The sequence below is a fragment of the Arthrobacter sp. 4R501 genome (assembly GCF_002929755.1).
GTDB lineage: Bacteria > Actinomycetota > Actinomycetes > Actinomycetales > Micrococcaceae > Arthrobacter.
This window is the reverse complement of record NZ_PJIW01000004.1, coordinates 230,254-280,957: the sequence shown is the minus strand read 5'-3', so window position 1 is coordinate 280,957 and position 50,704 is coordinate 230,254. Positions and strand designations below refer to the sequence as shown.

The window sequence follows — 50,704 nt, the reverse complement described above, 5'->3', positions numbered from 1 at the left end:
ACTCCCACACCGGTCCAACACCGAAAAGAACTGAACCTTCTGCTCCGGCGTGTATTTCCTCCTGCTGGCAGCTTCTTCCGTTAAAGACGACACGGTCGTTGCAACTCCCAAAAATTCTGGGTGTTGCAACGACCGCTAGAACCCGCCGTGGACCCCGCCTTTTGCTTGCTTGTCAGCGGACCCCGGTTAGGTCCTCTTCCTTGGGTGCTTCGAGGTTGACCTTGGCCTGCTTCTTGATGAAGAACAGGACCAAGCCGACGGCCAGGAACTCTATTTCGAGTCTGGGGAAAGCGGCATAGTCACCATCGACCTGCCCTACGACATTGACTACGGTGCATTGGACACCGGAACGCGCTTCGAGATTCTTTAAGGTAATAGGCGGGTCGGCACCGGGGTGGTTCTATAACAGGTAGGAGTGCGCGGTTGCCTCCCGCGTAGGCGTGCTGAATGTAAACGCCGTTCTATCAACCAGTCCTCGATATGGTCAATGGCGATGAGGTCCCGCATGCCCGCGAGACCCTCAGCATCCTCCACTGGAACATCAGGGTGACATTTAGCGACGCAAAAAGCCCGCCACCTATCGCTGCGATTCACAAGTATGTACTTAAAGCCAAACTGGGTCGCAGTAGACGTCGTCATGAGCGCTCATAACGACGTTAACTGCGACCCGGTTGGGTTAAAACAGGTGGCTTAGCACCTGGCGTGGCCTACGGCTCAGCCCTCAACTCCAAGCTTCGCGAGGATCAGCTCCTTGACGCGGCCGGCGTCGGCCTGCCCGCGGGTCGCCTTCATAACGCCGCCGACGATCGCGCCGATCGCCTGGAGTTTGCCGGCGCGGATCTTGTCCGCGACGTCGGGCTGCGCGGCAAGCGCGGCGTCGATGGCTTCCAGGAGGGGTCCGTCGTCGGAAACGACGGCGAGACCGCGCTTCTCCACGATCTCCGCCGGGGTGCCTTCGCCCGCGAGCACGCCGTCCAGGACCTCGGTGGCCATCTTGTTGTTGATCTTGCCGTCCTCGACCATCCGGTTCAGCTCCACGATGGTGGCGGGCTGGACGCCCAGCTGGCCGGGATCGACGTCGGCGTTCTTGGCACGGCCAACGATCTCGCCCATCCACCACTTACGGGCGACAGAGGCGGAAGCTCCTGCGGCGATGGTTTCCTCGATCTCATCCATAACGCCTGCGTTGACGACGTCGCGGAATTCCAGGTCCGAGTAGCCCCAGTCCGACTGCAGCCGCTTGCGGCGGGCCGCCGGCGGCTCGGGCAGCGTGGCGCGGAGTTCCTCCACCCATTCGCGGGACGCAACGATCGGAACCAGGTCGGGCTCCGGGAAGTAGCGGTAGTCATCGGCGTCCGACTTGGGCCGGCCCGAGGTGGTGGTGCGCGTGTCCTCGTGCCAGTGACGGGTTTCCTGGATGATCGGGTTGCCGGCATCCAGGACGGCTGCGTGCCGCTGGATCTCGTAGCGGACGGCGTGTTCGACGGCGCGCAGCGAGTTGACGTTCTTCGTTTCGGAGCGGATGCCGAAGCGTTCGCGGCCGTGCGGGCGCAGCGAAACGTTCGCGTCGCAGCGCACGTTGCCGCGTTCCATCTTCGCGTCTGACACACCGAGGTTCTTGACGATCTCCCGGACGGCGGCCACGTACGCCTTGGCCAGCTCGGGGGCGCGGGAACCCGCACCCTCGATGGGCTTGGTGACGATCTCCACGAGCGGAACGCCGGAGCGGTTGTAGTCCACCAGCGAGAAGTCGGCACCCTGGATACGGCCGGCGGCCCCGCCCATGTGCGTCAGCTTTCCGGCGTCCTCTTCCATGTGGGCGCGCTCGATCTCCACGCGGAAGATGGTCCCGTCCGACAGTTCGATGTCCAGGTAGCCGTCGTACGCGATGGGGTCCTCGTACTGTGACGTCTGGAAGTTTTTGGGAGTGTCCGGATAGAAGTACTGCTTCCGGGCGAACGTGCAGGATTCAGCGATCTTGCAGTTCAGGGCAAGGCCGATCTTGATCGAGGACTCGATCGCGACCCTGTTCACGACCGGCAGCACACCGGGCATGCCCAGGTCCACCTCGTTGACGTTGGTGTTCGGCTCGTCGCCGAAGACGTTGGGCGCGGAGGAGAACATCTTGGACTTGGTGTTGAGCTCCACGTGGACCTCAAAACCCAGGACGGGATCGTATTTCTCCATGGCCTCTTCGAAGCTCAGGGTTGCGTCCGTGCTCATTATTTTGCCTCCTTGGCGTCAACAAGGGTCTCAACCAACGGCGGTGCCTGGTCCAGGAGCGGGCCGCCCCACTGTGCCTCCAGGAGGGATTCCAGGACAGCACCCACCCGGTAGAGCCGGGCATCCTCGCGGGCCGGAGCCAGCAGCTGGATGCCGACGGGAAGGCCGTCCTCGTCTGCCAGGCCGCCGGGCAGGGTCAGTCCGGGCACACCGGCCAGGTTGGCGGGGATGGTGGCGACGTCGTTGAGGTACATCGCCAGCGGATCATTCAGTTTCTCCCCGAGCTTGAACGCCGTGGTGGGCGCCGTAGGAGAGATCAGGACGTCGGCCTGCGCGAACGCGGCCTCGAAGTCGCGCTGGACCAGGGTGCGGACCTTCTGGGCCGAACCGTAGTACGCGTCATAGTAGCCGGCGCTCAGGGCATAAGTGCCCAGGATGATGCGGCGCTTGACCTCGGCGCCGAAGCCGGCGGCGCGGGTGGCACCCATCACGCGTTCGATGGTCATGGGTCCGTCCTCGGGCAGGACGCGCAGGCCGTACCGGACGCCGTCGAACTTTGCCAGGTTGGAGGAGGCCTCCGACGGCATGATCAGGTAGTAGGCGCCGAGGGCGTACTGGAAGTTGGGGCAGGAGACCTCGACGATTTCCGCACCGGCCTGCTTGAGCAGTTCCAGGGATTCGTTGAAGCGGTTTTCGACGCCAGCCTGGTAGCCCTCGCCGTGGAGTTCCTTGATGATGCCGATCCGCATGCCTTCGACGTTGCCCACGCGGGCGGCAGCGACGAGGTCTGCAAGGGGGTCGGGCAGGGACGTGGAGTCAAAGGGATCATGCCCGCCGATGACCTGGTGCAGCAGCGCCGAGTCCAGGACGGTGCGGGAAACCGGGCCGATCTGGTCCAGCGAGGAAGCCATCGCGATGGCACCGTAGCGGGAAACGCCGCCGTAGGTGGGCTTGACTCCCACGGTGCCGGTGACGGCGCCGGGCTGGCGGATGGATCCGCCGGTGTCCGTGCCGAGCGCCAGCGGGGCCTCAAACGCAGCAACGGCCGCAGCCGAGCCGCCGCCGGAACCGCCGGGGATCCGGTCCAGGTCCCACGGGTTGCGGGTGGGACCGTACGCGGAGTGCTCGGTGGAGGAACCCATGGCGAATTCGTCCAGGTTGGTTTTGCCCAGGATGGGCATTTTGGCGGCGCGGAGGCGCTTGACCACCGTGGCGTCGTAGGGGCTGTGCCAGCCCTCGAGGATCTTGGAGCCCGCAGTGGTGGGCTGGCCGATGGTGACGATGAGGTCCTTGACGGCGATCGGCACGCCAGCGAGGACGTGGAGTTCCTCGGCCGCGGCACCGCCGGCGGCACGGATGGCGTCCACCTCGGCAGCTACGGCGAGCGCTTCTTCGGTGTTCACGTGCAGGAACGCGTTCACGCCGCGTTCGCCGCCGTCGACAGCTGCGATGCGGTCGAGGTACGCCTGGGTGACCTCGACGGAGGTGACCTCGCGGGCGGCCAGCTTGGCGGCCAGCTGCGCGGCCGAGAGGCGGATGAGTTCGTTGGTGTCAGTCATGGTTATGCCTCATCCAGGATTGCCGGGACCTTGAAACGGTTCTCATCGGAATCCGGAGCTCCCGAGAGTGCCTGCTCCGCGGTGAAGGTGTGGCCCACAACGTCCTCGCGGAACACGTTGGTCAGCGGGATCGGGTGGGAGGTTGCCGGGACGTCATCACCGGCGGCTTCACTCACGGACTTCACTGAATCAACGATGACGGCGAGTTCGCCGGCCATCCTGTCCAGCTCTTCAGCACTCATCTCGATGTGAGCGAGCTGCGCGAGGTGCGCAACATCGTCACGGTTGATCGCAGCCATGGATCTCCCCTGCAGGTTCGGATTGTTTTCCGAACCAGTCTAGTGGGGAAACGTCAGTGCCCGTCTGACGACCCCCAGCGGGCGTCAGACGGGCACCTCGGTGCCGTGGTCCCGGTCACGGGGACCGGCCACAGGCAGCTACAGACTAACCGATCCCGATGGCTCCCGTCAGCATTCCCACACCCAACATGACGAGGGAAACCACTGCGGTGCGCCACAGGACCTTTTTGTGGTGGTCGCCGAGGTCCACCTTGGCCAGCGAAACCAGCAGCAGTATGGCCGGAACCAGCGGGCTCTGCAGGTGGAACGGCTGTCCGGTGATGGAGGCACGCGCCATCTCCGCGGCGCTGATTCCGTAGTGTGCGGCGGTCTCGCTGAGCACCGGCAGGACGCCGAAGTAGAAGGCGTCGTTGCTCATGAAGAACGTCATGGGGATGCTGAGGACGCCGGTGATGACGGCCATGAACGGGCCCATGCTGGAGGGGATGATCTGGACCAGCCACGCGGACATGGCCTCGACCATGCCGGTGCCCTTCAGGACGCCGGTGAGGACAGCCGCGGCCATCACCATGCTGACCACGGCCACGATGGACGGTGCGTGGGCGATCAGCTGCTCGCCCTGTTCCTTGACCTTGGGGAAGTTCACCAGCAGTGCAATGGCGGAGCCCACCATGAAGACAAACGGCAGCGGCACGATGTTGGCCACGAGCACCACCATGACGGCGACCGTCAGTCCGAAGTTGAACCAGAACAGCTTGGGGCGCAACGTCCTGCGGTTCGGGTCCAGCGCGGTATCGGCCATGGCGGAATCCCTTTCATCCACCAGAGTTTCGGTGCGTTCCAGGACAGCAACTGAAGGACCTTCCGGAGTGTAGCCGCCGACGGCGGGACTTCCGGTTCCGGGGGAACGTGACCCACTGCGGCCGGTACCGGCGGAGGCAGCGGCGGTGCCGCCGTCGGAAGCGCCGCCGTCGAACTTTTCAGCGGTGAACGGCTCTGCCGTATCCGGCGTTCCCCAGATTTCCGGTGCGGTGGCGCGGAGGCGGTTGCGTTCCTGCAGGCCCAGCAGCCAGGCGAAGCCGAACACGACTACAAGGCCGGCGATGAGGGACGGGATCATCGGGACGAAGACGTCATTGACGTCGAGGTGCAGCGCGGTGGCGGCGCGGGCAGTGGGACCGCCCCACGGCAGGATGTTCATGGTGCCGTTTGCCAGGCCGGCCACGCAGGTGAGGACAACCGGGCTCATCTTCAGGCGCAGGTAGACGGGCAGCATGGCGGCGGTGGTGAGGATGAAGGTAGTGGAGCCGTCGCCGTCCAGGGAGACCGCGGCCGCCAGGATGGCCGTGCCGAGCACCACCTTGGCGGGGTCATTGCCGAGCTTGCGGAGGATGAACTTCACCAGCGGGTCGAACAGCCCCACGTCGATCATCAGGCCGAAGTAGACGATGGCGAACATCAGGAGGGCCGCCGTGGACGTCATGGACTTCATGGACTCCAGGACCATGTCCCCGATGCCCAGTCCGGCACCTGCGAAGAGGCCAAAAACGGTGGGGACGATGATCAGCGCCAGTACTGGCGTCAACTTCTTCGTCATGATCAGCACCATGAATACCGCGATCATTGCGAATCCAAGTAATACCAGCACGGCCGGCTCCTTCTTATGAACAACGCCACCGCAGTGTGACGCGTGCTACAGACATTAGGGTGGCGGGCGTCACGGCCGTGCCTTTGGCTCAATTGATTGGCATACTGCTTATTCGAAGCATTTTGCGCATTGTGCTCACACCCAGGCCCGAGGAAGGGAGGACCGTGCCGCGTTCACCACGCACACGACCGTTGCGGTTCTCCACGCAGACGCTCTTCCTCCAGCTGGGCGTGGTCCTGCTGGTGGTGCTGCTCAGCGCCGCCGTCCACGCCTGGCTGACCTACGACCGTGTGGGCCGCGAGGCGGAAAACCAGGCTCTGACGCTGGCCCGCGCCGTCGCCGCGGATCCTTCCGTGCAGGCTGACGTGCTGGCCATCAGCGCAGGCGCGGGCACTCCCCCGCCCGCCGTGCTCCTCGCCGGGCCGCTGATGGCAGCCGCCGAGGCGATCCGAACCCGGACCGGGGCACTGTTTGTGGTGATCACCGACGAAACCGGCCTGCGCCTGGCGCACCCGGATCCGGACCGGCTGGGCGAGAAGGTCAGCACCGACCCGTCGCAGGCCCTCGCCGGCCAGGAGGTCACGACCAGGAACACCGGGACACTGGGCCCGTCTGCCGGCGCCAAGGTTCCTGTGTACGCGCCCGACACTGGCACGGGCACCGTCGTGGGCGAGGTCAGCGTTGGGTACTCCATGGAGAGCGTGGGCCAAAGCGTTGCGCGCGACATCGGCCCGGTGGGGCTGACCGCCGCAGGTGCGCTGTTGGCGGGCATGCTGGCCTCGTTACTGCTGCGGCGCCGGCTCCAGCGCCTGACGCTGGGGCTGGAGCCCGAGGAAATCAGCACGCTGGTGCACGACCAGGTGGCCGTTTTGCAAGGCGTGGACGACGGCGTCATCGGCGTTTCGGCCGACGGCAGGATCAGCGTGTTCAACGCAGCGGCGCAGCGCCTTTTGGAGCAGCCGGACCTTTCCGGGACGCCGTGGGCCGACGCTCCTGTGCCCGAGCAGCTCAGGGCCCTGACCCGGCCGGACGCTGCGGAGGCGGACGCCATCGAACTCGTAGCCGGCGGCAGTGTCCTGGTGGCCAGCGCGCGCAAGGCCCTGCATCGAAGCGAGGACCTGGGCTGGGTGGTGATGCTCCGGGACCGCACCGAACTCCAGCAGCTCACCCGGCAGCTCGACGCCGTGGGCACCATGTCCACGGCCCTGCGCGCCCAGCGCCACGAATTCGCCAACCAGCTGCACACCATCGCCGGCCTCATGAGCATCGGGCAGCACCAGCAGGCCCGCGAGTACCTGGCCGGGCTGGCCGCCACGGGGCCGCTGAAGTTCCCGGTGGACCAGGCGGAACTGTTGCAGGACCCGTACCTGCAGGCCTTTGTGGGTGCCAAGGGTGTGGAGGCCGATGAGCGCGGCGTGACGCTGCGGATCGGCCCCGAAACCCTGGTCCGCGGCCAGGTCACCGAGCCGCAGGACGTGACCACCGTACTGGGCAACCTGATCGACAACGCGGTGAACGCCGCCGTCTCGGGCTCCTCCCCGGACCGCTGGGTGGAGCTGGAGGTGCTGGATGAACCGCACAACGACGGCGGGACGCTGCACATCGTCGTCGCCGATTCCGGCGACGGGCTGGCCGCCGGGACGAATGCGGAAGCGGTCTTCGCCGAGGGATTTACGACGGCGGCTGGCCCAGTAGTGCCGGCTCCGGCGGCTGCCGGCGGACGGAATGGCGGACGGAGTGGCGGGCAGGGGCTGGGCCTGGCCCTGGCCCGGAAGCTGGCCCGGCGCCGCGGCGGGGACGTCCGCTTGCTGGAGCCGGGGACACCGGGCGGACCCGGTGCCGTGTTTATGGCTTCCCTGCCACGCACAACGGCCGGGACCACCGCCGGGACACCTGCGGGGACCCAGGATTTAGCCGGAAAGGACAATAATGCCTGAGGATTTCAGGGTGCTGATTGTGGACGACGATTTCCACGTGGCCAAGCTGCACGCAACGTATGTGGATTCGGTGGCGGGATTCCTGGCGCTGGCGCCGGTGGGGTCGGCATCCCTGGCGCTGCAGGCGATCCACAGCCTCCGCCCGGACCTGGTGCTGCTGGATGTCTACCTGCCGGACGCCTCAGGCCTCGACCTGCTGCAGCAGCTGGACGTGGACACCATGATCCTGAGTGCCGCATCGGACGCCGAGTCGCTGCGGAAAGCGTTCCGCCGCGGCGCCCTCGGGTACCTGTTGAAGCCCTTTACCGCCGAGTCGCTCTCGCAGCAGCTACGTTCGTATGCCCGATACCGCAGGCTGCTGGGCCAGCCCGGGGCCCTGCACCAGGGCTCCGTGGAGCGGGCCAAACGGGCGCTGATCCCGGGGGACGTGACGCCGGCGGCCAAACCCCGCTCCGCCACCGAGGCCGCGGTGTTGGAATCGCTGGTTGCCGGCGAACAGTATTCGGCGGTCGAGGTGGCCACCCGCGTGGGGGTTTCCCGGGCCACGGCGCAAAGGTACCTGTCCTCGCTGGCCGACGACGGCGCCGTCGACATCCAACTGCGCTACGGAACCACCGGACGCCCCGAACACCGCTACAGCCTCCCGGCCCAGTAGCTGCACCCCCTTGAGCGAGGCCTGCTAGCTGGCGCTCTTCTGGGCCACGAGCTCGATTTCGACGAGCATCTTCGGGTCAAGGAACGGCAGGACGTGCACGAGGGCCAGCGTGGGGCGGATCTCGCCGAAGACTTCGCCGTGGGCGCGGCCGGCTTCTTCCCATTTGCTGATGTCCGTCAGGTACAGCTTGGACTGGACCACGTCTTCGAAGCTGAAGCCGGCATCGGCCAGGACCACGCCGAGCTTCTGCAGGATGTACTGGGTCTGCGTGTAGAAGTCCTCGCCCACAATGCCGTCCTCGCCGCTGGCGGCCGTGGCGGAAATGTAGAGCGTGTTGTCCACCTGGACGGCGCGGGAGTAGCCGAGAGTCTGCTCCCAGACGGAGCCGGTGCCGAATGTTTTGCGCATGGTGGGCCTTTCAGTGCCGAAAACGAGTCGGCACCACTTTAGGTTGACTGGACGTCAAGCCGGTAAACCAGCAGCTTTATGTCGGTGCCCGGAATCAGCCAGTCGCGCTCGGGGACTCGTTTGAAGCCTGTCTTCCGGTAGAGGCCATGGGCGCTCTCCCAGGTCCCGCCGGTGGTGAGGGCCACGCCCGCGATCCCCTCCAGCGATTTCGCATGCGCAATGATGGCTTCCACCATGGCCTTGCCTGCGCCGCTGCGCTGCACCGCCGGATCCACCACCAGCATCCGGAACTCCAGCTCATCAGGGAGGGCGATGTCGGCGAACGGTTCACCTGCCAGTGCCAGCGTCACGGAACCCACCACCTGCCGGTCACGCTCGGCAACCCAGATCGTGGCCTTCGCCGCACGGGCGGCAACATCCTGGATCTGCTGCATATAGGGATGGTCCGCGCTGTCGAAATACCCGGCTGCCAGGTAAGAGTCCACGGTGATCCTGGCGATGGCCTGGAAGTCTGCCTCAACGGCCGGTCGGATGGTTATTTGCGATTGCACCTGACAATGTTAGTGGCGCAGCACCGTCACAGCGGAAACTTGCCGGACAGCGCCAAGGTCCCGGCGCAGGTCCAGGCGGCCAGCCTGTCCTCGTCTGCGGGTCCGCCGTCCAGCGGACTGGCCAGCCGGGGACGCCGGACCCAGCAACCGGCTTCCTCGGCAATCAACGCACCGGCGGAGAAGTCATGTTCGTTGAGCCCGCGCTCGCCGTAGGCGTCGTGGGTTCCGTCAGCCACCATGCAGAGGTCCAGCGCCGCGGAGCCCAGCCGCCGGACGTCGGCGAATCCATCCATGAGACTGCCCAGCAGTGCAGCCTGCTCGGCGCGGATGGCGGGGTCGTAACTGAAGCCGGTGGCGAGGATCTGCCCGGCGCGGTCCGGCGCCGGGCCCTGGAGCTGGGTCACCCGGCCGCCTTCTTCCAGCCACGCACCCTGGCCGCGGGCAGCGTAGTAGACGCGGCCCAGCGCCGGGGCGTTGACGACGCCGGCCAGCCAGACGCCGTCGGCATCCGCCACTGCCACGGAGGTGGCGTAGTAGACGATGTTCCGGATGAAGTTGGTGGTACCGTCCAGCGGGTCGATGGACCAGCGATAACCGGTGGGGGCCGCGGGCCGGGTGGTCCCATGCTCCTCCCCCGTGATGGTGTCCTGTGGACGGGCGGCCGTGATGGCATCCCGGACGGCATTCTCCGCGTCGACATCAAAGGCCGTAACCCAGTCGCCGGCGTCGCCCTTGTTGCTGACGTCAAGCGTCTCCCCATTGCGGGAAGCCAGCACGGCGGCGCCGGCGGCGGCTGCTTGCCGGGCCACCGCAAGCAATTCGGTGTTGAGATCCGGATGGCTCATTCGGCTGCCTCTTCTGATTCTGTGGGCGTCGGTGCGGGTCTGACTTCGGCAGCGGGGGCCGGGCCGTTCGCAAGGAGCTCCCGGAAGCCGTCCTCGTCCAGGACCGGAATTCCGAGCTGTTCGGCTTTGTCCAGTTTGGTGCCGGCGCTTTCGCCGGCGACGACGTAGCTGGTGTTTTTCGAGACCGAGCCCGCCGCTTTGCCGCCGCGGATGAGGATCGCTTCCTTCGCCTCGTCCCTGCTGAAGTTCGGCAGGGAGCCGGTAACCACAATCGTCAGACCTTCCAGCGTGCGCGGCGTGGATTCGTCGCGCTCATCCGCCATGCGGACCCCGGCCGCGGCCCAGCGGTCAACGATTTCCACGTGCCAGTCCTCGGCGAACCATTCCTTCAGCGCGGCCGCGATGGTGGGCCCCACGCCGTCCACATGGGCCAGGTCCTCCTCGGAGGCGTTCCGGATGCCGTCCATGGTGCCGAACGCGGTGGCCAGGGCGCGTGAGGCGCGCGGACCAACGTGCCGGATGGACAGGGCAACGAGCACCCGCCACAGGGGCTGCGTCTTGGCTTTGGTCAGTTCGTCGAACAGCTTGTTCGTGGTTGCCGTGGGCTTGGATGGCGTCTTGGCCGTTGCCTTTGTCCAGAAGTACGGGACCAGCTCGAAGACGCCGGTGCCCTCGCCCTTGGAACGCTTCTCGCGCAGGATCCGCACGTGCTCCAGGTCCGCCGCGGTAAGGGAGAAGAGCTCCGCTTCGCTCACTAGCGGGCCGGGCTTGGGCTCGGCCGGATCAGTAAGGGCCACAGCAGCTTCCCCGCCGAGGGCCTCGATGTCGAAGGCACCGCGGCCGGCCAGGTGCGCGACGCGCTCCGTCAGCTGGATGGGGCAGGATCTGGAATTGGGACAGCGGATGTCGATGTCGCCTTCCTTGGAGGGGGCGAGCTCCGTGCCACAGGAGGGGCATTCGGTGGGCATCACGAAGTCACGCAGTTCGCCCTCACGGCCTTTGCGCAGCGCCAGCACGGGGCCGACGATCTCCGGGATGACGTCTCCGGCCTTGCGCAGCACCACGATGTCGCCGATCAGCACGCCCTTGGCCTTGACCACGTCCTGGTTGTGCAGCGTGGCACGGGCCACGGTGGAACCGGCCACCTTCACCGGCTCCAGCACCCCGAACGGGGTCACACGGCCGGTACGGCCCACCTGGACACGAATGTCCAGCAGCCGGGTATGGACCTCTTCCGGCGGGTACTTGTAGGCGACGGCCCAGCGGGGAACGCGTGAGGTGTAGCCGAGGGCACGTTGCGTGGCGAGATCATCGACCTTGACCACAATGCCGTCTATTTCGTGCATCAGGTTGTGCCGTTGTTCGCCGTAGCGCTTGATGAAGGCAAGGATCTCCGGCAGGCCCCCGAGCACCTCGAAGTACGGGCTGACGGGAAGGCCCCACTGTTCCAGCACGGCGTAGGTCTGGGACTGGCTCAGGGTTTCCAGCCCTTCGCGCGCACCAATGCCATGGACAAACATCCGCAACGGACGCTTGGCGGTTTCCGCCGGATCCTTTTGCCTGATCGAACCGGCGGCGGCATTCCGGGGGTTGGCCAGCGGCGCCTTGCCGGCTTCGATCAGTGCCTCATTGAATTCCGCAAAAGCCTTGGAAGGGATGAAGACCTCGCCCCGGATTTCCACCTCCGGGGGAAATCCGGTGCCCGTAAGTTCGGTTGGGATTTCCTTGATGGTCAGGACGTTGTGGGTGATGTCTTCACCCGTGGTTCCGTCACCCCTGGTGGCCGCCCGGACCAGTTTCCCGTCGCGGTACAACAGGTTGACGGCGAGGCCGTCAATCTTCAGTTCCGTGAGCCATGCCAGCTGAGCCGTGTCCCCCAGCTTGCTGACGCTGGCCTCGGCCTTGGTGATCCAGGCCTCCAGCTCCTCCAGGGAAAAGACGTCCTCGAGGCTGTACATCCGCTGCAGATGTTCGACGGCGGCGAACGCGGCTGAGACTTCCCCGCCAACCTCCTGCGTGGGCGAATCATTGGCTACCAGCTCCGGATGCAGGGCCTCGATCTCCTCCAGGCGCCGGAACAGTTCGTCGAATTCGGCGTCGGAGACCAGGGGTTCGTCCTCCTGGTAATACGCAAACCGGTACTTCCTGACCAGGTCCGTCAGGTTCTCATATTCGTCGCGCACTGACCCGGCGGGGACGGCGTCCGGCTCGGTTAGTTCCTCAGTGCTGTTTGCTGTTTCCTCTGCGGGGACCGGTGCTGTGCTCACAGACCTATCTTGCCTTACCGCCCCGACATTGCGCCCAAACGCCCACTGCGCCGCCGTGCCCCTGCCGTTAAGTGCCGCGGGGCCCGGTGGGCACGGAACGCCCCCCCATGTAGGTAGCAGTAACTGTCGTTATGAGCGCTCATAACGACAGTTACTGCTACCTAGTTGGGAAGGTCGGGGCTGGCGACAAGCTCGATCACCCGACAACCAAGGTCAGTGTGAGGCGAGGCGGTTCCGGCTCCACCAGGCGAAGGCGAGGCCGGCGACTCCCACCAGCAGCACGCCCGCCATGATGGCCAGCAGGCCGGGGCCGCCGAAGAGCCCGGAGCCGTCGTTCCGGGAAACGGCGGCGGCCTGTGTGGGCTTGGCCGACTTGGTGACTGGCTTGTTCCAGTTCGGTTCCGTGGATGGGGTTGCGGACGACGGCGGGCTGGGGATGGTGGTGCTGGGCGCGGCCGACGGCGATTCCTCAGTCGGCGAAGCGCTCGGTTCCGGGGCGAGGGTGGGAACCGTTACCGGTGCTGGCGCCGCGGGCGGCGGTGCCGGGGGCTGCGTTGGGACGACTGGGGACGGGACTACCGGCGGCACTTCAGGTTTGCCCTTGCCCGGATCATTAGGCTCAGTGCTGGCCGTTTCACAGTTCAGCAGGCACAACTGCGGCGTGGGTTCGCCGTCTTCGGCCTGCGCCGGGACCGCCGCCGGGAGGCCAACCAGGAGCGCCAGGACCGCAGCAGCCGTGGCAGCGGACACGTCGCGGCGCACGGATGAGGATCGGATCATGGTTACCTTTTCGACAGCGCGCGGCACCCCTCCGCAACGAAACAGTGTTTCCGGTAGTCTCCTACAACGCGCCACGGGCCCGCAAATCCAGTGGATCTACGGGCCCGTGGAAGTTAACGGCTCAGCCCCTGTTTTCCGGCGGCAGGGCAATCTGCAGTTTGCGTGCCTTGCCGCGTCCCACGATATAGCCGCGGCCGGGTATGAACTCCGGGCTGACCCGGCCCAGCGACGTGTTGAGCAGGCTGTCCCCTTCGATGTCGCCCGGGTTGATGAGCAGGCCCCGGCGTCCGGATTTGAAGGGCTGGGACAGCGACCAGGCGGAGGACCAGGTTGACGTTTCCGATTCCCCGATGACCCACTGATCGGCCTTGATGGACGCCGTCACGAGCTGCGAAACGCCCGCTTCCGCCACGGTATCCGTGAACTCGGTCAGGCCCTCGATGAAGATCGCCAGCTTCCCGGGGTTCCCGGAAGAGTGCTCCGTGAGGTCCTCGATGATCTCGGCCAGGTCATCGGCACCCACCACGGAACGGTTCCAGAGCGGCAGCGACGCCACCGCGGACCGGCGGGAGCCGATGTACACAAGCTCCGTGTCCGGATTGGACCGGCGCAGCGCGTAGGCCAGGGTCACCAGCGCCACCGTCCTGCCCGCCCCTGGCGGACCTGCCAGAAGCAGCGGTCCCTGGGCCATGATCTCGGCCGGCTGCAGGGTTTCGTCGTCGACGCCGATGACGGGCAGGTCCGGGCTGCCGGGAGGCAGCACGTCCAGATCCACCAGTTCGGGAAGCCGCTGGATTTTCGGTGCCGATTCCAGCCCCTGGCGCAGCATCGCCTGGCTGAGCTTGTGGACTTCGCGGGCCTGCAGCGCCAGGTTCGAGTTGCCGCCCAGGACGGCCAGCTGGACCTCGTAGCCGCCCAGCATGCCGCGCCCCGGCGGTGAGGAGCCGGTGAGGACGTCCTTCGCCACGTCCATGGACATGTAGTCGTCCTCGGACGTCAGCCGCAGCACCAGCCGGCGCTGGATGGAAGCCAGCAACGACGCCGGTATGGCGTTCGGCCGGTCACCGGTGACCACCAAGTGGATCCCCAGGGGACGGCCGTCGGTGGCCAGCTGCAGGAAGACGTCCCAGAGTGCGGACAGGCGGCTGAATTCGTACGTTTCGCGGAACGCCGATATACCGTCCAGCAGCACGAAGATCCGCTTCTCGTCCGGGCGGTTGGCAAGGGTCCGGTATTCGACGATGGTGGAGGCCCTGACCTCGGCGAACCGGGCTGACCTTTCGTCGGCGATGTCCCGGAGCAGGCGGAGCAGCCGGCCGACGCGTTCGACGTCGTCACCGTTGATGATCTCGCCGACGTGCGGCAGCTCTTCAAGCATCTTCAGCCCGGAGGAGCCACAATCGATCCCGTAAATGTGCACGGGCCCGCCGCGGGGCGTGACGGCGGCGGCAATCGCAATGCCGCGCAGGGCAGCGGATTTTCCGGAGCCGCCTGTGCCGTAGATGGCCATGTTCCCGTCCTGGTCCGGCTCGTAAAACACCGTGGGCTGTTCCTGGCGGGCAGGATCATCCGCCACACCCAGCAGCAGCCGTTCGTCCGTCCGGGGGTTCGGGAGCTTGGAAAAGTCGTACGTCTTGGCCAGCTCGTCCAGCCACGGTTTGCGCGGCGGCCGGATGGCCAGCGATTCCGCGGCCCGGACGATGTTGGTGGTCATCCTGGCGATGTCGTTGGGGCCGGGCGGAGCTTCCTTGACGGGCTTCTCCGGGGCCGGCGCCTCCCAGCTGGGCCCTGACCCGAAGGCCATTTCCACGATGTCGATCTGCGGACGCTGGGGCTTCTCCGTGGTCCAGCCGCCGGCATAGCCGGTCTGGAACCCCTGGATACGGCCGGGCCCGGTCTTGGCGGCGCCGCGGCCCGGGATGGACGGGTCGAAGTACGCCGCATCAGGCACGCCCAGGATGTCGGTGGCGTCATCCTCATCCGCCATGCGCAAGGCAACCCGGAGGTTCGTGTTGGCGCGCAGGCTGTCCTTGATGACGCCGGCGGGACGCTGCGTGGCCAGGATCAGGTGCAGGCCCAGTGACCGGCCACGGGCAGCAACGTCCACCACACCGTCCACAAATTCGGGAACTTCGGTGGCCAGCGCCGCAAATTCGTCCACCACGATGATCAGGTACGGCGGCGCTTCGGGGTCGGCTTCGCGCTGGAGCCCCAGCAGGTCCTTGGCCTTCTTGCGGTTCAGCAGGTGCTCGCGGTAGTGCAGCTCCGCCCGGAGGGAGGTCAGGGCGCGGCGGACCAAGTGCTGGGAGAGGTCGGTGACCAGGCCCACGGTGTGAGGCAGGCTGAGGCAATCGGCAAACGCCGCCCCGCCCTTGTAGTCCACAAAAAGGAAGCTCACGCGGTCCGGGCTGTACGCGGCAGCCATGCCCATGACCCAGGACTGCAGGAACTCCGATTTGCCGGCGCCGGTGGTGCCGCCCACCAGCGCGTGCGGGCCCTCGTTCTTCAGGTCCAGGTAAAGCGGCTCGATGCCCTTGGAACCCACCAGCGCCCGGAGGGTCCCGTTGTCCTTCCGGTTCGGAACCGCGGAGGCATGGACTGAATTGTTCTCCACCCAGCGCTCCGCCACGGCCTGCGGGGTGTCCAGGAAGTCCTTGCCGATCAGCGTGGCGTAGGACACCGCGCGCGGCAGGTCGGAGTCGTCGCTGACCGGCTTGCCCACGTCCACTACGGGCGCCAGCATCCGGGCCAGCTGCGCGGCCAGGTCAGCGTCAAGGCTTTCGCAGCTCACGGGGTACGTGTGCCGTCCCAGCCGCACCTGCCCGGTGGTGGTGCCGTTTTCGCCGTCCACCACCATAAAGTCCCGGCAGGCCGCCGGAAGCGCCTGGATGTCGGTGGCCACCCACATCACGTGGACGCCGGAGTCCGGTCCGCGCTCGGCGAGTCGGGTCAGCCTGCCCCGGTCCACAGGCGCGTCGTCCTCGACGATGACCAGGACCGCCGGCAGCACAGGCACCGGGACCTCGTCCTTGGCAGGGTCCACGGATCCCCGGTGTTCCGGGGTGGAGCGCTTGGCCAGGGCTTCGCGTGCGTCGAGCAGGTCCTCGAGCCTGGCCACGAGGGAGGAGCCGCTGGCTGAACCGGCAGCCAGGTGGTCGCCGTTGAGGGGGCTGTGGCCGGAGCCCACGTGGGGCAGCCACTGCAGCCAGTCCCAGCGCTGCCGGGATTGCGCCGACGTAATGGCTGTCACCACGGCCTCGGCCGGCGAGTGCAGGCCCACGAACTGCAGGACCATGCCGCGGGCAACGTCGTCCACCAGGCCCCGGGCACCGGCCACGCCGAAGGACCCGGCCGTGCGCAGCTGGGAGACCAGGGGGACACCCTCGATGTCCCTGAACTGCTTCAGGCAGTCCTGGATCTCACGCATGAATTCAGCTTCGGTGTCGTTGCTGGGGGGTTCCTCGAACAGGATGCGTGATGTGCCGGTGCCGAGCCCGAACCGCAGGCCCAGGAAACCGGTGTGCTCGGGGCGGTGGGTCCACAGCAGCGGACCGAGTTTGTAGATGGAATCCACGGTGTCGCTGACCGACGGTGCTTCCTGCAGGCGGACCGCGCGTTCCACGTGCTGCAGTTCGGTGATGTCCTGCCGGAACGCCGCCATGGACTCCCGGAACTGTTTGAGCTGTTCCTTCTGCTGGCGCCTGGTCTGCATCTTGTGGTCCACGTAGTGACCCACAATGAACAGCGGCATCATCATCATGAACACCACCGAGAGGATGTTCCGCGTGACCGCGAACACGATGCCGCCCATCAACAGCGGCGCCATCAGCATGATGTACGGGAACGGCTGGTGGTCCGGACGCTTGGGTCCGGCCGGTGGCACGCGCTTGGGCGCCTCAAAGCGGGGAACCACCCGCGGGGAGCGGTTGAAATCGACAAGGGGCGACGTCGGTGCTGCCGCCTGGTTGTGGCCCAGCGGCACCACGGTGACGGTGGTCTCCCCCAGCGTCACCGTGTCCGAGGAGTTCAGGGTGGCCCGGGTGACCGGCAGTCCGTCCATCAGGAGGCCGTTGGCGGAGTTCGTGTCCACGATCTCCACGCCCTCGCCCACGGTGATGCGGGCGTGGCGTTTGGAGGTCAGAGGGTCCGTGAGCCGGATGTCCACGTCCCGGTCCCGGCCGATGTAGCTGGTGCCGGAAGGCAGCGAAAACTCCTGGCCGGCGTCGGGCCCGGAAAGGATCCGCAGCGTGGCTGCGGCGGGTCCGCGGCTGGCGCCGGGCGCGTTGAAGAGTTCGCTGACCTCGGTCAGGGACACCACGGAGCCGGGGCGCAGGCCCGATTCCAGGAGGTTGTCCGTGCGGGTCAGGACGCTGCCGCGCATGCCGCCGCCCACAAAGGCCTCGTCGATGCGGAGCGAAAGGTTTTCCGGTGCCGGCGATCCTTTGCGGTCGGGGTCCGCGACCCAGAGCTGCGTGGCGATATCCGCCACCGTGGCCAGGCCGTCTACGGTGACGGCCAGGTCCTTGGTTTCCGCCGGGTCCCGGCGGAGTGTCAGCCGGATCCTCATCCTTCGTCCACGCCCCTCATCTTTTCCAGTAAGTACAAGTCATCGGGCGTGACGAGGTGGGAGGTAACTGCGTGTTCGACGAGCCTCGCGCGCCGGTTGGTGGCCAGTTTCCCGCCGCCGCCTCGGAGGCCCACCACACCCACTCGGTCAAGTTTGTCGCAGACGTTATCCAGCTTCCGGTTGAACCGGGTCAGTGCCCAGCCCAGGGTCTTGGCCGCTGCAGCCGAGGACGGGATGGCGCTGAATCCGGTCCCTTCGCGCCGCAGCATGGGTTCGGCCAGGGCCACAATGAGGGCCCTCTGCGAGTCGGTGAAGACCACGGGGCCGATGGTGGTGTCGCCGTTGCTGTCGTCCTCCCGTGATTCCTGGCGGAAGGACGGCGTCTTAAGGTGGACGGCGAACTCATACGTGGTGGGCCCGGCGGTGAAAATGACGTTCGTGTGGCTGAACACCAGAGGGATGCGCGCCCCCGGCGACAGCCAGGCCTGCATCCCGCCTGAGCCGTCGGCGACGGTGGCGGACAGCATCCCGCCCACGTTGCTCAGCCACCAGATCCCGTCGTAGCGGGCCACCTGCAGGAACTGGCGGTGAAGGTACGGGTTGTCGTCCACTTCAAGGTCGCCTTCGCGGCCGATGTTGAAGATTTCCTCATCGGATGGTTCGTACCATTCACCACAGAAATCTATTGCTAGATCCCCCATTTTCCGTGCCTCCTCGTCGGGCTCTGCCCGCGTTCACTAACGGTTCCGGTCTGCTCTGCCGTCACTTGCGGATGCAGGCGATTGAGTCTTCTTCCAAAGGTGAGAACGCGCCGTCACTCCGGACGATCATCACCTGGACACACGTGGGTTCCGTCGGATTCAACGCAACCTGGGCGGCTGGCTCGGCAGTGGACTGGTACTCGCCGTGGTTGCCCAACGCGTAAACCCTCCACTTGTAGGCGTCGCCCGACTTCGGCTGCGGATTGGTCCAGGTGAAGGTCGCCTTGCCGGCGGCGTCCACAGTCCCTGCCAGATCCGCGACGTCGGGGACTGTCCCGTTGTCCAGGGCATCCGCCGGGGGTTTGCTGACCTGGCCGGTCTCTTCGACCTTGGGCGCCGGGGCCGAGGACGCCACCACAATCCCTACGATGATGGCGAGGACCAGCAGCGTTCCGCCCGCGGCGGCGAGCCACACGTTGCGCTTGCCGTGGTCGGGCGCCGCTTCGGGGGCGGTTTCCGTGACCGGGGCCGGTCGGCTGATCGTCGCGTCGATCTCCGGATCGGCCGCTGCCCCGTGGCCGGCGCGCCCGGCCCGGTGGCCGGGCGCGCCGGCCTGTCCGGCCTGGGCAGGAAGGGGCCCGGGACGCTGGACGGTTGCGTCCGGCGCGGAGCCGTACCCGGCGGCCGGTGCACTTCCGCGGAGCATCGTGGCATGGGCCCACTCGCCTGCGGGGTTGCTGCCAGCCTGCGTGCCGCCGTCCTGCTTACCGTCCTGCTGGCCGGCAAAGAGGTTGCCCGGAACCTGGGGCCGGGTTGCTGCCGGGGCCGCAGCGGCCGGGGGAAATCCGCCGGCCGGAAGGCCCGACGGCGGCGCACCGGTTCCGGGGCGTTGCGGCCGGGTGCGTGCCGGGAAAGTAGGGGCGCTGCCGGTCCGCTCCGGATCGATGGCCGCGATGCTCCGGACGCGGGTTTCCTCGAAGCCGTCATCCGGGTGGTTCTCTTCCAGTTGCTGCTCTTCGAGTACCTCGAAGGGCGTAACCGAAAGGTTCAGTTCGGCCTGGATCCGCTGCAGGGCGAGGGCAAACGCGTGGGCTGAGGAGTAGCGGGACGCCGCGGATTTGGCCATGGCCGTGGACAGTGCCCGCTCCAGCGACTCCGGAACGTCGGCCCGGCCCAGGCGCGGCAGTGCGGCGCTGGTGATCCGCGAGATCAGTTCGCGCTGGGAATTGTCCGTACCGGGCATCACAAACGGCGACCTGCCGGCCAGCAGTGTGTACAGCGTGGCGCCCAGCGCCCAGACATCCACCATCACGCCGTCCACGGGGCCGTCCGCGAACTGTTCCGGCGGCGACCACGGAATGGACATCCCGGCGTCCTCGTCGGCGTCGCCGCCCAGCGTGCCCGAGATCCCGAAGTCCGTCAGGGCCGGCCGGTTGTAGTCCGTCACCAGGATGTTGGCGGGCTTGATGTCCCGGTGGGCGATGCCGGCCCGGTGGGCGGTCTCGACGGCGGAGGCCACCTGGATGCCGACCGCCAGCACCTCATCAACGCTGAAGCGCTGACGGCGGTACCGGACGTCCAGGCTGGGCCTCGAGCAGTACTCCATGGCCAGGTAGGAGTGACCTGCCTCGGTCACCTCCGCCTCGAAGATGGTCACGATGTACGGGTGCGAGGAGAGCTGGGCCATCAGGTTGGCCTCGGACTCGAACCTGCGCCGGGCACCCTCGGTCTTCAGATCCGACAAAAGGACCTTGACCGCCACCTTCCGGCGCGGCCGGTCCTGCTCGTAGAGATAGACGTCCGAGAACCCGCCGGAGCCAAGCAGGCTGATGTAGGTAAACCCCGGAATGTGGGGCGGCGGCGCAACCGGCCGTTTGGAACTCAAAGAATCTCCTCAAAACGCAGTGAGATGTCGTCACCCAATTCGGCGATGTCGCCGTCGAGCAGGATGGCCATCTCGTTCTGGGCCAGGCGGCGCGGCGGCTGGCCCTCGCGGACCAGGACCGTACCGTTGGTGGCCTTGAGATCGCAGAGCATCACGTGCCAGCCCTCCAGCCGCACTTCGACGTGCGAGCGCGAGATGTCGCCGCTGGGGCTGGCCACCTGGACCAGCCGCGGCATAACACCACCGTGCACCCGGGAAACGGATGGCTGACGCCCAATGACCAGCGACTGGTCAAGGTCAACCAGTGCACCCGTAGAGACCCGCATCCGGCCCAGCCGGGGCCGGGCCACCTGAACGGCATCGGCGGGCAGCGGCGAGCCGCAGGCAGCGCACTGCGCCTGGGTGGGCGGATTGGCGTGTCCCCGACCGCAGACCCGGGCCAGCACCAGCGGGCCGGCGGTCGAATCCGGCTCCGGAACCGGGGCGGGATGCGCACCCATTCCGGCGAAGTCACTCTTCATGATCGTGTGGCCGTCGTGGTCACCGTCGAAGGCGTCCGGGTCTGCTGCCGGCCGCCCTGCATGCAGTTCTGCCGGGACGTCCGCCTGGGGCTGATTCAACGGGGACGGGTTCGACGGCGGCAGAATCAACGCCGGGAGACTGGACGACGGCGCGGTCTGGGCAGCAGGTGTGCTCCCGCCGGTCCGCCACGGGACCGAGTCGATGAGCCCGCCGATCATCCGGGCGGCCGCTGCGGCCGCAGGCGCTGCGGCCGCAGGCGCTGCGGCCGCAGGCGCTGCGGCTGCAGGCGGTGTGGCTCCAGGCGGTGTGGCAGGTGGACCTGCGGGTTCGTGGGCGGGGTGTGCAGGAGCCGGGCTGGCTACTGCCTCCGGCTGTACTGGAGCGTTCCCCTGTGCCGCATCGACCGGTGCCGGAGCCGCGCCAACAGGTGCCGCAGGTGCGCCGTGATCTTCCTCGGGTTCGTCCCGGACCGCTGCGTCCTCGATGCGGCGGACAACAGTCCGTTCCCAGAGGTGGTCGTAGCTGCCGGTCATCTCGTGGGCCGGGACCTGGTCAGGATGGGCGGCGCTCTCCGGGGCGGGCTCCACGTCCGGCTCGGCTTCCGGGGCTTCGGCAGCAAAATTGGAGTCGTCGTCCAGGAGCCCCATCACCGTTTCTGCCGAAACCTCCCGGTCATGTTCCGGCGCGGGTTCAGACGCAGGTTCAGGTGCAATTTCAGGTTCCGGCTCAGCTTCCGGCACCGGTCCGGGTTCCGGCTTCGGTCCAGTTGCGGGCTCCGCTACCGTTTCAGAGACCGGTTCAGCGTCCGCTACGAGGACGACGCCGCCGACAGGGGCGGGTGCCTCGACCTCAGCGGGCGTGACAGCCGGAGCCGCTGCCTCGTCTACCGGAATTCCGGTGAGCGACACGGTCAGCGACTCCAACAGGACCACGCCTTCGCGGAGCGGGAAACCGGTCCCGGGCTGGCTGTCCCCGGCCACAGTGAGGCGGTACCACTCGGGGGTGTCCAGGCGGCGCTCCGTCCAGGTGGTGACGTCCCGCCCGTTCAGGTCCACGGGGCCGCCGGGCAGTTGCACGGTCAGGTCCAGGTCGCCGCGGAGGAAGATCCGGAGCGCGTCACCGGAATCCACTATCCCGAACGACGGTATCTGCGCCAGGGAAACGCCGAAGCTGCTGGTGACGGCATGGAGGACCTCGTGGACTTCCGGAGCATCCTCCAGCAGTTCCCACAGTGACTGGGCCAGGGCGGGCGGGGTTCCGGGCCCCAGCAGGACCACAGTGTTGGCCCGGACAACACCGAGCCAGGTGCCCGCGGCGTAAGTTGTTGTGCCCATGTCAGTGTCCCCCTCTTCCGTCGTCCTGGCCGGCCGGCCGACTGGCGTCAACAATCCGCGACCGGGGCAGCGTGACCTCCGCCGCATCAGCGGCGGGGCGGGGCGCAGTGGTGGCGATGCCGCCGTCGTTCATCACGTTCCTGGCGTCCACCACAATGACGGTGACGTTGTCCCTTCCGCCATTGCGGAGCGCAGCCTGGATCAGGGCATCCACCGCGTCCTGCGGGTGGCCCACGGTGCTCAGGATCCGGAACATGTGCTCATCCGTCAGCTCGGCATTGAGCCCGTCCGAGCAGACCATGATCCGGTCGCCTTCCTCCACGGGCAGGAGCCAGTAATCAGCCTCGGTCTCGTCCCCCGTGCCCAGCGCCCTCGTGACAACGTGGCGGCGGGGATGGACGGTGGCCTGCTCAGGCGTGATTTCACCGGCATCCACGAGTTCCTGGACCTCCGAATGGTCCACACTGACCTGCTCGAAGTGCCCTTGGCTCAGCCGGTACGTGCGGGAATCCCCGATGTTCATGACCAGCCAGTACGGCATTCCCATCTGTTCCACCACAACGGCTCCAGTGAGTGTGGTCCCGGCGCGGGCACCGGTCACCTCCCGGATGGAACTGTCGGCGCGGAGCAGGTATTGCTGGAGCACTGCCGCCGTGACGCTGCGCTCCCCGGTGGCGAGCTGTGGCATGGCAGCAAGGGCGCGGACGCACATACCGCTGGCAATCTCGCCGGCTTCGTGTCCGCCCATGCCGTCTGCCACGGCGAAGACGGGGTCGGAGGCGATGAAGGAATCCTCGTTCAATTCCCGGCGCAGCCCGCGGTCCGTGCCGTAGCCATAACTCAGGCTGAGGCCGGTTCCGTGGTCTGCGTCAGCTGGGTCACTGGCGGGCTGTGAGTTCATGCCTGTCCTAGGTGGAAGGAACGGTCACCAAAGTGGACTGTGGATCCCGGGCTGACAAAAGCGGGCACACCCGGCCGCAGCGGCGTGCGCCGGCCGTCCGGCGTGGTGACGGCGCTGCCGTTGGTGGAGTTCCGGTCCGTCACCCAAACGCCGGCACCGTCGGTCAGCAGGTGGAGGTGCGTCTTGGAGATCGAGCGGCCGGGATCACTGACCGCTAGGAGCTGGGCCTGCTGCTCCCCCGCCTGGCCAAGGGGGTTCCTGCCCAACAGGACGTTGCGGTCGAGCTGGAAGTCCCGGCCGTCGTCGAGCTTTATCCGCAGCACGGCAACGGGCGCTGCATACGCTGCCCCACCGCGCATCTGTGTGCGGTCGAGGTCGTCATCTGGATGGAACTGGGCGCCCGGCGCGGGAACGGCTGGGGCCGCGTACGGGACATGCGGCTGGAAAGGAGTGAACGACGGCGGCGCGTCCGGCTGGGGTGCGAACGGCGGCGGCGCGGCTGACGGTTGAGCCGCTTCCGGCTGTGGAGCGTACGGGTTCACGGGTTGTTGGACCGGCGGCTGTTGGGCGGGCACAACCTGGGGCGGTTTTGCAGCCCCGGCCACGGGCGACGCGACCGGCTGGACAGGCGGGAGGTCCAGCGGCGCGAAACTGTACGGGCCCTGGAGGCCGCCGGACGTGATGGGGTTCCGGCCGTCGTTGATGTCGAACACCAGTGTTTTGGCCGCAGTATCGTGCCAGCCGCGGAGCCTGCCGTTGCGGTCCCAGGCGTTGGAAACCACCACCAGCACGGCCCACACCGCACTGACCAAAAGCAGCGGGACGAGGACGAACACGGCCATATCGAACCATTTGAAAACGACGATGGCAACGGCGGCCAGGAGCGTCAGGATGATGCCTGCGCCGGTGATGAGGCCGCGCAGGAACACTCCCCCGGCGCCGGGGGCGTAACCATCCTTGTCAGCGCTGCGGATGCCCATGACATGGTTGCCGAGGGTCTTCCCGGAGCGGCCTTCCATGCCCACCAGGACCGCCAGGTAGACCAGCGTCAGTCCCAGGCCGACGCTGCCGAACAGGACCAGCGAACCCGTGTCATAGATGATGAAGCCGCCGCTTTGGGTGCGGGTGATTCCCGCGAACCCGATGGCGAAAGTCACCACCAGAACCGCAACGGGGGCCAGCCAGTCGAGCACTGCTGCGCCGAGCCGTTTCCCCGCCGTGGCCGGAACAAGCTCAAGATTGGCTGCCATTCCCGTTCCTCCCCCTGGAGCCGTTTGTACTACCGGGATAGTACCGGGATTCTGGCTGGCGTGCGCCGCCGCACGCTCCATCATGGCCCGCTGTGCATGGTCCACGTTGCGTCCGCTGCGTGCCGCCCTGTTGGGCAGCGGAGCACCGCACGCCGGGCAAAACGTGGCGCCGCCCCGGATCAGTTGCTGGCACTGCTGGCAGCGCTCGGCCTCGTTCATCATGATTCAGTGGAGTTCTTCCTGCCAGGGTTCCGCAGAACGGTGGACTCATCAGGCTCGGAAGCCGCCGCCGCCGTTCCGGGTCCGCCGTCCTGAACTGCCGGATTCGGGGTTCCGGCAGCGGCCGGGCCGGTCCCCACCCTACCGTTGGCGGACCGCCATCCGGGGGAACCCTGGCCGGACGGACGCACCGGCGGGCCCAGCGCGAGCCTTGCGCCACGCAGCTTTGCGCCGCGCAGCTTAAGGGCGTTGCGGCCATCAGCCAGCAGCGACCGGGGCGAGAAGCGGGCCCGCTGGCGGCGCCAGAACCCCAACGTCCCGGTCATCTCCTTCAGCGAGCCGTCCACGATGGTCCAGTATTCCCGGACCTCCTCCTCGCTGGGCTGGCCAACGCCGAAGATGGAGGCGTCCGCACGGTGCGCCAGCATGGTGGTGGTCTGCCCGGTGGCCGGGAACGAGTCAGCAAGCACCACTGCGCTTTCGCGCCGGGTTGCACGGCTGTCGATGCCGGCGCCCAAATCAGTGGCGAGGCTCACCACCTCGTTCCAGCCGCCGCCCACACGCTGGGCCGGGTGCCCCTCCGTGAGGCGGGCCTTCCGGCGTCGTGATTTAAGGAGCGCGATCAGCAGCAGCGGCAGGGCAAGGATGGACAGCGGGATCAGGGCAATGCCCAAGGCCCCGAGCAGGGCACCCCAGAAGAGCCACGGATTGTTTTTCTTCTCGTCGGCGTCCAGGGCGTCCGGCGAGGAATCCGGCGGCAGATCGGCCGGTTCCTGCGGCGGGGGCGGCGGCTGCAGCACCTGGGGCTTGGGTTTGGACCTGTTTTCGGGGTCCGGCGGGATGGGGACGTTGTCCTTGGGCGGTGTGGGGTCGAAGCTGACCCAGCCCACCCGGTCGAAGGCCACCTCAACCCAGGCGTGGACGTCCTTTCCCGTGACCTTTACCTCGCCGGCGCCGTTCTCCGGGCTGGTCGGATCGGGGTAGAAGCCCATGACCACGCGTGACGGGATGCCCAGGTGGCGGAGCATCAGCGACATGGACACGGCATACTGCTCGTCGTCGCCGAGCATCTGCTTGGCGGTCAGCAGGTTCCTGATCCGCGACGAGCTGTGGCCGGAAACGCTGGGCAGCTGGCCGTCAGCGACGAGGCCGTTGCTGAAGGCGCCCGTCTTTTGGAAATGCGCCTCGATCTGGCGGACCCGGTCAATCGCGGTGGGCGCATCGGCCGAGAGGTCGTTGGCCTGTGACCCCACCACCGGCGGGACCTCGACGGCGTCCGGCAGCGTAATCTTCGCGAAGTCGTACTGCGTCAACTGACCGTGTGCGAGTTTCACGGGATCGGACACCTGGACGCTGTAGGAATCGCCCTTGGACAGGCCCTGCGTGGTCACGGCCGTGTCTGTGCCCGCGTTGAAATACAGGCCCGACGCCGCGGCGGAGGCGCTCTGGTCAAAGCTCAGGCCGGTGGTCTTCCGGCCTCCCGGGACAAAGTAGCCCTGGTAGTCCTCGATGGTGATGTCGATGGAGTAGTCATTCGAGGGGACAATGTCCGAGGTGTCGGCCAGGGTGTTGATGGACTCGGTGTCGCCCACCTTGCTGAAGCTGCCGGAGCCGTTGGGATCCATGTTGTAGTTGGTGCCGTTGAAGGCATCCAAAGCCCCCAGCCGGACGCGGCCGTCCCGGGGCAGTCCTTTGACCACGAACAGCGTGTCGTCTTTCTTGTCCTTGACGAACGTCCGGAAGCTTGCCAGGGGCGTGACGTAGTCCTTGGGATCGAACGGCGGAACCACCACATTACGCAGGACCTTGCGGTCACCGCTGGCGGTGACCAGGGGCGCCGCCACCGCGGTAATGGCGACGCTTGCGGCGATCACGGCAGCGGCGGTGCCCAGCCGGCGGAGCTTGGCCCGCTGGGCTGTGGCCGCATCGGTCTGCGGACGGTTGACTGAGACTTTTCGCGTGTCGCTGCGCCGCAGCGCGTCACGGCGGAAGGTGGCCCAGGCAATCGCAACGACGGTGAGTCCGATGCCGCGCTCCACGGTGAGGAAGGCAGCGTTGGTGCTGAAAGCTATGCCCGTGACGAAAAGCACCAGCACGGGAAGCAGTGGCCAGTACGGGCTTTTCAGCCGCCACGTGAGGATGCCGGCAACCAAGGCGGCGAGCAGCGAACTCAGGAACGGGACGATCAGGACGCCGCCCGCAGACCCTACCGGAACGCCCACCGTGAGCATGTCCTTCCAGGCGAACACAACCCCAAGGAGCAGCGTCCGCAAGGAGTCAAGGCTGGGAACAAAGCCGGTAATCGCAGCGTCCGGGACTGCGAGGAGCGTGCCGAACACCAGGTAGGCCCCAAGTGCGAGGGCGGAAGTGATCAGCAGTCCCAGGCGCAGATGCGCGTTGGCGGCGGCGATGCCGAGGCCAAGGAGGATGCCGCCGAAGCCCGAAACCAGGTAGTAGGGGTCGCCGCCGAAGCTGAGGCTGAAGCCCAGCAGACCCAACCCCAGCAGGACGGTGAGGGCGCCGGCGTCGAGCACAAAATGCCAGACCGGCCGGCCGTCGGCGAACGATGATTCGTACTGCCGCTGCTGCGGGCGTGGCCGGAGGCCCGGGGCGGAGCTCATGCGGCCGCCTTTCTGAGGACGATGGCGAGGTCAGCGAGGTCGCCGAGGGTCAGCACTGTCAGGTCCGCAATGTTGGCGCGGCCTGGTGCAGCACCGATTTGCAGTCGCACGGCCAGGCTTCTGACGCCGAGCGGCACGGAGGCCGCGGCCGAACGGAGCTGGGAGGGTGTCACGTTGCTGCCCACCACAAAAAAGACCACCGACGCGTTGGGGACGGTGTCGGCCAGGGTCCGGGCGAGGTCGACGGCGGTCCGGCGCATGGGTGCCCCGGCGATCCGTGTCATGTCATCCAGCATGTTCCGCCCGGTTTCACAGCGCAGCGGCCCCTTTTGCGTCAGGACGTCCAGCTCGCGCTGCTCGCGGATGGCCTGCCGGCCGATCGAGGCGGCCGCTGAGATGGCCATTTCGAATTCCTGCTCTGAGGCGTACTCGTCCGTGTTGATCGACAGTGAGATGGCCAGATGGGCACGCCGGGTCTCCTCGAACTGGCGCACCATCAGCTTGTTGGTCCGCGCGGTGGTCTTCCAGTGGATGTGCCGCCGGTCATCACCCGGGACGTAGTCACGCAGGGCATGGAAGGACACGTCCGCACTGGACAGGTCGGTGGTGGGCATGCCTTCGAGGTCGCGGATGAATCCCGCCGCGGAACCGGCCAGGGCCACTGTCTTCGGGTGCACAAACAGGTCCTCCGGTTCGGTCCACAACACCTGCCGGCGGAGGAGGTGCAGGGGGTCGGCCCGGACCGAGCGGACAGGTCCCACCACGATAACGGCGCGGCGGGCGGTTGGAATGGTGAAAAGGTCCTCGTGCACCTGCGCGGGCTTCATCCGGGGCAGGTGGAAGACGGCGGTGGCGTTGCCCACCGGCAGTTCCAGGGCGGCGGGCAACAGTGGCCTGGCCGAGGTGTTGGAGACGGCGATGCTTCCTACCGCACTGTCCCCGACGGCCACACGGGTCCGGGCGAGGTCCAGGATCACGCCGTAGGATGACCGACCCAGGATGAACCCGATGGCGATCAGGAAGAGGACAAACGCCGCGATGGCCGCCGCCTTGGCCTCCTGCCAGCCGAAGGCCTGTCCGGCAGTCCACAGCAGGATGGAGGCCGCCAGAACCGACCAGCCCAGGACACTGACCACCGACAGGACGGGCCACACGTAGCGCAGCCACTGGCCGCGGACCTTCTCCCACGCGGGGGTGAGGGCGAGGGCGGCGGTGCTGGTGGCCTCGGCCCACACGGACGAGGGATGCAGCCTGGTGGGTCTGCCGTCCCGGCGGAAGGGTTGCCGGAGACGTTCAGCAAGCCGGTTCAACGGAGTGCTGCTGGACATAAATGTGCCTTTGTTCGCGCTGGTCAGTGGTGGTCGGAGCTCCCGCCGGAGCGTCAGACGGCGGCGCGATGCTGCGGTGCCGCGATGTCGGACAAGACCCGGGCCAGGACGGCCTCGGGGGTGGCACCGGAGAACTCAGCTTCCGGGTCCATCACAAACCGGTGCGTCCACACAACGGCTGCCAGTTCCTTGATGTCGTCAGGCAGGACGAAATTCCGTCCCTGCCCCGCTGCCCAGACTTTAGCGGCGCGGACCATGGCGATGGCGCCGCGGACGGAAACGCCGAGCCGGGTCTCGGGCGCGTTGCGGGTCTCTTCGCAGAGCCGGGAAATGTATTCGAGGACCGCCGTGTCCACGTGCACGGTGGCAGCCAGGTCAGCCATGTCCGCCACGGCCTGCGTGGTGATAACGGCGGAGATCTCCTTGGAGCGGTCCTTCAGGTTCGAGCCGCCGAGCAGCCGGACCGTGGAGGCGTGGTCCGGATAGCCGATGGAGGTCTTGATCAGGAAGCGGTCCAGCTGGGCCTCGGGCAGGCGGTACGTACCGGCCTGCTCGATCGGGTTCTGGGTGGCCATCACCATAAACGGACGGCCGGCCTCGTAGGTGACCCCGTCCACGGTGACCCGGGATTCCTCCATGACCTCCAGCAGTGCCGACTGGGTCTTGGGCGAAGCGCGGTTGATCTCATCGGCCAGGACGATGTTGTTGAAGATCGGTCCCTTGTGGAACTCGAACTTCTGCGTTTTCTGGTCGTAGATGGTCACACCCGTGACGTCCGAGGGCAGGAGGTCGGGAGTGAACTGGATGCGGTTGTTGGACCCCTGGACGGTGGCGGCCATCGCCCGGGCCAGCATGGTCTTGCCGGTGCCGGGTGCGTCCTCGAACAACACATGGCCCTCGGCCAGCATCGCAGTGAAGGTGAGCCGGACGACGTGGTCCTTGCCGAGCACCGCCTGTCCCACGTTGGCAACGAGCTTGTCGAAAGTGCCTGCAAACCATTCGGCCTGCTCGGTGGTCATGGTCATGAAATTGGTCCTTTTCTTGTGGTGCTGGTCTGACGGGGCGTTAGGGGCGGGACTGCAGGCGGGGCCGTCAGCACCGGGGGACGTCCCTGCCGCTGATATCGATGGTGGCGAGCTTGACGTACCAGCCCGCATGCGGGCCGCCGTCCATGCGGTACCACTTGTAGTACCCCGGGTCCGATTCCGGCGAGCCGTAGATGTTCATCCAGCAGGCGCTGTCGATCCAGCCGTCCGAGGTGGACACCCAGTTCGCATCGCTGGAACCGCAACGCGCGTCCCCGCCCACGTTGCTGTAGCGATCCGGGACATTTGGCTTGCCCGGGCAGCTGTTGTTGGTGGAAGGCTTGACTCGGACCTTCGTGGGTGCGGGCGGCGGGGTGGGATCGGCGCCGGACGTGGACGTGATAGGCCCGCCAATGGCGCCGTCCACCACGGTCACGGCACGCACGCGCAGGTTATGGCTCCTGTCCCAGCCTCCAGCGCCGGTATCGAAGCTGTTGGCCTGCCCCACGTTCTGCCAGCCGCCGCCGTCCATGCTCACTTCGTAACGGTTCAGCGGTCGGCCGTTGGTGTTGGGGTTGTTCCAGGTCCAGTGCACCTGGCCGTCGCCCTTGGGCGAAGTCATGCCGTTCACGTTGGGTGCGTTCGGCGGACCGTAGGGGTTGCCGGTACCGATGGCTTTGGCGTCCCCGGACACGTTGTTCTTGGTGGATGTCGCGATGATGGTGACCGTGATGTCCCGGCCGTTAGTGAGGCCACCGATGGTTCCGCCGCCGGCCTGGATGCTTCCTGACTTGCCGTCTGCGTTGTACGTGTACTGGATTTCGGTGTCCGTCGAACCATTCCGCTGAGCCTGGGTAAGCGGCGTAAACGTCACGCGAAGCTGGCCGCTGTTACCGGTGTCAGCCACGGTTCCGCTGCTTACCTGGCCCGGCTTGCCGGCCGCCCGGATCTGGGCCGACGGGTTGCTGGTGCCGCTGGTGCCGGCCTTGTTGGTGGCCGAAACGGTGAAGGTGTAGTTGCTCTCGGAGTTGTCCACAGTGACGTTCTGCGTGGTGCCAGAAGCTACCGGCTGCGTGGCAACCACGGCCCCGCCCCGCAGGGTGTTGAGGGTGTACGAGGAGATCGCATCACCGTTGTTGTTCGGCGCAGTCCAGCTGACACGCAGCTGGCTTTGGGTCCCCAAGGAACCGGCATCTGCAGCAGTAGGCGCGGCAGGAGTGGCAGGTACACCGGCAGGCACTTCCGCCGCCGAATACGCGCTCCACTCGGACGGATCCTTCGCATCATTGCGCGCAAGGACACGCACTTTGTAGGACACTCCGTTCTGGAGGCCCTTCCAGACGTAGCTCACCGCTGTCAGGTTCTGGATCTGGGCGTTCTGTCCCGGTGGGGCCGGCGAAATTTCCAGATCGTATGACTTGACGGGCGATCCCTTGCTGGCCGGTGCCACCCAGTTCACGGAAAGCTGCTTGTCACCGAACTTCAGGGTCGGCGCCAGGGGCGTGTCCGGCTTGACGTCCGGGCGGACCTCGGCGGAGGCCGGGGAACGTTCAGATTCGCCGAACTCGTTGGTAGCGGTGACCTCGAAGTGGTACTTCGTGTTGTTGACCAGCCCGGTCAACGTGCAGGTGTTCGCCGGACAGTCCTGCCTGAAGCCCGATTCGCCGTAGACCGTGTACTTGGTAATGGGCGCACCGCGGTCTGCCGGGGCAGACCAGTTGAGCAGGGCGGTCTTGTCGCCAACGCTTTGCGCCTGCGGGGTAGTCGGCGCCAGGGGCTTGTCCTTGACGGTAAGCCGGATTCGCGCCGTGGCATTGCGGGAATCGTCTCCCGTCTTGTCTGCCACGGTATAGGCAACCACCATGGTCCCGGTGAAACCGGACGACGGCGTCACCGTTACCGAGTCCCCGGACACCGTTGCGCCGCCCTGGCCCGTCTCGGTTGATGCCGAAATAATCTTCAACGCAGTTTCGGGGAACGGATTTGAGTCGTTGGCCAGCACCTTCACGGTGACCGGCTTCCCGGCGGCCGCGTTCGGCTCCAGGTCATCGTTGGCCACTGGTTTGGGCCGGTTGGAGGCCGTGACAGCCAGCTGGTAGGTGGCCGTTGCCTCCAGCCCGCGGGAGTCCTTGGCCTTGATCTGGACCGCACCGGTGGTGCCGGTGCCGCTGGAATCAGCGGCGGAGACCTTCAGGATCTTGCCCTCGATGCTTGTGTTGAAGCCGGCCGGGCTGCCGCCCACGACTTCGTACTTCATGTTCTCGAGGTCGTCACGGTCCGGATCAGCGGTCAGTTTGCCCAGGTCAAGGGTGGCGCTATCGCCCTTCGGCACGTCAACGTTCGCGCCCAGGAGTTCCGGCGGGTTGTTGCGGTTGGGATCAGGCAGCACCTTTGTGCGGATGCTCAGGGTGGATTTCAGCCCTGCAGGATCATCCGGCCCGGTGCCGTCGGTAACCTCAAAGCTCAGCGAGCCCGGGCCCACGTAGTCAACGCCGGCCGTGTATTTCAGCGCGGTTCCGTCACCGGAAACCGGGTTGCTGCCGTCTGAACCGATGAGCTTGATCCGGTCAGTCTGTGTTAATCGAGGCGATCGGCTTTCCCGGACCTTGACCCATTCCTTGAGGTCAATGTTTACGGATTGTCCGGCGATGACCTCAATAACCTCGTCTTTGGCGAGGGTGGGAACCTGCTGTCCGAGCCCCGGCGCCCAGATGATGGCTGTGGACTTCTGGCCGTCCACGTCTTCGACGGTGTACGGAATCAGCTGCGGCTGTTCGGTCAGGTCTACGAGCATGGTGCCGTCAGGCCCCGGGCGTGCGGTGAGGGACTCGGTGCTGAGCTTGAGGTTCTCGCCGACGCCGTCAGGGTCTTCATCGTTCTTGAGGACCGGCACGTCCACGGCAGTCTTGCCCATCGCCTGGGCCGAGGTGACCCGGTCGTCGCGGGCAATGGGCGCCTTCAGAGGAACCTCGTTGTCCACCACCACGCGGATGGTGGCTTGGGCGGTGGCATCGCGGTCGTCGGCGATGGTGTACCGGACGTTGACCGTCCCGGCAGCACCGGGAGCAGTCAGGATGATGCGGCCGCTGGTCCTGCTGACGGTGGCCTGGAGGGCGTCGTTGGCCTCAATACCGTCCGTGAGGATGCGGATGATGTCGCCGTCCGGATCGGTGTCGTTGCCGGTGGCGTCGACAGCGATCTGCCGTCCCGGCCGGACCTTCACCTCGTCATCCACGGGGGTGGGGTTCTGGTTCGTTTCGCCACGGGGGGCGATACCCACCGTCACGGTCCCGGTGTTGACGGCGCCCTGGCGGTCAACCACCTTGTAGCGGAACGTATCCGTGCCGGCGCCGTCGCCGGCCGCGGTGAAGTCGATGAAGTTGCTGCCCACGGTGGCGGTTCCCATGGCCGGGGTGCTGTCGATACCGGTCAGCTGAACGGAGTCGCCGTCGGGATCAATGCCGTCCAGGGGAACCGGGATGCGGACCGAACCGGCGGCAACCACACGGGCGGTGAGATTCTGAGGCTGCGGCCTCGAATTCTCGGCCCCCTCCAAGGGAAGGATGTGGATGGTGACGGCGGCGGCGCTCTTCTGCCCCTGCGGGTCCACGGCATTATAGATGGCTCGCACCGTCTTGGGCTGCGGCCCGGCGATGAAGCGCAGGGTGTTTTCCGAGACGAAGCTCTTGCCGTCCAGTTCGTCCACGGCTTGCGGCAGGACGGGGTCCACGCTCAGTTCCAGGCCCTGCGGGTGCGTGTCGTTGTCCAGCACCGGGATGGTGACGACGTCGTTGACCCGGACGTTCACTTCGTCGGGTTTGGGCTGGGGGGCCTCGACGACGGCGGGGGCCGGCACGGGGACCACGGAGACGCTGCCGGTGGCTGATTTCCTGCCGTTGGACATGGTGTATTCAAAAAGGAACGGGTCCTTGGTGCCCAGCACATCGGTGATGCGCAGGACGCTGTGGTCTATCACGCTGACCGAGGCCGTGGTGTTGTCCGGGAGTTTCACGGACTGCAGCACCAGCACGCCGCCGGAAGGATCCGAGTCATTGGCCAGCGGGTCCAGCAGCACGCTGCCTCCGGTGGGCATCAGCGCAACGTCATGCACGGCCACGGGGTCACCGGCGTCCTTGCCGGACTCCACATCAACCCGGATCAGGCCCTGGCTGCTCTGCGGGCCGTTGCTGGCGATGTAGGTCAGGTACACGGGACCGGGAGTGGAGCTGCGGAACGTGAAAGTACCGCCGTCGGTGACGGGGCCCAGTTCGGCAGGACCGTTGGCCTCCACCTGTGCCAGGCGGAGGGCGCCGCCGTTGGGATCGACGTCGTTTTTCAGGGGCGCGATCACCAGGTCCTGGCCCACCACGGCAGTGACGTGATCGGCGTTGACCACCGGCGCCAGCGCACCCGGCGGCTGGACGTTCACCACGACTTTCCCGGTGACCGTTGCCCGGCCGTCCCAAATGGTGACTTCCACGTTTTTCTTGCCGGCGGTGGCTCCGGAGTCCTGGAACGTGAGCAGGCCGTCTCGGCGTACCTTGACCTGGTCCTGGTCGTTGTCTGCCTTGGCCTCCAGCAGGACCAGGTCGTCGCCGTCGGGATCAACCCAGTCGGTGAGGATGTTCTGGCTGACGGTTTTGCCCTGTTCCACCAGCATGGTGGTGGAGTCTCCGCCGCGCTTGAAGACAGGCGCCTTATTTTCATCCGGTCCCACCACGTTGAGACTGACCTGTCCGCCTGCTGAAAGTCCCCGGCCGTCGGCGGCGTTGTAGCTGAACGTCTCGGCGCCGGGCCTGGCGTCCGCGGGAACGGAGATCTGGAAGGCGGTGCCGCCGTAGATGCTTTCCAGCGTTCCGGCTTTGGGCCCGGAATCGCCGACGGCGGCGGTCAGGACGTCGCCGTCGGGATCAGAATCGTTGTCCAGGACGCTGAGGATGGTGGTCCGCCCCGGACGAACGCCCAGGGTGTCCGGTTTGGTTTCCGGCGGCCGGTTCGGTTTGGTGCGGTCCGGCAGGACGTTGATGGTGTTGTTGTCCGCCGATTCCTGGTCCTGCTCATCGGATTCGTTCTTAGGAGGAACAACGTCGTCCCAGTTGTTCACCAGCTGCATGTTCTGGTTCACCAGCCACACATTCCCCGAGTTCACATCGTTCAGGACCACCAGGTCCCGGTTCACCCGGAAAACGTACGACGGCGACGCACTCGCCTTGGGCACGTCCACGTTCTTATCATCAGCATCATTGGCACAGTCACGGACGTACTTGTTCGCCCCGGACCACGCAGCATGCACACACCCGGCCAACTGCACCGGAGCCGCCGGCACACCCTCACCATCAAAGGTCACCGTCTTCGCCGTGGAACCATCCAGCGGCTGCTTCAACAACGCCTTCTGCGTCGACACCGCCACAAAATCACTCGCCGGACCGCCCTGCTGCAGCTTCGCATCCCGCGCATTCTCCAACTGCAGCCGATTACCGCCCGGCAGGAACAACTTCCCCGCAGCAGCATCCAACACCACCGGCTTATCCCCCACCACCGTGATCTGCAGGTCCCCTGCACCCTTCAACTCACCCCACGTACTCGAATCGGTGGACACCACTTCACCGTTAGCGTCCACCTCCGTGACAGTCACCGCGCCCGACTTGGGATCGGCACTGTAGATCCGGTCATCGGTACCGACTGCGGAGACCAGGCCTTCGGAGCCAACCATCACAGGTTCGGAGGCTTCCTGGTCAAAACCATTTACCGTGGACGGCGACACCGCCCAGACCTTCCCCGATGCGGCGTCCGTTACTGAGATCACGCTGGCACCGAAGCTCACATCCGCCGAACCCGGCAGCTGCTTGTCCCCACCCAGGCGCATGTTCGCAGGAGAAACCTGGTTCAACGTCGAACCCGTCTCATCATCTACAAACACATCCCCGGCATTCTGGAGAATATCGAAGGTGGTACTCGCCGGCGTCACCGCACCATCCAAAACCCGCGAGGGATAATTCAACCGGCCCACGGCATTCTTGGATTTGGAGACTACCCACACGCCGCCGTCGTTCAACTCCACCTCAGTGGTCTTAAACCCCGGATAGATGATCGCACCGGCGACCAGCACAGCGCCGGCCGCGGCAAAGGCCGAACCCGTAACGATCTTGTTGTGGCGCTTCTTGAGACCGAACTTCCCCAGCAGTGATGTCACAGCGTTACTAATCCCTCAATTGTGTCGCGGCCCCCAGTGCGGCCCCTCCAAAGACCCGATACCGGGCTCTCTGTTCCCAGCGTCAGCCTACCGAAGCATGGCTGCTGCCGCGATGGGGAGCGCTCCCCTAGTGCTGCGCGACTGGCCGCCGCCAGGGTCGACTATAGCGCGATACGCCAACAACTGGATAAACCCGCAGGTCAGAACAAACACGTCCCTGACGCTCAGCAATGGGGTATTCCATGGCTCCCCGTACCGTCCCAGTTTCTTGGGCGACGCCACGATGTAGCGTCCGAAGCGGAGCCTCTTCCTGCGCGCGGATTTTGTGGCACGCGGATTTGTTTCGCAAGCCATTGGGCGAAGTTCATGGCCGGGGACGGTAAACGGCTAGTCGAGGACCAGGCCTTTTCCTTGTCCGCGTGCCAGGAGTACGGGATGGATTTCGCCGAAGCCACGGACATTTTCAGCGGGTTGCGGAACGAGAATGAAGCGCTTGTCCTGGTCCAGCGCGGAAGCAGTCATGGAGTCGATCAGGACCGTTCCCGGATCCGCCAGCGTGGTGAGCCGGGCGGCGAGGTTGACCGTGGGGCCGTAGATGTCCCCCAGCCGGGACAGGATCCTGCCCCAGACCATCGCCACCCGCGCTTCCGGCAGGATCTCGTCTTCGGTGAACGCCTGTGCCAGGGCAAGCGAGATCTCGGCTCCGGCAGCCGGAGTTTCCGCGATATACAGGACTTCGTCGCCTACCGTCTTGACCAGCCGCCCGCCGCCAACGGAAATGATCTCGGCGCATTTGTTTTCAAAGCGCTGGACCAGCCGGGCGAGGGTCTTTTCATTCATCCGGCGGGAGAGGCTCGTATAGGAAACCAGATCAGCAAAACCAACGGCGCGGGCCAGCGGCAGGGGGGCATCGTCCTCATCGCCGTCGCGGCCTTCTTCGCTGGCTTGCAGGCCGGCCTCGGCGCGCACGGCCAGGCGTTGCACGCCGGCATTGAGTTGCCGCCGCCACGAATAGACCAGCATCTCCTCCAGGGCGTCCAGCAAGGAGGGCAGTTCCTTCACCAAGCGTTTGCGCGCCACAGCGTCCGTGACGCCCTGCTCGTGGACCATGTCCTCCACCAAGGCCTCGATCTGCCAGACCACCATGCGGTCTGTCATCTGCCCGATGGACCGGGTCACGGAGATGGCGGCCTCTTCGGTCAGTACCCCGGTGCGGACCAAGTCAACCACGGTGGACAGCGCAGCCTGATCCCGTTCGGTGAAGGCGACGTCTTCGTCGCCGAAGTTCGGGAAGCCGAGGGCACGCCAGAGCTTCCGGGCCGAAAGGAGGGACAGACCTGCCCCGGCGGCCACCTCACGGCGCCGCAGCTTCCGTTCGCCGCCCAACAGCCGGGTCTCTAGAGCCTTGGCAGCCACTCGTTCCGGAGAGAGTGTGCCTGTCGCTGGGTGGGCAGTTTCGGGCACGGCGGGAGCCGGCAGGTCCGCTTCGTCCCGCTGGTCCTCATCGTTCATCGTCTCCACCTTCTCTCAACTCCCACGGCAACGCTTCGTCTGTGTAATCCGATATCTCATCAGTCCCCGGGTCCCCGCCCACAGGCAGTTCGTCAATCGCATCCAGCACGAAGTCCCGGAACCGTACTGCTTCCGGGACGTCCTGGATGTTCACCACACCTTCATACCCGGTTTCCAAGGATATATTCCCGGAGCGCAATATGCGCTGCAGCACCGACTGGTGGACCGTCACGTTGCGGATCGACGCGAGGTTGACCTGCTCGTCCCGGCGCCGCATCATGCCGTAGCGGGCAACAATCCGCCGGCTCGTGAGGATGTACCGGGTTGCCTGCCACCGCAGCAGCCGAGGCAGGCAATATGCCAACCATATCCACGCAGCGGCCAGGACGCATGCCAGGACGATCCACGGTGTCCAGTCGGCGGAAGCCACCGGCACCAGCCGCGTAGCCTCACCCCGCACGGTCCAGGCACTGGCAAAAGCTGCAGCGGCAGGTGCCGCAATGAAGGCTGCGGCCGGGCCGGCCAGCTTCCTCGGCTGCGGGCGGGTGATTGTAATGACCTGCTCGCCCGGCACGAGGCCTTTACGCATAGCCGCTTTCAGCGCCCTGGCCCGGCGGGGTCCACGGGCGCAGGTGGACAACATCGCCGGCGGTGACCACATGCTCGCGGCGGTCCTTGTCCACCACCAGCAGTGAGCCGTACTCGTCCAGCCTCGAAGCGTGCCCGATGATCTCGTGGTCACCGGGCAGCTGCGCGCGCACTTGCTTGCCCAGTGTCACCATGGCGGACTCCACCCGTTTGTGGAGCGAAGGGCCGCCGGCAATCCCGGCGGTGGGGTCGCCGTCGGCATTGCAGAAGCTGCGGTAGAGCACGGCGAAATGGGCGAGGTAGCTCTTGAGCAGCACGGTCCGATCAACAGTCAGCGGTTCTTCCAGGGCAACCGACGTCGCTGTGGGCACAGGGAGTTCCGACGCGGTCAAAGTCACGTTCAGGCCGGTCCCCAAAATGACCGGAGGAACAGAGCCGTCCCCCATGGGCCCCAGCTGGGCCAGGATCCCGGCGATCTTGCGGTCACGGACCAGGACGTCATTGGGCCATTTGAGCTCGGCCGGAATGCCCGCGGTCTCAAGAAGCGTCTCCCGCAGCGCCAGCGCGCCCAGCAGTGACAGCCATGAATACGTGTGCGTGGGCAGGGGCCTGCCTTCGGCATTGGCGGGCCGCAGGACCAGGGACACCGACACCGAGCTCAGCGGCGGCGCTTCCCACCGCCGGTCCAGGCGTCCGCGGGCGGCGGTCTGGTACTCGGCCGTCAGCACTGACAGGTCCGGCCACTCCTTTGGCTCAACCGTCACCGAGCGCAGGAGGTCCGCGTTGGTGGAACCGGTGGAGTCCACCACCACCACCTTGGCGATGCCTGTGGCCGCCAGGAAATCCTGGTCCGCCAAGGCTCCACGATCCAACGGATTTCCTGGGGTGTGTGAGTCATCCATGGTTGAATCCTATCGACTCAGGCGCCGCCGCTGGCGGTTCCCACAGCCACATGACTGGAACCCGCGGCTCAGAGGAATATGTCCGGAACCAGGCGATCCTCCGCGGCCCCGAGGCTGTACGGACGGAAGTCGGTGACACCCGCCGCGCGGAGCACCTGTTCGTCCGTGTAGAAGTTTCCGCTGGGTGCACCGGCGCCGGCCAGGTTGCCGCCGGTGAGGACGGCGTGGGCTGCGTCGGCCATGATCTGTGGTCCGCGCGCGGCCTGGACGATCTCCTCGCCACCGGGCATGTTCCGGATGGCCGCGGTATCGATGAGGGTGCACGGCCAGAGCGAGTTGACGTTGATTCCGTCGGCCTTGAGTTCTTCGGCAAGGCCCAGCGTGGTGAGGCTCATCCCGTATTTGGCCATGGTGTAGGCCAGGTGCCTGCCTGCCCAGTGGGGGTCAAGGTTCAGGGGCGGCGACAGCGTCAGGATGTGTGCGTGGGCCGATTTGCGGAGGGCGGGCAGTGACAGCTTGGACAGCAGGAACGTGCCGCGGACATTGATGTCCTGCATCAGGTCGTAGCGTTTCATGTCCACGTCGTCGGTGGTGGAGAGATCGATCGCGGATGCATTGTTAAGCACGATGTCGATCCCGCCGAAGCGTTCGACGGCGGCCGCCACGGCTCCTGCGACGTCTTCGTCGCTGCGCACATCACCGACGATTGCCAGGGCGTGGCCCCCGGCGGCCTCCACCTGCTCGGCGGCGCTGAAGACGGTGCCTGCCAGCTTGGCGTGGGGCTGTCCGGTCTTGGCCATCAGGACAATATTGGCACCGTCCTGTGCCGCCCGGGTGGCAATGGCCAGCCCGATGCCGCGGCTGCCGCCGGACATCAGAATGGTGCGGCCCCGAAGGGACCCGGTGGCCTGGTAGGGCCCTGCGGCAGTGGACCTTGCGTCGTTGCTGGAAGTCATGGCTCCACTGTAGCCGAGCTATGTTACTGGCAAGTAACATAGTGCTGACCGCTGGAAAGTGCGGAAAATTGTAGGTTTTCTACAGTCGTCCCACGCAGATGCGTCATTAGACTAGCCAGCAGGGTTCGTCTTTTGTGTGGAATCTACTTAAATCCCGCACCTGACCTGCCTTTACCACCGCACGCAGCACCACATTGTTACAGCACCAATCTGCTACAGAGCCGGAGACACTTGATGAGCCACGATCTGACAACGACAGCGGGAAAGATCGCCGATTTCCGCGACCGCCAGGCCCGTGCAGAACAACCCTCCGGCCCCGAAGCCATCGAAAAGCAGCACAGCCGCGGCAAGAACACCGCCCGCGAGCGCGTGGACCTCCTGCTGGACGAAGGTTCATTTGTGGAGCTTGACGCGCTGGCCGTGCACCGCTCCACCGCCTTCGGCATGGAAAAGAAGAAGCCGCTCGGCGACGGGCTGGTCTCGGGCTACGGCACCGTGGACGGGCGTCCCGTTGCCGTCTACAGCCAGGACTTCTCGGTTTATGGCGGATCGTTGAGCCAGGTCAACGGCGAGAAGATCGTCAAGGTGCAGGAATTTGCCCTGCGCAACGGCTGCCCCGTAGTGGGCATCCTCGACGGCGGCGGTGCCCGCATCCAGGAAGGTGTGGCCTCGCTGGCCATGTTTGCCGACATCTTCCGCAACAACGTCCACGCATCCGGCGTGGTGCCGCAGATTTCGCTCATCATGGGACCGTCCGCCGGCGGCGCGGCCTACTCCCCCGCCCTCACGGACTACGTGGTGATGGTGGACAAGACCTCGCACATGTTCATCACGGGACCGGACGTCATCAAGACCGTCACCGGCGAAGACGTGGACATGGAAACCCTCGGCGGCGCCCGCCAGCACAATGCCAACACAGGCACCTCCACGTACCTCGCCTCCGACGAAGCCGATGCCATCGAGTTCGTCCGCGAGCTGCTGGACTTCCTGCCGTCCAACAACCTCGCAGAGGCCCCGGTGCTGGAGCACCAGCAGGAGCTGGAGATCAACGACGACGACCTCGCCCTGGACACGCTCGTCCCCGACTCGGCCAACCAGCCGTACGACATGCGCACCGTCATCGAGCAGATCGTTGACGACGCACACTTCCTGGAGATGCAGTCCCTGTATGCCCCCAACGTGATGATCGGCTACGGCCGGGTTGAGGGACACACCGTGGGGATCGTGGCCAACCAGCCGCTGCAGTTCGCCGGCACGCTGGACATTGCCGCCTCGGAAAAGGCCGCCCGCTTTGTCCGGAACTGCGATGCGTTCAACGTCCCCATCATCACCCTGGTGGATGTGCCCGGCTTCCTGCCCGGCAAGGACCAGGAGTTCCAGGGCATCATCCGCCGCGGCGCCAAGCTGCTGTACGCCTACGCCGAAGCCACCGTCCCCAAGCTGACGGTCATCACCCGCAAGGCTTACGGCGGAGCGTACATCGTGATGGGCTCCAAGAAGCTCGGCGCGGACCTGAACCTGGCGTGGCCCACGGCGCAGATCGGCGTGATGGGCGCCCAGGGCGCCGTCAACATCCTGTACCGCCGCGACCTGGCCGCCGTTGCCGAGGCCGGCGGGGACGTTGAGGCCCGGCGCGCCGAGGTCATCCGCCAGTACGAAGAAGAGTTGCTGAACCCCTACCAGGCCGCCCAGCTGGGCTACGTGGACGCGGTCATCGCACCGTCCGATACCCGCGGCCAGATCATCAGGGGCCTCCGCGCCCTCCGCGACAAGCGGGCGAGCCTGCCCACCAAGAAGCACGGGAACATCCCGCTGTGATCGCGAAAAATCCGCTGGTCGGAGCCCCGTTGGTTGAGCCTGTAGAAACCAACGCGCCCGCCGATGCCCCCGTGCTTTCTGTAGTCAAAGGGCAACCATCGGCCGAGGAACTCGCGGCGCTGACCGCCGTCGTGCTTTCCCTGGGCAGCGCGGACGCCGTGGCCGACGGGAAGCCCACCGCCCGCGACTGGGTGCGCCGCCAGCAGCTGCGGCTCGCCCCGACGCCGGGTCCCGGCGCCTGGAGACGGAGCCGGGGTTAGGCTCGTGGGGTGACTACCGAAGCCGCCCCCGCCGCCCGTCCGCACTCCGCCATCGATGCCGTGGCGGATGACTATACCGACACACTCATCCGCCTGAACCCGGCGCTTGCCACCACGCTGGGGCTGCCGGGGCACGAGACTGAGTACCCGGATTACTCCCCCGCCGGCATCGCCGGTTTCGCAGCGGAAGCCCGAAAGGCCCTTGCTGCGCTGGACGGCCTGACGCCGCAGGACGACGTTGACGCCGTCACCCTCGACGCGATGCGGGAACGGCTGGGCCTCCAGCTGGAAATCCACGAATCGGGCTGGGACGAGGCGGAGCTGAACAACATCGCCTCCCCCGCACAGGACATCCGGGCCATTTTCGACCTGATGCCCACAGAAACCGCTGAGCACTGGGAACACATCGCCGGCCGCGCCCTGAACGTCCCCGGCGCACTCCGCGGCTACACCGAATCACTGCGCCAGGCACGGGACGCGGGCAAGGTCGCGTCCGAACGCCAGGTCTCCATCGTCATCGAGCAGACCACCAAATACGCCGCCGAAGACGGCTTCTTCGCCAAGCTCGCCGCCGGGGCCCGGACTGCCGACGGTCCCCTGCCGGGCGAAACGCAGGGAAAGCTCGACGCCGGTGCTGCCGCCGCCCGGGGTGCCTACCGGGAGCTCGGGGAGTTCCTCCGCACGGAACTTCTGCCTGCCGCCCCGCAGCAGGACGCCGTCGGCCGGGAACGCTACGCACTGGCCTCGCGCTCCTTCTTGGGCGCCGCCGTCGACCTCGAAGAGACCTACGCATGGGGAGTCCAGGAACTCGACCGGCTCATCGCCGAGCAGGAAAAAGTCGCGTCCACCATCAAGCAAGGGGCCAGCATCGAGGAAGCCAAGGACGTCCTCAACAACGACCCCGCCCGCCAACTCAAGGGCACGGAGGCCCTCAAGGCGTGGATGCAGGAACTCTCGGACAAGGCAGTTGCCGAGCTTGCCGGCGTGCACTTCGAAATCCCGGACGTGATGAAGAAGCTCGAATGCCTCATCGCCCCGACCGACGAGGGCGGAATTTACTACACGGGCCCCTCCGATGACTTCAGCCGTCCCGGCCGGATGTGGTGGTCAGTTCCCGCCGGCGAAGACACCTTCACCACCTGGGCCGAAACCACCACGGTCTTCCATGAAGGCGTCCCCGGCCACCACCTGCAGGTAGCCACCGCCACCTACCGGCGGGAACTCCTGAACAAGTGGCGGCGGAACATCTGCTGGACCTCCGGCCACGGCGAGGGCTGGGCCCTATACGCCGAAAAGCTTATGCAGGAACTCGGCTACCTGGCCGATCCCGGCGACCACATGGGCATGCTGGACATGCAGCGGATGCGGGCGGCGCGCGTGGTGTTCGACATCGGCGTCCACCTGGAACTGGAGATCCCCGAACGCTGGGGCAGCGGAACATGGACCCCGGAGGCGGGCTACGACTTCCTCAAGGAGAACCTGCCCATCAGCGAAGGCCAGCTCAAATTCGAATTCACCCGCTACCTCGGCTGGCCCGGCCAGGCCCCGTCCTACAAAGTGGGACAGCGCCTCTGGGAACAGATCCGGGCCGACCTCGAAACCCGGCCCGGATTCGACCTCAAGGCCTTCCACACGCGAGCACTGAACATCGGCTCCGTAGGGCTCGATACCCTCCGCCGGGCGCTGCTTTCGTAAGTGTCGTCGTCCGCCCGGGAGGGCAGACACCCTCGGCGTGCTGCGCCCCACCGGCTCCCTAACCTCGCAAGCTCGGCCAGGGGACCCTGCCGGCGTGGGCCCACTTCGTCGCTTTGACGCACGCTGCCGGGTGCCTCCCCTCCCGGTCGTAAAATGGCGAGACGTTTGCCACATCCGGGCTGGGAATAACTTCACAATTACCTTGATCGGCGCCGGATTTACGGGGATTCCGCGCCTCCATAGCTCGGTTGGCGGCGTAACATTTCTCAACATCTGTTCACCGTGATAAGAAACCCGGGCCTAGCGTGTTCTGGTGAGCACTCAAACCCGCACCCCCGAATCCGCAGGAAAGACCGGCTTCCAGCTGCCCAAGTGGGCCAGCTCGTTCGGTTTCCAGATCATCGCCGCCCTCATTGTGGGCCTGGGCCTCGGCCTGCTGGCCAAGTACACGGGCAGCACCAAGGCAGAGCCCAACGGCCTCGGCGCCACGCTGCAGACCATCGGCTCCAGCTACGTTTCACTGCTGCAGACTGCGGTGGTTCCGCTGATCTTCACCGCCGTGGTGAGCTCGATCTCGAACCTGCGCCAAGTCTCCAACGCCGCCAAGCTGGCCTGGAACACCCTGCTGTGGTTCGCCATCACGTCCCTGATCGCTGTCGTGATCGGCATCGGCCTCGGCGTGCTCCTGCAGCCCGGCGCCAACACCGGCATCACCCAGGAGGCCAAGTACGCCGGCAAGTCCGGTGACTGGTGGTCCTTCCTGATCGGACTGTTCCCCAAGAACTTCCTCGGACTGGGTGCCAGCTCCACCGTGACTGAAAGTGCCACCGCGGCCACCACAGTCAGCACCTCCATCAGCTTCAACGTGCTCCAGATCCTGGTGATTGCCATCGCTGTCGGCGTCGCCGCCCTCAAGGTCGGCAAGGCTGCCGAGCCGTTCCTGAACCTCAACGCGTCGGCGCTGGCCGTTATCCAGAAGGTCCTCTGGTGGATCATCCGCATCGCCCCGCTCGGCACGGTGGGCCTGATCGGCAACGCCGCGGCCGTGTACGGCTGGGACACCATCGGCGCGCTCGGCAAGTTCACGTTCGCCATCTATGTGGGCCTGGCCCTGGTGCTGTTTGTGGTTTACCCGACGCTGATCCGCTCGCACGGCCTGTCCGTGAAGCAGTACTTCTCCGGCGTATGGCCCGCCGTGCAGCTCGCGTTTGTGTCCCGCTCCTCGATCGGAACCCTGCCGCTGACCCAGCGCGTCACCGAGCGCAGCCTGGGCGTTCCCCGCGCCTACGCTTCCTTTGCCGTACCCCTGGGCGCCACCACGAAAATGGACGGCTGCGCGGCGATCTACCCCGCGATCTCCGCCATCTTTGTGGCCCAGTTCTTCGGCGTCCAGCTGGAAGCCAGCCACTACCTGCTCATCGCCCTCGTCTCGGTCCTCGGTTCCGCCGCAACGGCCGGCACCACCGGCGCAGTCGTAATGCTCACCCTGACGCTCTCCACGCTGGGGCTGCCCCTGGCCGGCGTCGGACTCCTGCTGGCGATCGATCCCATCCTGGACATGGGCCGCACCGCGGTCAACGTCGCGGGCCAGGCACTGGTCCCCACCATCGTGGCCAAACGGCAGGGCATGCTCGACGAGGCGCTCTACAACGCACCCCGCAACGGCACTCCGTTTGTGGACGACGACGCCGACTCCTCCGCCGCGGATCCTTCCGCCATCGCCGGAGGTACTGACTCTCCGGAAGCCGGACGCGAACTGGCCGACGCGAAGGCCTGACCCACAGCTCGAACAGCAACAGGAGAAGTCCCCGGGAAGTGCTCCCGGGGACTTCTCCTTTTCTGTGCCGGGATTCGCTCAGCCCGGCCTCTTGTTAGCGGCCGCCACCTCCGATGACTCCATTCTGGACCGCCTTGGTCACGGCGTCGGCCTCGGCCTGGGTCAGCTTGCCGTCGGTGACGGCCTGGTCCAGGCGCGCCTTCAGAGCCGCGGCGCGATCTGCCTGTTCGGCGGTGCGCAGCTCTTCAAGCGCCGCCGTGACCTTGGCCTCGTCGATGCCGAGCGTCGCCGCGAGGGACTTCGCGAGTTCAGCCTGCTTCGCGGCGGGGTCCGGCCTGGTTTCTTCAGCCGGCGGGGTGGCTGGCTTGTTGGCATCACGGAATGCCTTCAGCGCATCCGTCACCTTGGCCTCGTCCACCCCGAGCTTGGTAGCCAGTGCCGCGGCGTCCACGCCGCGGAAGCCGCCGTGGCCATGGCCACCCCGCATGCCCTTCCCTTCAGCTGGGGCAGTGCCGGTGCTCCCGTCGGCTGAGGCGCTTGAGCTGGCGCTGGGGGTGGGCGTCGGCGTCGTGGTTGCGGACGCCATGCCGGCGACGCCGATCCCGGCGCCAAGGGCCAGCGCGGTGGCCGTGAGGCCAAGGGCAATTCTCTTTGTGCGTACCATTCTTGTCTCCTGGATCTGCCGTCCGGTGACGGCTGGTGAAGATGTCCCAGACGGGACTCTTCCAGTCTTCGGCGGCAGGTTCAGGCTCAGCTGTCGGGAACCTTTCATCTTCCTGTGAATCAACTTGCGCGGCGTGCAAACTTGCACGTAGTGTAATTTCATGCCCGAACTTCTCTCGCGCCGTGAGCTGAACAAAGCCGCCACCCGCCAGGCCATCACCGATGCCGCCCTGACCCTGCTGCGCGCCCAGGGACCCGGGAATTTCACGGTGGAAGACATCGCCGAATCAGCCGGGATCTCGCGCCGCACCTTCTTCAACTACTTCAGCAGCACCGAGGCCGCGCTGGCCTCCATGACGCACGGGTTCCTGGACAACGCCCTTCAGCAGTTCCGGCAGCGGCCCGCCGGCGAGCCCATCCTCGAATCGGCGCGCGCGGCCCTGATGCAGCTGGCCGACCCCATGACGGTGGCGCCGCTGGCTGAACTCTTCACCCTGACCCAGGACAACGCGGTCCTGTCCCGGTCCGAACTTGAGGCGTGGGACCACTGCACCGAAGAGATCATCAGCGCGGCCCGGGAGCGCTTCGCCGGAACCCCGGGCGCCGTCGTCGACGAACTGTACCTGCGCGCCCTCGCAGGCTCCGTCATCTCGTGCGGGAAGGCGGCCATGGACGTGTGGTTCGCCCGATGCGGCGCCGATCTCTCCCCCGCATCACTCGCTGTCCTGCGGCAGCTGCTCATTGACGCCATGGGCCACCTCGGCTCCGGCTTCGGCAGCCCCGTTCCGGCAGCCAGCCCCTCCGCGACGTCCACAACCGCCACTACCCACCTCAACAAAGAACGGCTCTGACATGGCCCTGCTGCTCTCCCGCCTCGGCAAGTTCTCCTACCGCCACCGCTGGCTGGTCATTTCGCTCTGGCTCGCGGCGCTGGTGGCCGTCGGCGGCTCAGTAGCCGCCTTCCACGGCACGCTGTCCAACAACTTCCAGATTCCGGGCACTGAGACACAGCGGATCGCGGACAAGCTGAAGCAGGAACTGCCGGCAGCGTCGGGCGGCTCTGCCACGATCGTCTTTGAAGCCCCGGAAGGCGGCTTTACTGACGGCAGCCGCGCCGCCGTCACGGCTGCCCTCACCAAGCTTGGTGACCTGCCTGACGTCAAGGCCACGGTGGATCCCTTCGCCACGCAGGCCCAGCTGGACCAGGCCGGGCAGGCCATCGCAGACGGCGAGAAGCAGCTTGCCGCGGGCAAGGCCCGCCTGGATGCCTCACGTACCGAGCTCGACGCCGGGATAGCGCAGCTGAACGGCGCGGAGCAGCAGCTCGCAGCCGGCGGCGCCACCCCGACCATGATCGAGGCCCGGCTCGGAGCACAGAAGGCCGCCGTGGCACAGGGCCAGGCGCAGCTCGACGCCGGCACACAGGAATGGGAGGCCGCCAAGGCCAAGCTGGACCTGGGCAAGCGGCAGTCGGAAGCTTCCGGCGGGATCCGGTTTGTCTCGGCGGACGGCCAGGCTGCCGTGGTACAGGTGCAGTTCAACACTTCCATCAACGCCCTGACCCCGGCGGTGCGCCAGGAGGTGCAGGACATCGCGCATGAGACTTCGTCCGCGGGTGTGACGGCGCTGGCCAGCAAGGAAATCACCGAAGACATTTCAGAACTCTTCGGCACGGCCGAAATCATCGGCATTGGTGTGGCGGCCCTGGTCCTGATCCTGATGCTGGGGACGCTCATTGCCGCGGGCCTGCCGCTGCTGATGGCCGTCATCGGCGTTGGTGTCGGGGTGGGCATCACGTTCGCGCTGTCCGGCGCCTTCGAGATGAGCTCCATCTCCCCCATGCTCGCGCTGATGCTTGGCCTCGCCGTGGGCATTGACTACTCCCTGTTCATCGTCAACCGGCACCGGACCCAGCTGCTGGCCGGCATGGACCCCGAGGAATCGGTGGCGCGCGCCACCGGAACGTCCGGCAACGCCGTGCTTTTTGCCGGCCTGACGGTCATCATTGCCCTGGCCGCCCTGGTGGTGCCCGGGTTGCCGTTCCTGAGCGTGATGGGCCTGGCAGCGGCAGGCACCGTCGCGGTGGCCGTCATGGTGGCGCTCACCCTGACCCCCGCCATGCTGTCCCTGATCGGCCGGCGCATCATTTCCCGGCGGGCCTGGGCCAAGGCCGAGGCCCACAATGCCGAGGCCGGCCACGAGGTTGCCGACCAGGCCAAGGATGAGGAAAAGAGCACCCGGGGCTGGGGCGGCCTCGTTACCAGGCACCCCGTCGTCGCGCTTGTCGCCGGCGTACTCCTGCTGGGAACGCTGGCCCTGCCCGCCGCACAGCTCCAGTTGGCACTGCCCGACGGCGGCTCCGAACCGGTGGACTCCGAGGCCTTCCAGGCCTATGACGTCACGGCCCGCAGCTTCGGCGAAGGCGTCACCGGCCCCATTGTGGTGGTGGGCGAGTTCCCGGCGGGTCTTGACGAAGCCCGGGCCCAGGAACTGCAGTATGACGTCGCGGACCTGATCCGGGGCGTGGACAACGTGGTGGCAACAGTGCCCGTGGCACTGAGTGAAGACCGCCGCACCGCGGTATTCCAAGTCATCCCGGAAGAGGGGCCCGCCAAGGCCGGCACGGTGCAGGTGGTGAGCGAACTCCGCGAACGCGGCACCCGGATCCAGGCCGAAACAGGCGTCACCATCGGGCTGACCGGGCAGACCGCTGGCAACATCGACGTCTCCACAAAACTCGGTGACGCCCTGCCGCCGTACCTGGCGATCGTCGTCGGGCTTTCCCTCATCCTGCTGCTGCTGGTATTCCGCTCCATTGTGGTTCCCCTCCTGGCAACCGGCGGTTTCCTGCTGTCCCTGGCCGCCGCGTTCGGCCTGGTGGTGGCCGTCTACCAGTGGGGCTGGCTGGGTGGCGTGTTCGACGTCGCCAATCCCGGCGCTGTCCTGAGCTTCCTGCCGATCATCCTGATCGGTGTGCTGTTCGGCCTGGCGATGGACTACCAGGTATTCATCGCGTCCGGCATGCGTGAGTCCTATATGCATGGCGCCCCGGCCAAAAAGGCCGTACGCATCGGCTTCAGTCATGCCGGCGCCGTGGTGACCGCCGCCGCGATCATCATGGTCAGCGTGTTCGCCGGCTTCATCTTCAGCCACCTGACCATGGTCCGGCCGCTGGGCTTCGCCATGGCCTTCGGTGTGCTGCTGGACGCGTTTGTGGTCCGCATGACCATCGTGCCGGCCGTGATGTACCTGCTGGGCGAAAAGACCTGGTGGCTGCCCAAGTGGCTGGACCGGATCCTGCCGGATGTGGACGTGGAGGGCGCCCGGCTGGAACGCCGCGAAAACGAGCCGCAGAAGCTGACCGAGCCCGTCCACTAGGCTGAAACGGTGACCCGCCTCATCCTCGCCTCCCAGTCCCCCGCCCGCACCAAGCTCCTGGCCGACGCCGGTATCCGGCACTCCGTGCTGGTCTCCGACGTGGACGAGGATGCGGTCCAGGCGCGCTACGGCGTCACGGATCCGCACGATACCGCGCTGCTGCTGGCCCGCGCCAAGGCCGAGGCGGTAGCCGCATTGCCGGAAGCGGAGGGCGCGCTGGTCATCGGCTGCGACTCCGTCTTCGAGTTCGACGGCGAGGCGCACGGCAAACCGTACACGGCCGCCGTCGCCCGCGAACGGATGCTGCGGATGAGCGGCAACAGCGGGGTCCTGCACACCGGGCACTGGCTGGTGGACTGCCGTGCGACGGCGGCCGATGGCGAGTCCGACGATGAGTCCGGGGATGGGGCGGCCGACGGCGGCAGCACGGCACCAGGATCCGGCGCCACGCTCGGGGCGGTCGCCTCCGCCGAGGTCCACTTCACGGAGATGGATCCGGAAGAGATCGACGCGTACATCGCCACGGGCGAACCGCTGCACTGCGCCGGCTCCTTCACCATCGACGGCCTGGGCGGCGCGTTCATCCGGAAAGTGGACGGGGACCCGCACGCCGTTGTGGGGCTGTCAGTCTCCACGCTGCGGGGCCTCCTCGGGCACGCAAACGTACGCATCACGGACCTGTGGTCCGCCGAATAATTGCGGCGATTTTACGGCCAGTTGTAGGTTCCCTACAAAGCCGCGCCCGTTTACACGCGGAAACCGCAAGTAATATCGGCGGAACCCACAAAATCGCGCTAGGCTCCCTGAAGGAAAGAAGGAGACGCCTTGTCAGCAAATTTGGAGCAGTCCGCTAGTCCCGTGCAGTCGAACCTCACCAAGGTGCTGATCGCAAACCGAGGCGAAATCGCAGTGCGCATCATCCGCGCGGCACGCGACGAGGGCATTGCCTCCGTGGCTGTCTATGCCGATCCGGACCGCGACGCGCTCCATGCCAGGCTGGCCGACGAAGCCTACTCCCTCGGTGGCAACACCGCCGCGGAGTCCTACCTGGTGATGGACAAGATCATTGACGTGGCCCGCCAGTCCGGTGCCGACGGCATCCACCCCGGTTACGGCTTCCTCGCCGAAAACGCCGAGTTCGCCGCCAAGGTCATCGCGGCCGGCATCACCTGGATCGGCCCGTCCCCCGAGGCCATCTCGGCCCTCGGCGACAAGGTGCAGGCCCGCCACATCGCGGAGAAAGTGGGCGCACCCCAGGTCCCCGGCACCGCCGATCCTGTGCAGTCCGCCGAGGAAATCCTCGAGTTCGTGGACAAGTTCGGCCTGCCCGTGGCTATTAAGGCAGCCTTCGGCGGCGGCGGCCGCGGTATCAAGGTGGCCCGCACCCGCGAAGAAATCCCGGAGCTCTTCGAGTCTGCCGTCCGTGAGGCCACTGCA

34 protein-coding genes (1 of these 34 cut by a window edge) are annotated in these 50,704 nt (G+C 66.5%); 10 read left to right on the top strand and 24 right to left on the bottom strand.

Annotated features, from left to right (window positions below; all coding sequences use genetic code 11):
• Window positions 1–714 precede the first annotated feature (714 nt).
• The 4 genes from gatB to CXR02_RS05520 all read right to left on the bottom strand — a co-directional run bounded on the left by gatB (window position 715) and on the right by CXR02_RS05520 (window position 5,729).
• Window positions 715–2,223 carry an Asp-tRNA(Asn)/Glu-tRNA(Gln) amidotransferase subunit GatB gene (gene gatB, locus CXR02_RS05535; RefSeq protein WP_058929563.1) on the bottom strand — a complete coding sequence of 503 codons (1,509 nt, stop codon included), beginning with the start codon at window positions 2,221–2,223 and terminating at the stop codon, window positions 715–717.
• On the bottom strand, window positions 2,223–3,782 hold the full coding sequence (gene gatA / locus CXR02_RS05530; RefSeq protein ID WP_104061071.1) for an Asp-tRNA(Asn)/Glu-tRNA(Gln) amidotransferase subunit GatA: 1,560 nt from the start codon (window positions 3,780–3,782) through the stop codon (window positions 2,223–2,225). Before gatA ends, gatB begins: the two co-directional genes overlap by 1 nt.
• 2 nt (window positions 3,783–3,784) lie before the next feature.
• A complete protein-coding gene (gene gatC, locus CXR02_RS05525) occupies window positions 3,785–4,081 on the bottom strand; it encodes an Asp-tRNA(Asn)/Glu-tRNA(Gln) amidotransferase subunit GatC (RefSeq protein WP_056348187.1) in 297 nt (98 codons plus the stop codon).
• Between the two features lie 145 nt (window positions 4,082–4,226).
• The gene (locus CXR02_RS05520; RefSeq protein ID WP_104061070.1) at window positions 4,227–5,729 is read right to left on the bottom strand and encodes a CitMHS family transporter; all 1,503 of its coding nucleotides are present in this window, start codon (window positions 5,727–5,729) and stop codon (window positions 4,227–4,229) included.
• A gap of 164 nt (window positions 5,730–5,893) precedes the next feature.
• Here CXR02_RS05520 and CXR02_RS05515 point away from each other — a divergent pair, with 164 nt between their 5' ends.
• Both CXR02_RS05515 and CXR02_RS05510 read left to right on the top strand, forming a co-directional pair.
• On the top strand, window positions 5,894–7,666 hold the full coding sequence (locus CXR02_RS05515) for an ATP-binding protein (protein ID WP_258060819.1): 1,773 nt from the start codon (window positions 5,894–5,896) through the stop codon (window positions 7,664–7,666).
• Window positions 7,659–8,321, top strand: a complete 663-nt coding sequence (locus CXR02_RS05510; protein WP_104061068.1) for a response regulator — start codon at window positions 7,659–7,661, stop codon at window positions 8,319–8,321. The genes CXR02_RS05515 and CXR02_RS05510 overlap by 8 nt, the downstream gene beginning before the upstream one ends.
• Window positions 8,322–8,345: 24 nt before the next feature.
• Here the strand turns inward: CXR02_RS05510 and CXR02_RS05505 are convergent, their stop codons facing one another.
• The 19 genes from CXR02_RS05505 to CXR02_RS05415 all read right to left on the bottom strand — a co-directional run bounded on the left by CXR02_RS05505 (window position 8,346) and on the right by CXR02_RS05415 (window position 39,676).
• A complete protein-coding gene (locus tag CXR02_RS05505; protein WP_058929567.1) occupies window positions 8,346–8,729 on the bottom strand; it encodes a RidA family protein in 384 nt (127 codons plus the stop codon).
• A 38-nt stretch (window positions 8,730–8,767) separates the two neighbouring features.
• A complete protein-coding gene (locus CXR02_RS05500; protein WP_104061067.1) occupies window positions 8,768–9,280 on the bottom strand; it encodes a GNAT family N-acetyltransferase in 513 nt (170 codons plus the stop codon).
• A gap of 26 nt (window positions 9,281–9,306) precedes the next feature.
• A complete protein-coding gene (locus CXR02_RS05495; RefSeq protein WP_104061066.1) occupies window positions 9,307–10,125 on the bottom strand; it encodes an inositol monophosphatase family protein in 819 nt (272 codons plus the stop codon).
• Complete coding sequence (gene ligA / locus CXR02_RS05490) at window positions 10,122–12,392, bottom strand: NAD-dependent DNA ligase LigA (protein WP_104061065.1); 2,271 nt, start codon at window positions 12,390–12,392, stop codon at window positions 10,122–10,124. The genes CXR02_RS05495 and ligA overlap by 4 nt, the downstream gene beginning before the upstream one ends.
• Window positions 12,393–12,605: 213 nt before the next feature.
• Complete coding sequence (locus CXR02_RS05485; protein ID WP_146072472.1) at window positions 12,606–13,172, bottom strand: hypothetical protein; 567 nt, start codon at window positions 13,170–13,172, stop codon at window positions 12,606–12,608.
• Between the two features lie 121 nt (window positions 13,173–13,293).
• The gene (locus tag CXR02_RS05480) at window positions 13,294–17,739 is read right to left on the bottom strand and encodes an FtsK/SpoIIIE domain-containing protein (RefSeq protein WP_104061063.1); all 4,446 of its coding nucleotides are present in this window, start codon (window positions 17,737–17,739) and stop codon (window positions 13,294–13,296) included.
• On the bottom strand, window positions 17,736–18,440 hold the full coding sequence (locus tag CXR02_RS05475; protein ID WP_104061062.1) for a hypothetical protein: 705 nt from the start codon (window positions 18,438–18,440) through the stop codon (window positions 17,736–17,738). The genes CXR02_RS05480 and CXR02_RS05475 overlap by 4 nt, the downstream gene beginning before the upstream one ends.
• A 61-nt stretch (window positions 18,441–18,501) precedes the next feature.
• Window positions 18,502–20,325 carry a serine/threonine-protein kinase gene (locus CXR02_RS05470; protein ID WP_104061061.1) on the bottom strand — a complete coding sequence of 608 codons (1,824 nt, stop codon included), beginning with the start codon at window positions 20,323–20,325 and terminating at the stop codon, window positions 18,502–18,504.
• Window positions 20,322–22,181 (bottom strand): FHA domain-containing protein, encoded by a 1,860-nt coding sequence (locus CXR02_RS05465; protein WP_104061060.1) that lies wholly within the window; start codon window positions 22,179–22,181, stop codon window positions 20,322–20,324. The genes CXR02_RS05470 and CXR02_RS05465 overlap by 4 nt, the downstream gene beginning before the upstream one ends.
• Before the next feature lies 1 nt (window position 22,182).
• Window positions 22,183–23,082, bottom strand: a complete 900-nt coding sequence (locus tag CXR02_RS05460; protein ID WP_104061059.1) for a PP2C family serine/threonine-protein phosphatase — start codon at window positions 23,080–23,082, stop codon at window positions 22,183–22,185.
• Window positions 23,079–24,554: an RDD family protein gene (locus tag CXR02_RS05455; protein ID WP_181037126.1), complete on the bottom strand. Its 1,476-nt coding sequence runs from the start codon at window positions 24,552–24,554 to the stop codon at window positions 23,079–23,081. Before CXR02_RS05455 ends, CXR02_RS05460 begins: the two co-directional genes overlap by 4 nt.
• Window positions 24,551–27,172: a transglutaminase domain-containing protein gene (locus CXR02_RS05450; protein ID WP_258060818.1), complete on the bottom strand. Its 2,622-nt coding sequence runs from the start codon at window positions 27,170–27,172 to the stop codon at window positions 24,551–24,553. Before CXR02_RS05450 ends, CXR02_RS05455 begins: the two co-directional genes overlap by 4 nt.
• Window positions 27,169–28,500 (bottom strand): DUF58 domain-containing protein, encoded by a 1,332-nt coding sequence (locus CXR02_RS05445; RefSeq protein ID WP_104061057.1) that lies wholly within the window; start codon window positions 28,498–28,500, stop codon window positions 27,169–27,171. Before CXR02_RS05445 ends, CXR02_RS05450 begins: the two co-directional genes overlap by 4 nt.
• A 53-nt stretch (window positions 28,501–28,553) precedes the next feature.
• Complete coding sequence (locus tag CXR02_RS05440; protein WP_104061056.1) at window positions 28,554–29,525, bottom strand: MoxR family ATPase; 972 nt, start codon at window positions 29,523–29,525, stop codon at window positions 28,554–28,556.
• A gap of 67 nt (window positions 29,526–29,592) precedes the next feature.
• Window positions 29,593–35,718 carry an Ig-like domain-containing protein gene (locus tag CXR02_RS05435; protein ID WP_104061055.1) on the bottom strand — a complete coding sequence of 2,042 codons (6,126 nt, stop codon included), beginning with the start codon at window positions 35,716–35,718 and terminating at the stop codon, window positions 29,593–29,595.
• 387 nt (window positions 35,719–36,105) lie between these two features.
• The gene (locus tag CXR02_RS05430; protein ID WP_056348150.1) at window positions 36,106–37,230 is read right to left on the bottom strand and encodes an adenylate/guanylate cyclase domain-containing protein; all 1,125 of its coding nucleotides are present in this window, start codon (window positions 37,228–37,230) and stop codon (window positions 36,106–36,108) included.
• The gene (locus tag CXR02_RS05425; RefSeq protein WP_104061054.1) at window positions 37,220–37,819 is read right to left on the bottom strand and encodes a PH domain-containing protein; all 600 of its coding nucleotides are present in this window, start codon (window positions 37,817–37,819) and stop codon (window positions 37,220–37,222) included. Before CXR02_RS05425 ends, CXR02_RS05430 begins: the two co-directional genes overlap by 11 nt.
• Complete coding sequence (locus CXR02_RS05420) at window positions 37,812–38,720, bottom strand: biotin--[acetyl-CoA-carboxylase] ligase (RefSeq protein ID WP_104061053.1); 909 nt, start codon at window positions 38,718–38,720, stop codon at window positions 37,812–37,814. Before CXR02_RS05420 ends, CXR02_RS05425 begins: the two co-directional genes overlap by 8 nt.
• 68 nt (window positions 38,721–38,788) lie before the next feature.
• On the bottom strand, window positions 38,789–39,676 hold the full coding sequence (locus tag CXR02_RS05415) for an NAD(P)-dependent oxidoreductase (protein WP_104061052.1): 888 nt from the start codon (window positions 39,674–39,676) through the stop codon (window positions 38,789–38,791).
• A gap of 234 nt (window positions 39,677–39,910) precedes the next feature.
• Here CXR02_RS05415 and CXR02_RS05410 point away from each other — a divergent pair, with 234 nt between their 5' ends.
• The 4 genes from CXR02_RS05410 (at window position 39,911) to CXR02_RS05395 (ending at window position 45,226) form a co-directional block, all read left to right on the top strand.
• Window positions 39,911–41,494 carry an acyl-CoA carboxylase subunit beta gene (locus CXR02_RS05410; protein WP_104061051.1) on the top strand — a complete coding sequence of 528 codons (1,584 nt, stop codon included), beginning with the start codon at window positions 39,911–39,913 and terminating at the stop codon, window positions 41,492–41,494.
• Window positions 41,491–41,754: an acyl-CoA carboxylase subunit epsilon gene (locus tag CXR02_RS05405; RefSeq protein ID WP_258060817.1), complete on the top strand. Its 264-nt coding sequence runs from the start codon at window positions 41,491–41,493 to the stop codon at window positions 41,752–41,754. Before CXR02_RS05410 ends, CXR02_RS05405 begins: the two co-directional genes overlap by 4 nt.
• Window positions 41,755–41,763: 9 nt before the next feature.
• Window positions 41,764–43,449 (top strand): DUF885 domain-containing protein, encoded by a 1,686-nt coding sequence (locus CXR02_RS05400; protein ID WP_104061050.1) that lies wholly within the window; start codon window positions 41,764–41,766, stop codon window positions 43,447–43,449.
• Between the two features lie 313 nt (window positions 43,450–43,762).
• Window positions 43,763–45,226: a dicarboxylate/amino acid:cation symporter gene (locus CXR02_RS05395; RefSeq protein WP_104061049.1), complete on the top strand. Its 1,464-nt coding sequence runs from the start codon at window positions 43,763–43,765 to the stop codon at window positions 45,224–45,226.
• A 94-nt stretch (window positions 45,227–45,320) separates the two neighbouring features.
• Here the strand turns inward: CXR02_RS05395 and CXR02_RS05390 are convergent, their stop codons facing one another.
• Complete coding sequence (locus CXR02_RS05390; protein ID WP_104061048.1) at window positions 45,321–45,890, bottom strand: hypothetical protein; 570 nt, start codon at window positions 45,888–45,890, stop codon at window positions 45,321–45,323.
• A gap of 160 nt (window positions 45,891–46,050) precedes the next feature.
• Between CXR02_RS05390 and CXR02_RS05385 the strand changes: the two genes are divergently transcribed.
• From CXR02_RS05385 to CXR02_RS05370, 4 genes are all read left to right on the top strand, one after another.
• Window positions 46,051–46,740: a TetR/AcrR family transcriptional regulator gene (locus CXR02_RS05385; protein WP_104061047.1), complete on the top strand. Its 690-nt coding sequence runs from the start codon at window positions 46,051–46,053 to the stop codon at window positions 46,738–46,740.
• Window position 46,741: 1 nt separating this feature from the next.
• Window positions 46,742–49,267: an MMPL family transporter gene (locus CXR02_RS05380; RefSeq protein WP_104061046.1), complete on the top strand. Its 2,526-nt coding sequence runs from the start codon at window positions 46,742–46,744 to the stop codon at window positions 49,265–49,267.
• 9 nt (window positions 49,268–49,276) lie between these two features.
• Window positions 49,277–49,963 carry a nucleoside triphosphate pyrophosphatase gene (locus CXR02_RS05375; RefSeq protein ID WP_104061045.1) on the top strand — a complete coding sequence of 229 codons (687 nt, stop codon included), beginning with the start codon at window positions 49,277–49,279 and terminating at the stop codon, window positions 49,961–49,963.
• Window positions 49,964–50,092: 129 nt separating this feature from the next.
• A protein-coding gene (locus CXR02_RS05370; RefSeq protein ID WP_104061044.1) for a biotin carboxylase N-terminal domain-containing protein crosses the window boundary here: on the top strand, window positions 50,093–50,704 show its start. It continues 1,203 nt past the right edge of the window; 612 of the gene's 1,815 nt are visible here — the first part of the coding sequence; it begins with the start codon at window positions 50,093–50,095; the stop codon falls past the right edge of the window.

Excerpts from the sequence above, each read along its gene's own strand:
- CXR02_RS05410 (WP_104061051.1), top strand. The coding sequence starts at position 39,911 with ATGAGCCACGATCTGACAACGACAGCGGGAAAGATCGCCGATTTCCGC.
- CXR02_RS05380 (WP_104061046.1), top strand. The coding sequence starts at position 46,742 with ATGGCCCTGCTGCTCTCCCGCCTCGGCAAGTTCTCCTACCGCCACCGC.
- CXR02_RS05455 (WP_181037126.1), bottom strand. The coding sequence starts at position 24,554 with ATGATGAACGAGGCCGAGCGCTGCCAGCAGTGCCAGCAACTGATCCGG.
- CXR02_RS05450 (WP_258060818.1), bottom strand. The coding sequence starts at position 27,172 with ATGAGCTCCGCCCCGGGCCTCCGGCCACGCCCGCAGCAGCGGCAGTAC.
- CXR02_RS05475 (WP_104061062.1), bottom strand. The coding sequence starts at position 18,440 with ATGGGGGATCTAGCAATAGATTTCTGTGGTGAATGGTACGAACCATCC.
- CXR02_RS05385 (WP_104061047.1), top strand. The coding sequence starts at position 46,051 with ATGCCCGAACTTCTCTCGCGCCGTGAGCTGAACAAAGCCGCCACCCGC.
- CXR02_RS05505 (WP_058929567.1), bottom strand. The coding sequence starts at position 8,729 with ATGCGCAAAACATTCGGCACCGGCTCCGTCTGGGAGCAGACTCTCGGC.
- CXR02_RS05480 (WP_104061063.1), bottom strand. The coding sequence starts at position 17,739 with ATGAGGATCCGGCTGACACTCCGCCGGGACCCGGCGGAAACCAAGGAC.
- CXR02_RS05460 (WP_104061059.1), bottom strand. The coding sequence starts at position 23,082 with ATGAACTCACAGCCCGCCAGTGACCCAGCTGACGCAGACCACGGAACC.
- CXR02_RS05510 (WP_104061068.1), top strand. The coding sequence starts at position 7,659 with ATGCCTGAGGATTTCAGGGTGCTGATTGTGGACGACGATTTCCACGTG.
- gatA (WP_104061071.1), bottom strand. The coding sequence starts at position 3,782 with ATGACTGACACCAACGAACTCATCCGCCTCTCGGCCGCGCAGCTGGCC.
- gatB (WP_058929563.1), bottom strand. The coding sequence starts at position 2,223 with ATGAGCACGGACGCAACCCTGAGCTTCGAAGAGGCCATGGAGAAATAC.
- CXR02_RS05390 (WP_104061048.1), bottom strand. The coding sequence starts at position 45,890 with ATGGTACGCACAAAGAGAATTGCCCTTGGCCTCACGGCCACCGCGCTG.
- CXR02_RS05495 (WP_104061066.1), bottom strand. The coding sequence starts at position 10,125 with ATGAGCCATCCGGATCTCAACACCGAATTGCTTGCGGTGGCCCGGCAA.
- gatC (WP_056348187.1), bottom strand. The coding sequence starts at position 4,081 with ATGGCTGCGATCAACCGTGACGATGTTGCGCACCTCGCGCAGCTCGCT.
- CXR02_RS05430 (WP_056348150.1), bottom strand. The coding sequence starts at position 37,230 with ATGAACGATGAGGACCAGCGGGACGAAGCGGACCTGCCGGCTCCCGCC.
- CXR02_RS05445 (WP_104061057.1), bottom strand. The coding sequence starts at position 28,500 with ATGTCCAGCAGCACTCCGTTGAACCGGCTTGCTGAACGTCTCCGGCAA.
- CXR02_RS05465 (WP_104061060.1), bottom strand. The coding sequence starts at position 22,181 with ATGGGCACAACAACTTACGCCGCGGGCACCTGGCTCGGTGTTGTCCGG.
- CXR02_RS05420 (WP_104061053.1), bottom strand. The coding sequence starts at position 38,720 with ATGGATGACTCACACACCCCAGGAAATCCGTTGGATCGTGGAGCCTTG.
- CXR02_RS05440 (WP_104061056.1), bottom strand. The coding sequence starts at position 29,525 with ATGACCATGACCACCGAGCAGGCCGAATGGTTTGCAGGCACTTTCGAC.
- CXR02_RS05485 (WP_146072472.1), bottom strand. The coding sequence starts at position 13,172 with ATGATCCGATCCTCATCCGTGCGCCGCGACGTGTCCGCTGCCACGGCT.
- CXR02_RS05425 (WP_104061054.1), bottom strand. The coding sequence starts at position 37,819 with ATGCGTAAAGGCCTCGTGCCGGGCGAGCAGGTCATTACAATCACCCGC.
- CXR02_RS05415 (WP_104061052.1), bottom strand. The coding sequence starts at position 39,676 with ATGACTTCCAGCAACGACGCAAGGTCCACTGCCGCAGGGCCCTACCAG.